General features: G+C 65.0%; 51 protein-coding genes (2 of these 51 only partly in view). 31 read left to right on the forward strand and 20 right to left on the reverse strand.

Features of this window, described 5'->3' with window-relative positions:
• On the forward strand, positions 1–303 hold the 3' portion of the coding sequence (locus PU724_RS24690) for a hypothetical protein (protein ID WP_354424299.1). It extends 288 nt beyond the left edge of the window; the window shows 303 of its 591 coding nt (coding positions 289–591); its start codon lies beyond the left edge, outside the window; the stop codon is at positions 301–303.
• Positions 304–319: 16 nt separating this feature from the next.
• Here PU724_RS24690 and PU724_RS24695 read toward each other — a convergent pair whose 3' ends face one another.
• The gene (locus tag PU724_RS24695) at positions 320–1246 is read right to left on the reverse strand and encodes a LysR family transcriptional regulator (RefSeq protein WP_127391773.1); all 927 of its coding nucleotides are present in this window, start codon (positions 1244–1246) and stop codon (positions 320–322) included.
• A gap of 90 nt (positions 1247–1336) precedes the next feature.
• Here PU724_RS24695 and PU724_RS24700 point away from each other — a divergent pair, with 90 nt between their 5' ends.
• On the forward strand, positions 1337–2230 hold the full coding sequence (locus PU724_RS24700) for a DMT family transporter (RefSeq protein ID WP_354424301.1): 894 nt from the start codon (positions 1337–1339) through the stop codon (positions 2228–2230).
• 194 nt (positions 2231–2424) lie between these two features.
• Here PU724_RS24700 and mutL read toward each other — a convergent pair whose 3' ends face one another.
• Both mutL and PU724_RS24710 read right to left on the reverse strand, forming a co-directional pair.
• On the reverse strand, positions 2425–4293 hold the full coding sequence (mutL, locus tag PU724_RS24705) for a DNA mismatch repair endonuclease MutL (protein ID WP_354424303.1): 1869 nt from the start codon (positions 4291–4293) through the stop codon (positions 2425–2427).
• A gap of 110 nt (positions 4294–4403) precedes the next feature.
• Positions 4404–5306, reverse strand: a complete 903-nt coding sequence (locus tag PU724_RS24710; protein WP_354424305.1) for a LysR substrate-binding domain-containing protein — start codon at positions 5304–5306, stop codon at positions 4404–4406.
• Positions 5307–5397: 91 nt separating this feature from the next.
• Here PU724_RS24710 and PU724_RS24715 point away from each other — a divergent pair, with 91 nt between their 5' ends.
• From PU724_RS24715 to PU724_RS24740, 6 genes are all read left to right on the forward strand, one after another.
• Complete coding sequence (locus PU724_RS24715) at positions 5398–6948, forward strand: trimethylamine methyltransferase family protein (RefSeq protein WP_127286963.1); 1551 nt, start codon at positions 5398–5400, stop codon at positions 6946–6948.
• Positions 6949–6988: 40 nt separating this feature from the next.
• Positions 6989–8638 carry an ABC transporter substrate-binding protein gene (locus PU724_RS24720; protein WP_354424307.1) on the forward strand — a complete coding sequence of 550 codons (1650 nt, stop codon included), beginning with the start codon at positions 6989–6991 and terminating at the stop codon, positions 8636–8638.
• 97 nt (positions 8639–8735) lie between these two features.
• Positions 8736–9428: a corrinoid protein gene (locus PU724_RS24725; protein WP_127311021.1), complete on the forward strand. Its 693-nt coding sequence runs from the start codon at positions 8736–8738 to the stop codon at positions 9426–9428.
• Between the two features lie 90 nt (positions 9429–9518).
• Complete coding sequence (locus tag PU724_RS24730) at positions 9519–10628, forward strand: mandelate racemase/muconate lactonizing enzyme family protein (RefSeq protein ID WP_354424310.1); 1110 nt, start codon at positions 9519–9521, stop codon at positions 10626–10628.
• A gap of 171 nt (positions 10629–10799) precedes the next feature.
• Positions 10800–11279, forward strand: a complete 480-nt coding sequence (locus PU724_RS24735; protein ID WP_354424312.1) for a DUF3828 domain-containing protein — start codon at positions 10800–10802, stop codon at positions 11277–11279.
• A gap of 4 nt (positions 11280–11283) precedes the next feature.
• Entirely contained in the window at positions 11284–11865 is a 582-nt protein-coding gene (locus PU724_RS24740) for a hypothetical protein (RefSeq protein ID WP_354424314.1), read from the forward strand.
• A 20-nt stretch (positions 11866–11885) separates the two neighbouring features.
• On the opposite strand, the gene queF is transcribed toward PU724_RS24740, so the two are convergent.
• Positions 11886–12347 carry a preQ(1) synthase gene (queF, locus tag PU724_RS24745; RefSeq protein ID WP_354424316.1) on the reverse strand — a complete coding sequence of 154 codons (462 nt, stop codon included), beginning with the start codon at positions 12345–12347 and terminating at the stop codon, positions 11886–11888.
• 140 nt (positions 12348–12487) lie between these two features.
• Between queF and PU724_RS24750 the strand changes: the two genes are divergently transcribed.
• Together PU724_RS24750 and PU724_RS24755 are read left to right on the forward strand one after the other, a co-directional pair.
• Complete coding sequence (locus PU724_RS24750) at positions 12488–14533, forward strand: oxidoreductase (protein ID WP_354424318.1); 2046 nt, start codon at positions 12488–12490, stop codon at positions 14531–14533.
• 113 nt (positions 14534–14646) lie between these two features.
• Complete coding sequence (locus tag PU724_RS24755; RefSeq protein WP_354424320.1) at positions 14647–15384, forward strand: HD domain-containing protein; 738 nt, start codon at positions 14647–14649, stop codon at positions 15382–15384.
• A 228-nt stretch (positions 15385–15612) separates the two neighbouring features.
• On the opposite strand, the gene PU724_RS24760 is transcribed toward PU724_RS24755, so the two are convergent.
• Entirely contained in the window at positions 15613–16020 is a 408-nt protein-coding gene (locus tag PU724_RS24760; RefSeq protein ID WP_127287112.1) for a hypothetical protein, read from the reverse strand.
• A gap of 114 nt (positions 16021–16134) precedes the next feature.
• Here PU724_RS24760 and PU724_RS24765 point away from each other — a divergent pair, with 114 nt between their 5' ends.
• The 3 genes from PU724_RS24765 to PU724_RS24775 all read left to right on the forward strand — a co-directional run bounded on the left by PU724_RS24765 (position 16135) and on the right by PU724_RS24775 (position 17334).
• Positions 16135–16563: a MarR family winged helix-turn-helix transcriptional regulator gene (locus PU724_RS24765; protein ID WP_354424322.1), complete on the forward strand. Its 429-nt coding sequence runs from the start codon at positions 16135–16137 to the stop codon at positions 16561–16563.
• Between the two features lie 67 nt (positions 16564–16630).
• The gene (locus tag PU724_RS24770; protein ID WP_127287110.1) at positions 16631–16873 is read left to right on the forward strand and encodes a type II toxin-antitoxin system Phd/YefM family antitoxin; all 243 of its coding nucleotides are present in this window, start codon (positions 16631–16633) and stop codon (positions 16871–16873) included.
• 17 nt (positions 16874–16890) lie between these two features.
• The gene (locus PU724_RS24775) at positions 16891–17334 is read left to right on the forward strand and encodes a type II toxin-antitoxin system VapC family toxin (RefSeq protein ID WP_354424324.1); all 444 of its coding nucleotides are present in this window, start codon (positions 16891–16893) and stop codon (positions 17332–17334) included.
• Here the strand turns inward: PU724_RS24775 and PU724_RS24780 are convergent.
• The 3 genes from PU724_RS24780 to PU724_RS24790 all read right to left on the reverse strand — a co-directional run bounded on the left by PU724_RS24780 (position 17265) and on the right by PU724_RS24790 (position 19852).
• Positions 17265–17504 carry a polysaccharide deacetylase family protein gene (locus tag PU724_RS24780; RefSeq protein WP_354424326.1) on the reverse strand — a complete coding sequence of 80 codons (240 nt, stop codon included), beginning with the start codon at positions 17502–17504 and terminating at the stop codon, positions 17265–17267. The genes PU724_RS24775 and PU724_RS24780 overlap by 70 nt on opposite strands.
• 73 nt (positions 17505–17577) lie before the next feature.
• Entirely contained in the window at positions 17578–19647 is a 2070-nt protein-coding gene (locus tag PU724_RS24785) for a putative bifunctional diguanylate cyclase/phosphodiesterase (RefSeq protein ID WP_354424328.1), read from the reverse strand.
• 1 nt (position 19648) lies between these two features.
• Positions 19649–19852, reverse strand: a complete 204-nt coding sequence (locus tag PU724_RS24790) for a hypothetical protein (RefSeq protein ID WP_354424330.1) — start codon at positions 19850–19852, stop codon at positions 19649–19651.
• Between the two features lie 95 nt (positions 19853–19947).
• Between PU724_RS24790 and PU724_RS24795 the strand changes: the two genes are divergently transcribed.
• Together PU724_RS24795 and tdh are read left to right on the forward strand one after the other, a co-directional pair.
• Positions 19948–21135, forward strand: a complete 1188-nt coding sequence (locus tag PU724_RS24795; protein WP_354424331.1) for a glycine C-acetyltransferase — start codon at positions 19948–19950, stop codon at positions 21133–21135.
• A gap of 44 nt (positions 21136–21179) precedes the next feature.
• Positions 21180–22214 (forward strand): L-threonine 3-dehydrogenase, encoded by a 1035-nt coding sequence (tdh, locus tag PU724_RS24800; RefSeq protein WP_354424333.1) that lies wholly within the window; start codon positions 21180–21182, stop codon positions 22212–22214.
• A gap of 41 nt (positions 22215–22255) precedes the next feature.
• Here the strand turns inward: tdh and PU724_RS24805 are convergent, their stop codons facing one another.
• Both PU724_RS24805 and PU724_RS24810 read right to left on the reverse strand, forming a co-directional pair.
• Complete coding sequence (locus tag PU724_RS24805) at positions 22256–22897, reverse strand: suppressor of fused domain protein (protein ID WP_354424335.1); 642 nt, start codon at positions 22895–22897, stop codon at positions 22256–22258.
• 23 nt (positions 22898–22920) lie between these two features.
• Positions 22921–23388, reverse strand: a complete 468-nt coding sequence (locus PU724_RS24810; protein WP_354424337.1) for a MarR family winged helix-turn-helix transcriptional regulator — start codon at positions 23386–23388, stop codon at positions 22921–22923.
• Between the two features lie 129 nt (positions 23389–23517).
• Between PU724_RS24810 and hmgA the strand changes: the two genes are divergently transcribed.
• From hmgA to PU724_RS24835, 5 genes are read left to right on the forward strand one after another with little or no spacing between them, the layout of a single operon-like run.
• Complete coding sequence (gene hmgA / locus PU724_RS24815; RefSeq protein ID WP_354424338.1) at positions 23518–24831, forward strand: homogentisate 1,2-dioxygenase; 1314 nt, start codon at positions 23518–23520, stop codon at positions 24829–24831.
• Positions 24828–25781 (forward strand): MBL fold metallo-hydrolase, encoded by a 954-nt coding sequence (locus PU724_RS24820; protein ID WP_354424340.1) that lies wholly within the window; start codon positions 24828–24830, stop codon positions 25779–25781. Before hmgA ends, PU724_RS24820 begins: the two co-directional genes overlap by 4 nt.
• Positions 25778–26791 (forward strand): fumarylacetoacetate hydrolase family protein, encoded by a 1014-nt coding sequence (locus tag PU724_RS24825; protein WP_354424342.1) that lies wholly within the window; start codon positions 25778–25780, stop codon positions 26789–26791. The genes PU724_RS24820 and PU724_RS24825 overlap by 4 nt, the downstream gene beginning before the upstream one ends.
• Positions 26792–26795: 4 nt before the next feature.
• Entirely contained in the window at positions 26796–27089 is a 294-nt protein-coding gene (locus PU724_RS24830; RefSeq protein WP_127284600.1) for a hypothetical protein, read from the forward strand.
• Positions 27086–27622 carry a DinB family protein gene (locus PU724_RS24835; RefSeq protein WP_354424345.1) on the forward strand — a complete coding sequence of 179 codons (537 nt, stop codon included), beginning with the start codon at positions 27086–27088 and terminating at the stop codon, positions 27620–27622. The genes PU724_RS24830 and PU724_RS24835 overlap by 4 nt, the downstream gene beginning before the upstream one ends.
• Positions 27623–27642: 20 nt before the next feature.
• On the opposite strand, the gene hppD is transcribed toward PU724_RS24835, so the two are convergent.
• Positions 27643–28758: a 4-hydroxyphenylpyruvate dioxygenase gene (gene hppD / locus PU724_RS24840; RefSeq protein WP_354424346.1), complete on the reverse strand. Its 1116-nt coding sequence runs from the start codon at positions 28756–28758 to the stop codon at positions 27643–27645.
• 137 nt (positions 28759–28895) lie between these two features.
• Here hppD and PU724_RS24845 point away from each other — a divergent pair, with 137 nt between their 5' ends.
• The gene (locus tag PU724_RS24845; RefSeq protein ID WP_127284603.1) at positions 28896–29363 is read left to right on the forward strand and encodes an Lrp/AsnC family transcriptional regulator; all 468 of its coding nucleotides are present in this window, start codon (positions 28896–28898) and stop codon (positions 29361–29363) included.
• Here the strand turns inward: PU724_RS24845 and PU724_RS24850 are convergent.
• The 4 genes from PU724_RS24850 to aztA form a co-directional block, all read right to left on the reverse strand.
• Complete coding sequence (locus PU724_RS24850; RefSeq protein WP_127284604.1) at positions 29360–29698, reverse strand: protein tyrosine phosphatase family protein; 339 nt, start codon at positions 29696–29698, stop codon at positions 29360–29362. The two genes, PU724_RS24845 and PU724_RS24850, sit on opposite strands and share 4 nt — an antisense overlap.
• A 169-nt stretch (positions 29699–29867) precedes the next feature.
• Positions 29868–30797, reverse strand: coding sequence for a zinc ABC transporter substrate-binding protein AztC (gene aztC / locus PU724_RS24855; protein ID WP_292349579.1), 930 nt, complete (start codon positions 30795–30797; stop codon positions 29868–29870).
• A gap of 25 nt (positions 30798–30822) precedes the next feature.
• Complete coding sequence (gene aztB, locus PU724_RS24860; RefSeq protein WP_127311492.1) at positions 30823–31698, reverse strand: zinc ABC transporter permease AztB; 876 nt, start codon at positions 31696–31698, stop codon at positions 30823–30825.
• Positions 31698–32525: a zinc ABC transporter ATP-binding protein AztA gene (gene aztA / locus PU724_RS24865; protein WP_127311493.1), complete on the reverse strand. Its 828-nt coding sequence runs from the start codon at positions 32523–32525 to the stop codon at positions 31698–31700. The genes aztB and aztA overlap by 1 nt, the downstream gene beginning before the upstream one ends.
• Positions 32526–32757: 232 nt before the next feature.
• Here aztA and PU724_RS24870 point away from each other — a divergent pair, with 232 nt between their 5' ends.
• Positions 32758–33102 (forward strand): RidA family protein, encoded by a 345-nt coding sequence (locus PU724_RS24870; protein ID WP_127284608.1) that lies wholly within the window; start codon positions 32758–32760, stop codon positions 33100–33102.
• Between the two features lie 73 nt (positions 33103–33175).
• Here the strand turns inward: PU724_RS24870 and hutC are convergent, their stop codons facing one another.
• Together hutC and PU724_RS24880 are read right to left on the reverse strand one after the other, a co-directional pair.
• Positions 33176–33922 (reverse strand): histidine utilization transcriptional repressor HutC, encoded by a 747-nt coding sequence (gene hutC / locus PU724_RS24875; RefSeq protein WP_127284609.1) that lies wholly within the window; start codon positions 33920–33922, stop codon positions 33176–33178.
• Between the two features lie 24 nt (positions 33923–33946).
• Positions 33947–35302: a formimidoylglutamate deiminase gene (locus PU724_RS24880; protein WP_354424350.1), complete on the reverse strand. Its 1356-nt coding sequence runs from the start codon at positions 35300–35302 to the stop codon at positions 33947–33949.
• A gap of 96 nt (positions 35303–35398) precedes the next feature.
• Here PU724_RS24880 and hutI point away from each other — a divergent pair, with 96 nt between their 5' ends.
• The 8 genes from hutI (at position 35399) to PU724_RS24920 (ending at position 53257) form a co-directional block, all read left to right on the forward strand.
• Positions 35399–36634, forward strand: a complete 1236-nt coding sequence (hutI, locus tag PU724_RS24885; protein ID WP_354424352.1) for an imidazolonepropionase — start codon at positions 35399–35401, stop codon at positions 36632–36634.
• Positions 36631–38172, forward strand: a complete 1542-nt coding sequence (gene hutH, locus PU724_RS24890; RefSeq protein WP_127392336.1) for a histidine ammonia-lyase — start codon at positions 36631–36633, stop codon at positions 38170–38172. Before hutI ends, hutH begins: the two co-directional genes overlap by 4 nt.
• Positions 38172–38990 carry an N-formylglutamate deformylase gene (hutG, locus tag PU724_RS24895; protein WP_127312090.1) on the forward strand — a complete coding sequence of 273 codons (819 nt, stop codon included), beginning with the start codon at positions 38172–38174 and terminating at the stop codon, positions 38988–38990. The genes hutH and hutG overlap by 1 nt, the downstream gene beginning before the upstream one ends.
• 28 nt (positions 38991–39018) lie before the next feature.
• Positions 39019–40689 carry a urocanate hydratase gene (gene hutU / locus PU724_RS24900; RefSeq protein ID WP_127312089.1) on the forward strand — a complete coding sequence of 557 codons (1671 nt, stop codon included), beginning with the start codon at positions 39019–39021 and terminating at the stop codon, positions 40687–40689.
• A 2-nt stretch (positions 40690–40691) separates the two neighbouring features.
• Positions 40692–41279 (forward strand): HutD/Ves family protein, encoded by a 588-nt coding sequence (locus PU724_RS24905; protein WP_292349582.1) that lies wholly within the window; start codon positions 40692–40694, stop codon positions 41277–41279.
• Positions 41280–41548: 269 nt separating this feature from the next.
• Positions 41549–50143 (forward strand): glycoside hydrolase family 94 protein, encoded by an 8595-nt coding sequence (locus tag PU724_RS24910; protein WP_354424355.1) that lies wholly within the window; start codon positions 41549–41551, stop codon positions 50141–50143.
• A gap of 354 nt (positions 50144–50497) precedes the next feature.
• Positions 50498–52267: a glucan ABC transporter ATP-binding protein/ permease gene (locus PU724_RS24915; protein WP_128274934.1), complete on the forward strand. Its 1770-nt coding sequence runs from the start codon at positions 50498–50500 to the stop codon at positions 52265–52267.
• Between the two features lie 237 nt (positions 52268–52504).
• Positions 52505–53257, forward strand: a complete 753-nt coding sequence (locus PU724_RS24920) for a heme ABC transporter permease (protein WP_127286087.1) — start codon at positions 52505–52507, stop codon at positions 53255–53257.
• On the opposite strand, the gene PU724_RS24925 is transcribed toward PU724_RS24920, so the two are convergent.
• Positions 53258–54316, reverse strand: coding sequence for a D-TA family PLP-dependent enzyme (locus PU724_RS24925; RefSeq protein ID WP_354424357.1), 1059 nt, complete (start codon positions 54314–54316; stop codon positions 53258–53260).
• A 155-nt stretch (positions 54317–54471) separates the two neighbouring features.
• Between PU724_RS24925 and PU724_RS24930 the strand changes: the two genes are divergently transcribed.
• Entirely contained in the window at positions 54472–55158 is a 687-nt protein-coding gene (locus tag PU724_RS24930; RefSeq protein WP_127287325.1) for a D-lyxose/D-mannose family sugar isomerase, read from the forward strand.
• Between the two features lie 163 nt (positions 55159–55321).
• Here PU724_RS24930 and PU724_RS24935 read toward each other — a convergent pair whose 3' ends face one another.
• Both PU724_RS24935 and PU724_RS24940 read right to left on the reverse strand, forming a co-directional pair.
• Positions 55322–56188 carry an RDD family protein gene (locus PU724_RS24935; protein WP_354424359.1) on the reverse strand — a complete coding sequence of 289 codons (867 nt, stop codon included), beginning with the start codon at positions 56186–56188 and terminating at the stop codon, positions 55322–55324.
• Positions 56175–57062, reverse strand: partial view of a stage II sporulation protein M gene (locus PU724_RS24940; RefSeq protein ID WP_128276191.1) — the 3' portion only. The gene runs 132 nt beyond the window's last position; 888 of the gene's 1020 nt are visible here — the last part of the coding sequence; its start codon lies off the right edge, out of view — the gene reads right to left on this strand; its stop codon occupies positions 56175–56177. Before PU724_RS24940 ends, PU724_RS24935 begins: the two co-directional genes overlap by 14 nt.

The raw sequence follows: 57062 nt of genomic DNA on the forward strand, positions 1-57062 counted from the left end.
CCAGGCAGGCCGGCGGCGGAAGCCGAAAAGGCTTCGCGCGGCACGACCTCGCCTCAGACGGCGATAGCCGACAGCATGACGAGGGCTGCGGCGGCACCGTCATTGCCTGTGTCCACGATCGCGGTTTCCTCTTCAGTGCTGGTTGCTGCCAATTCCAACGCGCCCAGGCCACGAGGCGCAGCCGCCCGACCGGGTAGCGCTCGATCTTCGCAACCCAGCCAGCCGCCGCTGTGGATGATGTCGATCTTAACGGCGCTGCTCTCGGCGACGATCACCACCATCGCGCTGTTGCTGCTTCGCTGACCGGGTCTGACCGGCTCTACGCGTCGTCCTGCAGGAAGGCTTCGAGTTTTTCAGTCGCAAGGCCTGCCTGTGCCGCAATGCGCCGCGCAAGGTCTGCCGCGGCGGCGCGCGGGCGGCCGACGGGCCGGTCGAGCCAGTAGGACACCGGATTGAGCGCGGTGCGGTCATCGACGGCGACGATCCGGCCCGTCTTGAGTTGCGCCTGCGTCAGTGGCGGCCGCGCCAGCGCGATGCCCAACCCGTGCGCCGCAGCGTCGAGCACCAGATTGTAATCTTCGAAGCGTCGATCCTGCGGACGAGGGCGGTAGTCGATATCCTGCGCCGCGAGCCAGGCGCGCCAGGCGGATGCGTCGGAATCGTTGATCAGCGGGAACTTGAGCAGCCGGGCAGGGTCGCCGTGCCCTATTTCCTCCGCCAGTTCCGGCGAAGCGATCGGGAAGATGTGCTCCTCGAACAGCTGCACCGAGACGCGACCGGGAATGCGACCGCGCCCGCAACGCACCGAAAGGTCGATGCCTTCGTCGGCGAGGTCCGCCTGGCGGTTGTCGACATCGAGCACGATGCGCAGCCGGGTCGGGCTGTTCTCGAGCGCCGCCATGCGCGGCATCAGCCACAGGCCGCTGACCGAGGGGATCGAGGCCAGCCGCACCACCGCGGTGCCGCGCGGCTCCACCCAGCGGTCGGAATTGACCGAGATCAGCGCGAAGGCCTCGGTGGTTCTCAGATGCAGGCGGTTGCCCTCATTGGTCAGCGTCACGCCGCGCGCGTTGCGCTCGAACACTTTCAGCCCCAGCCAGTCCTCCAGCTTGGCGATCTGCCGGCTGATGGCGCCGTGGGTGAGGTTCAGCCTCTCGGCCGCCGCCGAAAAGCTCCCCGTTCGCGCCGCAGCATCGAAAGCGCGCAAGGTCTCCAACGGGAGTAACTGGTTCGAGCTGTGATCCATGCTCACAGGTGACCCTCGAATTGGTCGTTTGTCAATCGACGGTTGATGCGGTCTTCTATCCCAATGGAGCCAAGCAACGAGGATATAGCGATGACCGCCTATGCCGGTACGTTGAATCAGACACAGCGAATGGACACCACGGCGGCCATCGCGGTAGCGCTCACAGTGGTCGGCTGGGCCTCCGCCTTCCCCGCGATCCGTGCAGGCCTCGCGGCCTTCCAGCCGCTGGAGCTCGGCGCGCTTCGTTTTGCCATCGCCGCCGTGCCGGCGGCAATCTTCCTGGCCGTCAAGCGCCCGGCGCTGCCCAAGGTCGACGAGTTGTGGCGCTTCGGCTTCGGCGGCGCCATCTTCGTCGCGCTTTACACGGCGATGCTCAATTTCGGTGAGCTGACCGTGTCGGCGGGCGCCGCCGGCTTCATCATCAACGTCAGCCCTATCTTCACCGCCATCATGGCCATGGCGCTGCTCGGCGAGCGCTTTTCGGGCATGGCCTGGCTCGGCACGTTGATCTCGTTCGCCGGCATCGGCATCATCGCCATGGCCGACGGGCAGGGGCTGCACTTCAACACCGGCGCCCTCTTGGTGCTGGGTTCCGCGCTCTGCTCGGCTGTCAACACCATCGTCCAGAAGCCGCTCTTTGCCCGCCATCATCCGCTGACCATCGCCGCCTCCAACATGGTGCTCGGCGCGCTCTGCCTGGCGCCCTTCCTGCCGGAAGCGATCTCGCAGGCGGCGGTTGCCGACACAGCCGGTCTCGGCGCCGTCATCTACCTCGGCATCGTGCCCAGCCTGATCGCCTACGCCGCCTGGGCGACCGCGCTGTCGCGCCTGCCGGCTGCGCGTGCCTCGAACTTCCTCTATCTGGTCTCGCCGATGTCCGCCCTGATCGGCTTTTTCTGGCTGGGCGAAGTGCCGACGATGCTCGGCATCCTCGGCGGCGCGCTGGCGCTCGGCGGCGTCATCGTGGTGAATTTGAAGCGGTAAGTCAGGGGTCTATAAGTCAGGCGTCTAGCAATCCCGAGTCAGGAAAAGAGCCGCATCGAGCGGCTCTTTTCATGTCCCCCACCCGGACCTTCGATCCGACCTCCCCGCAAGGGGGAGGTAGGGCACCGCGCTTACCTCCTCCTTGTGGGGAGGGTCGCCGCGAAGCAGCGGGGCGGGGGCTGCGCCGTGCGATCCTACCGCCGCCCGAACAGCCGCTCGATGTCGGCGAGCTTCAGCTCGATATAGGTCGGGCGGCCGTGGTTGCAGGTGCCGGAGCCGGGCGTCGCCTCCATCTGGCGCAACAGCGCGTTCATCTCTTCTGGCTTGAGCAGCCGCCCCGAACGCACCGAGCCATGGCAGGCCATGGTCGCCGCGATGTGGTGCAGCCGCTCCTTCAGCGTCTCGACCGTGTCGTTGTCCGCGATCTCGTCGGCGAGGTCGCGCACCAGTTGTTGCACATCGGTTTCGCCGAGCATCGACGGCGTCTCGCGCACCGCCACCGCGCCCGGGCCGAAGCGCTCGAGGCCGAGGCCGAATCTGGCCAGCGTCTGCGAATGCATGGCCAGCCGCTCGGCGTCTTCTTCGGCCAAGTCGACGATCTCCGGCAGCAAAAGCATCTGCGAGGGCACCGCACGCGAGTGCAGCGCGTTCTTCAGGGCCTCGTAGACCAGCCGCTCATGCGCGGCGTGCTGGTCGACGATGACCAGCGAATCCCTGGTCTGGGCGACGATATAGTTCTCGTGTACCTGCGCCCGCGCCGCGCCCAGCGCCGTGCCGAGCAATGTCTCGGCCGGCTCTCCCCGGCTGGCGCGCGCGTCGGCGCTGTGAAGCGGCCCGGCATCGAACGCCGCCTGGTCGGGTTCACCGAAGCCGGCCCTTTGCTGCTGGGCGTCGCCATATCCCATGTCGAGCGGCCGCTGCGGCGAATGCTCGAAGCCGGCGAAACCCGACGCGCGGTAGGCCGCCTCGTAGCTGCGGTGGCCATTGGCCGGCCCGCCATGGCCGAAGGGAGCGCTGCCGGGCCGGAACGCCGCCATCATGCCGGCGGCTCCCGTCGTCGCGGCGCGGATGCCGGCGCCGGCCAGCGCCTCGCGGATGGCGCCAACGATCAGCCCACGCACCAGGCCCGGATCGCGAAAACGCACATCGGCCTTGGCCGGATGGACATTGACGTCGACGGTCGCCGGATCGAGCGAAAGGAACAGCACGGTCACCGCATGGCGGTCGCGCGGCAGCACGTCGGCGAAGGCGCCGCGGATTGCGCCGGCGATCAGCTTGTCGCGCACCGGCCTTCCGTTGACATAGGCATATTGCTGCAGCGCGTTCGCCCGCGTGAAGGATGGAATGGAGACGTGGCCGGCAAGATGCACGCCATCGCGCGTGGCATCGATGGGGATGGCATTGTCGGGGAACTCGGCGCCCATCACTTGCGCCACGCGTTGCAGCCGGCCCTCCGGATCGTTACCGGTCGCCGGCAATTCCAGCGTCGAGCGGTCGGGGCCGGCAAGCGTGAAGCGCACGCCGGGGAAGGCGATGGCGATGCGCTTCACCACATCACTGGTCGCCGAGCTTTCGGCCCGTTCGCCCTTCATGAATTTGAGCCGTGCGGGCGTGGCGAAGAACAGGTCGCGCACCTCGACCGTGGTGCCGCGGTTGGCCGCCGCCGGCTTCACCGCCGAGACCCGGCCGCCCTCGATGCCGATCTCGGCCGCGCTGTCGCCGGCGGCCGTGCGCGAGCGGATCGACAGCCGCGCCACCGAGCCGATCGAGGGCAGCGCCTCGCCGCGGAAGCCGAGTGAGCGGATGTCGAGGATGTCGTCTGAAAGCTTGGAAGTGCAGTGGCGTGCGATTGCCAGCGCCAGTTCCCGCTCCGGGATGCCGGAGCCGTCGTCGGTGACGCGGATCAGGTTCAGCCCGCCGCCGGCGGTGACGATGTCGACGCGGGACGCCCCGGCATCGAGCGCATTCTCCACCAGTTCCTTCACCACGCTCGCCGGACGCTCGATGACCTCGCCGGCGGCGATCTGGTTGATCATCGTTTCGGAAAGCTGGCGGATGGGCATCCGGAGATTATAGGCGGATTCGACAGCGTTGGGGGAGGGGCGGAATACAGTTGGCAACAACTACCGTCACGATCCCCTCGCGCTCCGCTGCCGCGCAGAAGCTGGCGACCTCACGCCTGCGTCACCAGCCAGTCCCTTACCTTGCGCGCATTGTCGCTGAGTTCGCGGTTCTTTGGCCAGATGACGTAGAACCCGATGCCGGTTCTCAGCACGTGATCCGTCACCGGCATCAGCAGCCCCGATGCCACGAGGCGCTCGACCAGATGCCGCCAACCGAGCGAGATGCCTTGCCCTTCCATCACCGCCTGGATCACCAGCGCATAATCATTGATGCGCAAGCCGCGCTCGGCGTTGCGCAGGCTGGTTCCGGCCGACGCGAACCATTCGTCCCAGTTCGGGGCCTCTCGGTAGGGCTCCTCCAGATGGATGAGCCGGTGCGTGGCGAGTTCCTCGACCGTTTTCGGCTTGCCGAATTTGGCGAGGTAGCTGGGGCCTGCGACCGGGAAGATCTCCTCGTCGGACAGCGACATCGAATGATAGTCCGGCCAGTCGCGCGGCATGCCGCCGCGCACGCCGAGCGGGATGCCCTCGGCGATGATGTCGAGATCGCGATCGGCGGTCTGGATGCGCAGATCGACGCCCGGCAGTTCGTCGCGGAACTGCTGCAGGCGCGGCATCATCCAGAACGAGCCGAAGGCGGTCGAGGCGGCAAGCGTCACATGGCCGCCGGTCGCCTGCAGGCGCAGGTCCTCCGCCGACTTGCGGATATGGGAAAGGCCGAGCGAGACGTCGGCGTGGAAGCGCTCGCCGGCCTCGGTCAGGAGAACCTGGCGATGGCGGCGCTGGAACAGCTTGGCGCCGAGCTGCTCCTCCAGTCCGCGCACGGCGTAGGACACGGCCGCCTGCGTCATGCCGAGCTCGCGACCGGCGGCGGTGAAGCTCGACAGCCGGCCGGCCGCCTCGAATACGATCAGGCTGCCGGCGGAGGGCAGCAGGTGGCGCAGGCTTCGCATAAGCAGAGTTTATACAAGAGATCAGGATTTTCCAGCGTCACAGCTATGTTTCGCCTCGTTAAGTTGACGGGCTGTTGGAGGATGAATTGCCATGAATGCACCGGCCGTTGCAGTGACCGAACATGCCAACCGCAGAAGCGGCGGCCGACTGGGGCGCAAGGCGATACGGGGCGCTCCCGTGGCCTCGTTTCCGACGCTGGTGCGCCAGATCCCGGCGTATCAGATGGTCCCCGACGAGGCGGTGGAACTGATCCACCAGGAATCGCTCTCGATCCTCGAAGAGGTGGGCTGCGAGTTCCGCGACGACGAGGCGATCGCCCTGTGGAAGGCCGCCGGCGCCGATGTCTCCGAAACGCGCGTGCGTATCGACCGTGCGCTCTTGATGGAACTGGTCTCGAAGGTTCCATCGGAATTCACGCTCAATGCCCGCAACCCCGAGCGCACCGTCCGCGTCGGCGGCAAGAATTCCATCTTCGTGCCGATGTATGGCGCGCCCTATATCCGCGACCTCGACAACAACAGGCGCTACGGCTCGCTCGCCGACCTCAACAATTTCCACAAGCTCGCCTACATGGCGCCGGCGCTGCACTCGTCGAGCTCGGTCATCTGCGAGCCGATGGAAATCGCTGTGCCGAAGCGTCATTTGCACATCATCCATTCGGCGCTGAAGCACTCCGACAAACCGTTCATGGGCATCGTTACGTCGAAGGAACGCGCCGAAGACACGATGGCGATGGCCGGCATCGTCTTCGGCGAGGACTATGTCCGCGACAATTCGGTCCTGGTGGCGATCACCAACTGCAACTCGCCGCTGGTGTGGGACGCCACCATGCTCGACGCGATGAAGGTCTATGCGCGCAGCAACCAGCCGCTGATCCTGGCGCCCTTCGCGCTGTGCGGCGCCTCGACCTCGGCCTCCGCCGTCGGCGCGGTGGCGCAGGTCAATGCGGAAGCACTGGCCGGCGTCGCCTTCACCCAGCTGCTGCGTCCGGGGTCGCCGCAGATCTACGGCCAGTTCATGGTGACGGTCGACATGAAGACCGGAGCGCCGATGGGCGGCACGCCGGAGGCGGCGCAGATGATGTATCTGATGGGCGCGCTGGCCAGGAAATATAAACTGCCGTGGCGCACCTCGGGCTTCCATGTCGGCTCCAAATTGAACGACGCCCAGGCCGGCTACGAGGCGAACATGCTGATGCATGCCGCCATCCTTGCCGGCGCCAACTACATCTGGCACTCGGCCGGATGGCTGGAGGCAGGGCTGACCTGTGGCTATTCGAAATTCGCCACAGACTGCGAGCAGCTTGTCGGCTGGTACAAATATGCCGGCGGCCTTCCCTTCGACGATTTCAAGGAAGCGATGGCGGCGATCCGCGAGGTGGGGCCGCAAGGCCATTTCCTCGGCACCCAGCACACGCTCGAACATTTCGAGTCCGCTTTCTTCATGCCTTCGATCATGGACTTCAATTCGTACGAGCAATGGAACGCCGAAGGCGCGAAGGACCACGACACGCGCGGCCGTGAGAAGGCGCGCAACATGCTGGCCGACTATGAGGAGCCGAAGCTCGACGAGGGCATCGCCGAGGGTCTTAAGGATTTGATCGCGCGGCGTGAGGAAAAACTGCCGGACAGCGTTAGTTAGTAAAACAGGCGAAGACCTGACGAACATAAGGGAGGAAAAAATGGCACTCTTCAGAAGCAATGGCGACCGCGTGCCGGGCGCTATCGAGGCAATGGCAGAAGAAACGCGGGCGGGCCGCATGGACAGGCGTGAATTCCTGGCGCTGGCCAGCGCCTTCGGCGCGTCGACGGCGTTCGCCTATGGCATGATCGGCCTTGCCGCGCCGACTAAAGCACTGGCCGACGAGCCCAAGAAAGGTGGCACGCTGCACGTCTCGATGTCGGTCAAGGCGCAGAAGGATCCGCGCACCTATGACTGGACCGAGATGGCGAACGTCACCCGTTGCTGGCTGGAGCCGCTCGTCCGCTACACGCACCAGTTCACTTTCGAGCCGGTGCTGCTCGAAAGCTGGGACATCAACGACGACGCCACCGAATACACGCTGCACCTGCGCAAGGGCGTCACCTGGAACAATGGCGATGCCTTCAACGCCGATGACGTGGTCTTCAACCTGAATCGCTGGTGCGAGAAGGGGGCTTCCGGCAATTCCATGGCCGCCCGCGTCGGCGCGTTGGTCGACACCAAGACCGGCAAGGCAAGGGATGGCGCAATCACCAAGGTCGATGACCATACGGTCAAGCTGAAGCTCAGCGAAGCCGATATCGCGATCATACCGGGCTTCACCGACTATCCGGCGCTGGTCGTGCATCGCGACTTCGACAAGGATGGCGCCGACCCGATCAAGAAGCCGATCGGCACCGGAGCGTTCGAGCTGGTATCCTACGATGTCGGCCAGAAGGCGGTCGTCAAGCGTCGCGAGAGCGGCAAATGGTGGGGTGGCGAAACGCCGCTCGACAGTGTCGAGTTCATCGACTACGGCACCGACTTCAACGCCACGCTGAACGCCTTCGATTCCGGCGAGATCGACCTCGACTTCGAAACGCCGGCCGACTTCATCGATGCCCTCGACAAGATGGATTTGGTGAAATCGGAGGTCGCGACGGCGACCACGCTCGTCGCCCGCACCAACATCACCCACAAGCCATATGACGACCAGCGGGTGCGCAATGCGCTGCAGATGGCGGTCGACAACGATGCCGTGATGCAGCTCGGCTACGCCGGGCGCGGCACCGTTGGCGAGAACCACCACGTCAGCCCGATCCATCCGGAATACTATCCGCTGCCCAAGAAGACACGCGATGCCGCCGCCGCCAAGAAGCTGATGGCGGATGCCGGGCAGGCCGACTTCGAGCATGAGCTGATCACCGTCGAGGACGAATGGCAGAAGAACACCGGCGATGCGATCGCCGGCCAGTTGCGCGATGCCGGCATCAAGGTGAAGCGTACGGTGCTGCCGGGCTCGACCTTCTGGAACGACTGGACGAAGTATCCCTATTCGATGACCATCTGGTACATGCGTCCGCTCGGCGTCCAGGTGCTGGCGCTCGGCTATCGCTCTGGCGAGGCCTGGAATGAGACGGCGTTCGCGAACCCGGATTTCGACGCCAAGCTCAAGGAGGCGCTCTCGCTGGCCGATCCCGCCAAGCGCAAGGAAGTGATGAAGGACGTCGAGCAGATCCTGCAGGATTCCGGCGTCATCATCCAGCCCTTCTGGCAGAAGCTCTACTGCCACATGAGCAAGAAGGTGAAGAACTATTCGATGCACCAGACCTACGAAATGGATTTCCAGAACGTCTGGCTGGACGCCTGAACAACTCCCGCGACTTGCAAGCAACTGCCGCCGGCACCTCTGACAAAAGGTGCCGGCGGCCCGTAATTCACTCATGAGCAATTGGCGCCGAGAAAAAATGTCCGACGACGAGATCATCCTTTCCGAGCTTTCCGACGACGAGCTCGTGCAGCAGATGCACGACGACCTTTATGACGGTCTGAAGGAAGAGATCGAGGAAGGCACCAACATCCTTCTCGAGCGCGGCTGGGTTCCTTACAAGGTGCTGACCGAGGCGCTGGTCGAAGGCATGCGCATCGTCGGCGAGGATTTTCGCGACGGCATCCTGTTCGTGCCGGAAGTGCTGCTGTCGGCCAACGCCATGAAGGCCGGCATGGCCATCCTTCGCCCGCTGCTCGCCGCCACCGGCGCGCCCAAGCAGGGCAAGATGGTGATCGGCACCGTCAAGGGCGACATCCACGACATCGGCAAGAACCTGGTCGGCATGATGATGGAGGGCGCCGGCTTCGACGTCATCGACCTCGGTATCAACAATGCGGTCGAGAAGTATCTGGAGGCGATCGAGCAGCACCAGCCCGACATCATCGGCATGTCGGCGCTGCTCACCACCACCATGCCCTACATGAAGGTCGTTATCGACACGATGAAGGAAAAGGGCATCCGCGACGACTATGTCGTGCTGGTCGGCGGCGCGCCGCTCAACGAGGAGTTCGGCAAGGCGGTCGGCGCCGACGCCTACTGCCGCGACGCGGCTGTGGCGGTCGAGACCGCCAAGGACTTCATGAAGCGCAAGCACAATGTGCGGACTTGAGCACAGCGATGCGATCCGGGTTTGTGAACGTCAGGCGTGAGGTCTGCTGGGTGGCCAAAATCGCTTGGCTCGAAGGGGGCTGACGCCCGCATGCGCATCGCGTCGATCAAGGTCTATCAGGTGCTCCTGCCTGTCAAAGGCGGTGCCTACAGGATGGCCAGCGACACCGTGCGGGATCTGGACTGCACGCTGGTTGAAGTCACCACCGAGGATGGACTGTCAGGCTGGGGTGAGACGTGCCCGGTCGGCCCTGTCTACCAGCCCCAACACGCCCTGGGTGCGCGAGCGGCAATTGCCGAAATGGCGCCCGGGCTGATCGGCGAGGACACCGCGTCCATGCGCCGCCTTGCGAAGCGAATGGACGAGCAGCTGAACGGCCACAACTATGCCAAGGCGGCCTTTGACATAGCCTTCCTCGACCTCACCGGCCAGCGGCTGGGCGTGCCGGTTTCAACACTCCTGGGCGGCGCGCTCACCGATCGTGTGCCTTCCTACTACTCGACTATCGTCGGTGCGCCCGACGAGACGGCGCGTATTGCCGCGGACAAGGTCAAGGCCGGATACAAACGGCTTCAGATCAAGATAGGCGGACGGGATCTCGAACAGGACGTCGCCACCGTGCACAAGGTATGGGAGGCGGTGGGCTTCAAGGCCAGCATCGCGGTCGACGCCAATCGTGGCCTCACCACCGCGGCGGCGCTGCACATCGACCGGCTCTGCCAGGCAATCCCGTTCGTGTTCGAACAGCCCTGCAACACCATGGAGGAAGTCGCGAGCCTCAAGGGCCGCGTGACCCATCCGGTCTACCTCGACGAGAATACCGAGGATTTGAATGCCGTCCTGCGGGCAATTTGTTCAGGCATCGCGGACGGATTCGGATTGAAGGTCACCCGCCTTGGCGGCCTCACCAAGATGGTCACGGTCCGCGACCTGTGCGCGATACGATCGCTGCCGCACAGCTGCGACGATGCCTGGGGTGGGGACATCATCGCCGCGGCATGCGTGCACCTCGCCGCTACTGTCGAGCAGAGACGTTTTGAGGGGGCCTGGATCGCGCAGGAATACATCGAAGGGCACATGGACCCCGCAAACCCGATCATTATCGAAAACGGGCATATAGACGTCCCCCAGAAGCCAGGGCTCGGCGTCAAGCCCGAGCGCTCCCAACTCAAAGCGCCTGTCGCGACGTTCGGAGGCTGAGAATACAGTGACGGTCGCGGCGATTGCATATGGCCAGCATCGTCGGCGATTGCGACCCTCCGCGACATCCGGCGGGCCGCCCGTGTCCGGCGCTCCGGGACTTCATGAGCCGCAAAAAAGCCGATATGCAAGGGGCGTCTTGCCATTTTTGCCGATGCCCGGAGATCCTCGATGAGACCGATAGTGCTGGCCGCCGTCCTTTCCGTTGCCTTGCCCGCCGCCGCTCTGGCGGGCCCGGCCTCCAACGCCGTGAAGTTCTTCTATCTTCCGCAGGTCAGGTTCGAGGGCGACGAGCAATATCGCGACCGTTTCACCGAGCCGGTGACCAAGCTGTTTGCCCTCAACGATCAGGCCGCCAAGAACAATCCGGACGAGGTCGCCTGCCTCGACTTCGATCCGGGCCTCGACGCGCAGGACTTCGATCAGAAAACCCTGGCGAAAACGCTGAAGCTTGCCGAAGCCGTCAACGGCGATAGCGCCGAGGTCACGGCGACTTTCAGCCTGTTCCCGGAAGGCGATGATTCCAAACGCGAAATGGTCTGGTCACTAAAGAAGGTCGACGGCAAGTGGAAGATTGCCGACATCGCCTCCAAGACCAGCGGCTGGACGCTGAGCGCGCTGGAATGCATGCCCGACAAGGCGCCGGAGTGATGCCATGGTCCGTCGCATTGTCCTGGCGTTTGCGACCATTTCGATGCTGGCGGCGGGATTGAGTGGCGCCCGCGCCCAGGGCCTGTTCGGGGCGCCACCGGCAAATGCCCCGGCCGACAACGCGCCTTCCGACGACACATCGCCAGCAACCCCGCCGGCCGCATCGCCGCCAGCGGAAAGTGCACCTGCAGCATCGGTGCTGCCGGGTTCGCCGACGGCGCTGGTGAAGCCGTTCTACGAGCATCTCGGGCTTGAGCTCGATCCGGCTGAGCGCAAGAACTTCATCGACCCAGCGAAAACGGTGCTCGACAAGAGCGATGCGCTGCGCAACTCAGGGCAGGGCGAATGCCTCGATCCCAACATGGCGCTCGACAATGCCGACTACGACAAGGCGGCGATCGAAGGCAGCCTGAAGACCATCGAGGCGGTCAGGGGCGACGAGGCCAAGGTGGTCGTCGCCTTCGTCGTCGCAAACAACGCGCACCGGCTGGAATGGAAGCTGAAGAAGGTCGGCGGCGACTGGAAGATCTCCGACCTTCTGTCGGTCACCGGCGAATGGGCGCTCAGCCAGTACCAGTGCGAATGAGCGCGATCACGCCATCCCGCTCAGCCGCGCCCGCGATAGGGTGCCACGCCGGTGTCGGGCAGCCAGGCGCCTTCCGGCGGCGCGCCGGTCTGCCAGAACACGTCGATCGGGATGCCGCCGCGCGGGAACCAGTAGCCGCCGATGCGCAGCCAGAGCGGCTTGGTCGCTTCAACGATGCGGCGGCCGATCATCACGGTGCAGTCTTCATGGAAGGCGCCGTGGTTGCGGAACGAGGTCATGAACAGCTTCAGCGACTTCGATTCCACCAGCAGAGCATCGGGCGCATAGTCGATGACGATATGGGCGAAATCCGGCTGGCCGGTGACCGGGCAGAGCGAGGTGAATTCCGGGCAGGTGAAGCGCACGATCGCCGGCGGCCCGTCGCCGCGCGCAAACGGCACGGTCTCCAGGACCGCCTGTTCGGGGCTCTGTGGCGTCTCGACGTGCGCACCGAGCTGGGTGAGGTTTTTGGTGTCGATCATGGGTCCGAGTTCCTTGAGTTTTGCCGCTCATTAGCACCGGAGCGAAAGGCGCGCAGCGGTTTTCGGACCGATCCGATGCGAGAAATGGACGCTGGGCGGCGCGCGCTGCTCAACCACAATCTTGAACCAGCAGGAAGACGATGACCAGCAACGACCCGCTTCTCCAGCCCTACCAGCTCAAGCACCTGACGCTGAAGAACCGGGTGATGTCGACGAGCCACGAGCCGGCTTACTCCGAGGACGGAATGCCGAAAGAGCGCTACCGGCTCTATCATGCCGAGAAGGCCAAGGGCGGCATGGCGCTGACCATGACCGCCGGGTCGGCCATCGTCTCGCGCGACAGCCCGGCCGCCTTCGGCAATCTGCATGTCTATGACGACCGCATCGTGCCGTGGCTCGCCGAACTCGCGGATGCCTGCCACGAGCACGACTGCAAGGTGATGATCCAGATCACCCATCTCGGCCGCCGCACCGGCTGGAACAAGGCCGACTGGCTGCCGGTGCTGTCGGCTTCGCCGGTGCGCGAGCCGGCGCATCGCGCCTTTCCGAAGACCATCGAGGACTGGGATATCGAGCGCATCGTCGCCGACTATGCGTCCGCCGCGCAGCGCTGCCAGGCGGCCGGCCTCGACGGCATCGAGTTCGAATCCTACGGCCACCTGATGGACGGCTTCTGGTCGCCGGCCACCAACCATCGTGACGACGAATATGGCGGCTCGCTCGACAACCGCCTGCGCTTCACCAACCTGGTGCTCGACGCCGTACGCGCCGCGGTCGGCGAAAAGTTCGTCGTTGGCATCCGCATGGTCGCCGACGAGGATTTTGAGAAGGGCCTGTCGAAGGAGGAGGGCGTCGAGATCGCCAGGCGGCTCGCCTCCTCGGGCAAGGTCGATTTCCTCAACATCATCCGCGGCTCGATCGAGACCGATGCAGCACTGACCAAGGTCATCCCGGTGACCGGAATGCGCTCCTCGCCGCATCTCGATTTCGCCGGCGAGGTGAGGGCGGCGACGAAGTTCCCGACCTTCCATGCGTCACGCATTTCCGACGTAGCGACCGCGCGCCACGCGATTGCGACGGGAAAACTCGACATGGTCGGCATGACCCGCGCCCATATCGCCGATCCGCACATCATGCGCAAAGTGATGGAGGGCCGAGAGCATGAGATCCGGCCTTGCGTCGGCGCCACCTATTGCCTCGACCGCATCTACGAGGGCGGCGAGGCGCTGTGTATCCACAACGCCGCGACCGGCCGCGAGGCCGAGATACCGCACATCATCAAGAAGAGCGGCGGGCCAAGGCGCAAGGTGGTCGTGGTCGGCGCCGGCGCCGGCGGCCTGGAGGCGGCGCGCGTCGCGGCAGAGCGCGGCCATCAGGTGACGGTGCTCGAAGCCTCCAGCCAGGCCGGCGGCCAGGTGCGGCTGGCGACGCAGAACCCGCGCCGCAAGGAACTGATCGGCATCATCGACTGGCGGCTGGCGGAGCTGGACCGTCTGGGCGTCGAGATCCGCTACGATACCTGGGCCGAGAAGGATGATGTGCTGGCACTGTCGCCGGATGTGGTGATCGTCGCCACCGGCGGCTTGCCGCAGAATCCGCCGCTGACGGCCGGCGATAACCTCGTCACCTCGAGCTGGGACATCATGGCGGGCGCCGTCAAACCGGCCGAGAGCGTGCTGCTCTATGATGACAATGGCGGCCATCAGGGCATGGGCGCTGCCGAGCTCATCGCCAATGGCGGCTCGAGGCTGGAGCTGGTCTCGCCGGAGCGCTTCTTCGCGCCGGAGATGGGCGGCCTGAACCATGTGCCCTATATGCGCGCTTTCCAGGAGAAGGGCGTCACCATCACCATCAACACCAGGCTGCGTTCGGTGCGGCGCGAGGGCAACCAGCTCGTCGCCGAGCTCGCCTCGGACTTCGCCGACGGCTGGCGCGTCGAGCGGCGGGTCGACCAGGTGGTGGTCGAGCATGGCACCGCGCCGCTCGACGACCTCTATCTTTCGCTGAAGCCGCTGTCGAACAATGGCGGCGCGGTCGACTACGAGCGGCTGGTGAGCGGCGGCGATATTTTCCCCAAGCGCAATCCGGAGGGCGGCTTCATCGTGTTCCGGATTGGCGACGCGGTCGCCTCGCGCAACATCCATGCCGCCATCTACGACGGCATCCGATTCGGCCTGAGGATCTAGGCCGCTGTGGCTGATGGCCGGACTGGACTTGGCCTGTCATATTTGCAATTTTCTGTCGCCGATCCGGGGCTGGCACAGGCTGTGCTGAAGGGTCCGCACAGCCGGGGGCTTGCTTGACCGCACAAGACCTGTTCGTTCCGCGCCAGACCAACACGGCGCTTTACATGCAGCTGCACGACGCCGGGCAGCCGGTGGAAGATATCCTGCGCGTCCAGAAGGCCTACCGCGTGGCCTGCGCCATGTTCAATGGCCGCTACCGCAAGACCGGGCGACCCTTTATTTGCCATGCCGTCGGCGCCGCGTCATCGGTCGCGCATTTCGACAAGGATCTCGATCTTGTCGTCGCCGCGATGTTCCACGCCGCCTATGACAGCGCCCAATATCCGGACGGCAAATCCAGCCGGCGCACCGAGACCCACCGCAAGTGGCTGGAGCAGAAGCTCGGACCCCGGGTGGAAGGTCTTGTCGCCAGGGTCGGCGCGATGAAGTTCGACACCGGGGATCCCGAGCGCCTTGCGGCGCAAGGCGTCCCGGCCGGCGATGAGGACATCCTTTTCCTCGTCCTTGCGCATGATATCGACGATATGGCGGATGGCGGGCTGGCATTCGCGCCCAAATATGGCCGGTCGATTGAATCGCGGGTGGCTGCCTGCGCCATTCTGGCCCGGCGCATCGGCCGCGAGAGCCTTGCAGCCACGATCGAAGCCTATGGCAGCCGCTATGCGGCGCTGGGGTGGGCGGCTGCGCTCGAGGATAGCAGGCTGGAAGGTTTTCGCATTGCGCCGAATGTGCGCAACTACCTCAAATTGCGCCGCGACAAGCTGCGCGGAGCCCGGGTGGAGGTGCTTTGAGGGGCATGCCGCCGCCAGCGCAATTCCAGGAAAAGTGCGTAGCGGTTTTCCGTCCGGAGTTGCGCCAAAACAAAGGGATAGAGCGGTTCTGCGTTTCCGTGAAACGATGAACCGCTCTAGCGAGGCACGCGCACCGGACCTTCGCAAGGAGAGCCACCTGCCGCTCCGGTCCGGTGCGCGCCGCGCCCGACACCGGCTTGGCGCCGGCGCCGAGCGGTTCCTTGCGGGCTAGAACATCCTTGCGGTTGCCATGCACAGCACGGTGAGCACCAGCAGCCAGGCGGCGATGCGTTCGCCGACGGCCATCTTTGCGCGCAGCATAGGTACGGTGGCTGCGTCGGCACCGGCCAACTGGCTGCTCGGCCGGCGCACCATGGCGCCGAGGACGCCGGCGGCCGCGATGGCCGCCACGATGCCGATTGCCAGCACGATCTCCATCGAGCCGAAGCTGCCCTCGTGGAAGAAATACCAAAGCAGCGCGCCGGTCAGGAACACCATGCCCGATGCGCCGAGTTGCGGCCGGATGAAGCGCTCAGCCTTGATCTCGGGATCGCGGGCGAGCGTGATTGTCGTGCCGGCCCAGAACACGCCGGCCATGACGTGAAGGCCGATGACGATGATGTAGACATATTGCATGACCGCATTCCTTCCTTTCCGCCCGCCGACACCAAATAATTAGATATCGAATGATTTGATGTCAATGTATAATGGCGCGTTCCAACGCCCAATGGCTTGTTCTACTGTCGGATCATGACACCCTTTGACCGCCCGCCCGTCGGAATGAACCTTGCCCGCACCGCCAAGGCGGTGGCGCAGGCCTTTGACGCCGCCCTGGTCGAGGCCGGCGGCACTCTGCCGGTGTGGCTGACGCTGCTCTCGGTCAAGTCGAAGGAACTCGCCAACCAGCGTGAACTCGCCGGCATGATCGGCATCCAGGGCGCGACGCTCACGCATCATCTCAACGCCATGGAGGCGCAGGGGTTGCTGACGCGGCGACGCGATCCGCAAAACCGCCGGGTCCATCAGGTGGCATTGACCGAGGCCGGCGAAGCGATGTTCGAGAAATTGCGAATGGCCGCTGTCGCCTTTGACAAGCGGCTGCGGGCGGGATTGCCGGACGAGCGGTTGGCAGAGTTCGCGGAGGTATTGGCGGCGCTGCGGGCGAATGTCGGCGGCTGACCAGTCGGATTGTTTCCGCCGGTCAGAGGTGCTATATGACTACAATAGTCATATGCGGAGTTCGGCCATGCGAGAGATTCAATTGAAGGATGCCAAGGCGACGCTCTCGGCGGTGGTCGATCAGGCGGTCGCCGGAAAGCCTGCCGTCATCACGCGGCATGGTCGCAAACAGGCTGTCATTCTGTCATTCAAGGACTATGAACGGCTGTCGCGGGTGCCCAGCTTTGGGCGATTGCTGGCGGCTTTTCCCGGCGCAGAAGCTGACATTCCGCCTCGCTCCCGAAAACCAGCTCGCACGGTTGACCTCTAACGCGGGCTTTGCGTTTGATGTTCCTGCTGGACACCAACATCATTTCGGCGCTGGCGCCTTCCAAAACGGTCGAGCAAGCGGCCTTGACGGATTGGCTTGATCGGGCCAGCGACTACCTGTTCCTGTCTGTGGTTACGGCATCCGAAATTACCGCGGGAATAGCGAAGGCCGAGCGCGAAGGCGCTAAGAAAAAGACGGCTCTGCTTCGCCAGTGGTGGCAGGCGGTCGAATATCTCTACAACGAAAGAATACTCCCCTTCGATCTGCGTGCCGCGCATGCGGCGGGATCTATCTTGGATCGGGCCAGGGCCCATCTGCCAGGGTTCGAGGACATTGCGATCGCCGCGACGGCGGAGGTTCATGCCTTGACGATATTGACCGACAACGAGCGTCATTTCGCCCCTCTCGGGGTGCCGATGCTCAATCCGCTAAAGGCTTTGCCGCCTCTGCCGGCAACGTAAATGCCGACCATGAACACCGTCGCCGGAACCTGCTCGGCCTGCAGCACGTCGAGGATGTTGCTGGTGCCGTTCAGCGGCCCGTCGCCGAAGGAGAGATAGATGGTGCGGTCCGCTGCCAGTGCCGGCCACGGGATGAGCAGCAGGAACAACAGAACGAGACGAGGCGGCATCCGCGAGATCCGTTTGCGATCTCCGCAGGCCGCCATGGCCGGACCGGCCTTGTGAAGTTTGTCGACGAACGAGCTAAGCCAGGCTGCCCTGCAGCACCTTGAGCTTCGCCTTCTTCGGGCTGCGCGCCAGCAGCCAGTCGCGCGCCTTGTCCTGCGGCATCGGGAAGGCGATCGAATAGCCCTGCACCTGGTCGCAGCCGATCGCCATCAGCGAATCGAGCTCGGCTTCGGTCTCCGCACCTTCCGCCACGATCGAGATGCCCAGCCCGCGCGCAAGCTCGGTGATGGCGCGCACGATCTTGGAGTTGTCGCCGTTCTCGTTGATGTTCTGGACGAAGCGGCGGTCGATCTTCAGGCGGTCGATCTCGTTCGGGTTGACGTGGCTGAGCGAGGCATAGCCGGTGCCGAAATCGTCGAGTTCGAGATGCACGCCGGCGGCGCGGATGTGCCTGAGCTTGGCCGCGATGCCGGTCTTCTCGTCGTCGAGGATGACGGACTCGACGATTTCCAGCGACAGTTTCTGCGGTGCCAGCCCGGCCTTCTCCAGCGTTCCGAACAGGAACCTGTCGAAGTCCGGCTCGCGCAGCTCGGTGCCGGAGACATTGACGGCGAGCCGCCCGAAATCGATGCCGGCCCGGTCCCACTCCGCCGCCTCGTTGATCGCCTTGGTGATGACGATGCGGCCGATCTCCGGCATGAACCCGCATTTCTCGGCGACCGGGATGAACTCGCCCGGCGAGATCATGCCGCGCGAGGCATGCTTCCAGCGCACCAGCGCCTCGATGCCGCTGATCTTGCCGCTGGTCAGCGACACCTGCGGCTGGAAATAGACCTCGAACGTCTTGTCGGCGATGGCGGCGCGGATGTCGTGCTCGAGCTGCTTGCGGTAGTCGAGCTCGCGCCGCAACTCCTCGGAGAAGAACGAGAAATTGCCGCCGCCTAGCTTCTTGGCCGAGTAGAGCGCAAGGTCGGCGTGGACAAGCAGGTCCTCCGCATTGTCGGCGTCGACCGGATAGACCGCGATGCCGGCGCTGGCGCCAGGCAGGATGGTCGTGCCCTGGAAGGTGATCGGCTCGTTGATCTGCTCCAGAATGCGCCTGGCCAGCATGTTGATGTCCTCGGTGCCGCCGGCGCCGTTGAGGATCATCACGAATTCGTCGCCGCCAAGCCGGGCGCACAGATCCGAGGCGCGGCAGGAGTCGCGCATGCGCTGCGCGGTGACGACCAGCACATAGTCGCCGGCCGCGTGGCCCAGCGTGTCGTTGATCTGCTTGAACCGGTCGAGGTCGAGCTGGATCACCGCCAGCCGCTCGCGCCGGCGATGCGCGCCCTTGATCAGCGTGTCGAAGTGATCGGTCAGGAAGGTGCGGTTGTGCAGTCCGGTCAGCCCGTCATGCACGGCGATGAAGGCCATCGAGTTGCGCGCGTCGACCAGCTCATGCGTCTTGCGCAGGATGGCCTTCGACATCGGCCTGAAGATGAACAGCGCCACCAGCACGATGACGCCGATGGTGGCGAAGAACAGGGTGCGGTGGAGATCGAGCAGCTTTCCCGAGCGCTCGTCGGCGAAGGCACTGATGCGCTGGCCGAGCGCGGCATAGCCCGACAGCGTCGCATTGGCCACGGAGGCGTCGAGATCGACGCGGTCGGCACCACCCTTGTAGCCGTCGACGCCCGTCGTCAGCTTGGTCTCGAACGAAGAGATAAGGCGTTTGCCATTGGCGATCAGGCCGACCGAGAAGTAGTCGAGGTGGAACGGCTTGGCGAACAGCACGTTCTCGATCGACTTCGGATCGAAGCGCGCCGGCGACATCGGATCGGCACCCGTCTTGTCCAGGAGCAGGTCGTAATTGGTTTCGAATTCGACGGTCGCCTGCTTGAGCGCGGCAACGAGGGCCGGCTGCTTGTCGCGCGAGGCGGCGCCGGTCGCGCCGGCCAGGAAGACGATGCGCTGCGACAGCGCCTTCTGCATGCTGACGATGTTGATCAGCGTGTCGTTGTTCTGCTGCGCCGCCATCATCTGCTGCAAGAGCACGAACGAGCCCATCACCATGGCGGCGATGATCAGCAGCGCCAGCCAGTAGCCGCTCTTGATCAGCAAGATCAGCTTGCGCGAAACGCTCTGCACCGGCTGCTGCGACATTTCAGGGCGACCCCTCCCGCCGACGGAATCCCGCCTTGGTTTCGTTCTGCGAACACCATTGACTTGAAAGGGTTAACAGGCAGGCAAGCAGCCCGGCCGGTTGCGCGGGCAGAGAGGGAAAGCTGCGGAGATGGTTATCATGTTCTTTCACCGCGTCGATGCATTTGAACGCATCAACGCTCGAGCCGCCGAAATTGGGAGCCATGCGGCTTTCGCCGCGCCACCGAAGCCGTCGCTTTTGCGGTGGATTTTTCGGCCGCGCGGGGCGACAGTCCGGCTCGAACCGAACAGGGCTGGATCATGAGCGCAGCATTCCTTTCCCACATCGACAACGAACTTGCCGGGCTGAAATCAGCCGGCCTCTACAAATCCGAGCGGGTGATCACCTCGACGCAGTCGGCCGAGATCGAGGTTGGCGGCGACAAGGTGCTGAATTTCTGCGCCAACAACTATCTCGGCCTCGCCGACAGCGCAGAACTGCGCGAGGCGGCGAAGCAGGCGCTCGACCGTTACGGCTACGGCATGGCCTCGGTGCGCTTCATCTGCGGCACGCAGGAGGAGCACAAGCAGCTGGAGGCGACGATCTCGTCCTTCCTCGGCATGGACGACACCATCCTCTACGGCTCCTGCTTCGACGCCAATGGCGGCCTGTTCGAGACGCTGCTCGGCGAGGAGGACGCCATTATCTCCGATGCGCTGAACCATGCCTCGATCATCGACGGTGTCAGGTTGTCCAAGGCCAAGCGCTTTCGCTACGCCAACAACGACATGGCAGATCTCGAAGCGCGGCTGAAGGAAGCGAAGGATTGCCGCTTCCGGCTGATCGCCACCGACGGCGTGTTTTCTATGGACGGCATCATTGCCAACCTCAAGGGCGTCTGCGATCTCGCCGAGAAATACGATGCCATGGTCATGGTCGACGACAGCCATGCGGTCGGCTTCGTCGGCAGGAACGGCCGTGGCTCGGCCGAGCATTGTGGCGTCGAGGGCAGGGTGGACATCATCACCGGCACGCTCGGCAAGGCGCTGGGCGGTGCTTCCGGCGGCTACACCTCAGGCAAAACCCAGGTGGTCGACTGGCTGCGCCAGCGCTCGCGGCCCTACCTGTTCTCCAACACGCTGATGCCGGCGATCGCCGGCGCCTCGATCAAGGTGTTCGACATGATCCGCAATGGCGGCGCCTTGCGCGAGCGCCTCTATGCCAATGCGGAACGCTTCCGGTCTCAGATGGGCAAGCTTGGCTTCACGCTCGCCGGCGCCGATCATCCGATCATCCCGGTGATGCTGGGCGATGCGGCTCTGGCACAGGAGATGGCGGCACGCATGCTGAAGCGCGGCATCTATGTCATCGGCTTTTCCTTCCCGGTGGTGCCGAAGGGCCAGGCCCGTATCCGCACCCAGATGTCGGCGGCGCATTCCAGCGCCGACATCGACAGGGCAGTTGAGGCATTTGGCGCCGTGGGACGCGAGCTCGGCGTGATTTCCTGAGCGCCGAAAACGATTCCGGATCAAAAGAATCAAGGAACAAAAGAATGTCCAACATGATGAAGGCGCTGGTGAAGGCCAAGGCCGCACCGGGCATCTGGATGGAAGAGGTGCCGGTGCCGGAGATCGGCCCCAACGACGTGCTGATCAAGGTCAGGAAAAGCGCGATCTGCGGCACCGACGTGCACATCTACAATTGGGACCAGTGGGCGCAAAAGACCGTACCGGTGCCGATGGTGACCGGCCATGAATTCGTCGGCACCGTCGCCGACTTCGGCGCGGCGGTCACCGAATACAAGCTCGGCCAGCGCGTGTCCGGCGAGGGCCACATCGTCTGCGGCCATTGCCGCAACTGCCGCGCGGGCAGGGGGCATCTCTGCCGCAACACGCTCGGCGTCGGCGTCAATCGCCCCGGCGCCTTCGGCGAGTACGTGGCGATCCCGCAGCACAATGTCGTGCCGATCCCCGACGATGTGCCCGACGAGATCGCGGCGATCTTCGATCCGCTGGGCAATGCGGTTCACACCGCATTGTCCTTCGATCTGGTCGGCGAGGACGTGCTGGTCACCGGCGCCGGGCCGATCGGCATTATGGGCGCGCTGGTGGCGCAATGCGTCGGCGCGCGAAAAGTCGTCATCACCGACATCAACCCGGTCCGGCTGGACCTGGCGCGCAAGCTCGGCGTCCAGCATGTCGTCGATGCCTCGAAGGAAAAGCTGCGCGACGTCATGCCGAAGCTCGGCATGACCGAGGGTTTTGACGTCGGCCTGGAGATGTCGGGCGCGGCCCCCGCCTTCCGCGACATGATCGACACCATGAACAATGGCGGCAAGATCGCCATCCTCGGCATCGCGCCGACCGGCTTCGAGATCGACTGGAACAAGGTCATCTTCAAGATGCTGCACCTGAAGGGCATCTACGGCCGCGAGATGTTCGAGACCTGGTACAAGATGATTGCCCTGGTGCAGGGTCCGCTCGACGTGTCGGGCTTGATTACCCATCGCATCGGCATCGACGATTTTCAGGTCGGGTTCGATGCGATGCGGAGCGGCAATTCGGGTAAGGTTGTGATGGACTGGTGAGCGCTACCTGGGCGAAAGCAAAGCGCCGCAGGCACCTGCCGCTAGACATAGGAAGTCCGTTTGGGGTCTAAAATGGTGGGATAATGACGCTCGTCGAGCATGTCCAAGAATGGGTCCAACCCGACCGTCTTGATGAATTCATACTCGGCAGCGGAGATCAAATGGACGCAAAGGATGGTGACGTCATCGTCGTCAATGGTCAGCGCTTCTGCAATGCGTTTATCCGGTGCAATGATAGGGGTCAAAAACATGAAAATTCTGAAATCCGTGCCCGAGACGGGCGACCAAGGCATTTCAATGCGGTGACCAAAGCCCAACCATGTATTGTCGATAAAGGGATACTCCGCCAGCCATTTGAGATTGCTGATGATGTTTGGGTCAGGCTCGCGAACATACCACATCAGTTCGGCTCGCCGCTCAATGTTCTCGCCTGCCGTTGACGGGGTAGCCATACGCCGGTCGCTCATACCGTTGGTTAGGAGTACAAAGCCGTTGCCTGCAGGATCGATGAGCGAGAAGTCTCTGGGAAACGCAAGAACCTCAACGTCGTCAGACCCATTGCGCGGGAAGATGCTTTGGGGCTCACCGAGCTCTTTGGTGTAGACCGATTTTCGATAGAAGTTGTTAGAGTCACCGGATCCGGGTGGCCCTCCGGCAGGAAATCTCTTTGGGAGCCAAGCCATCCAAATGCCCTGATTTCAGCCCTTTAGTCCAACGTGATAGCACCAACTTTGTCTTGTCCCAAACAGGCTTCAAGCGCCGCTACGCCCTTCGCAATCGCGGACCGCTCCTCCTCTCCTAGCCTCGCTAGCAACTCCCTCTCAAACGCCTTCGCCAGCGGCACCATTTCGCGATAGGCGGCAAGCCCCGCCTTGGTCAGCGCCAGGCGCTCCACCCGCCGGTCGTGATCGTCCGCCGTCCGCGTCAGCCAGCGCCGCCGCTCCAGTTCGGCTACCGCTCGCGAAACCTTGGTCTTGTGCATGGCCGACTGCTCGCCGAGCGCCGTCGCCGTCATCGTGCCATGCTGGCCGAGCCCCGAAAGTGTGCGCCATTCCGGCCGGGTCAGGCCGTGGCGATCCCGGTAGATTTTCGAGAATTCGCGGCTGACGACATCGGCCAGCCGGTAAAGCCGGTAGGGCAGGAAGCTTTCGAGCTCGAGGATTTCCGATTCCATGATGCACCGTGGATGCGGCGTTCGCCGTTGATAGTTACATTTTCGATGGTTACAAATGAAACCAAGTTGGTCAACATCGCCGGCAGGCCGCGCCTAGCGAGGCTGAGAACCGGGATCAGGGAGGATCGGATGGGCTTTTCCTACATGCCGGGCTTCGGCAACGATTTCGAGACCGAGACGCTGCCGGGTTCGCTGCCGCAGGGACGCAACTCGCCGCAGCGGCCGGCCTACGGGCTCTATGCCGAGCAGCTTTCGGGCTCGCCCTTCACCGCGCCGCGCGGCACCAACGAGCGCTCCTGGCTCTATCGGATCCGGCCGAGCGTCCGCCACACCGGGCGCTTCACGTCCACCCTCTATCCGCTCTGGAAGACCGCACCCAATCTCGGCGACCACGAACTGGCGCTCGGCCAGTATCGCTGGAACCCGGTGCCGATGCCGAAGGAGCCGACCGACTTCATCGAGGGCATGCGCACCATCACCACCGCCGGCGACGTGCTCGGGCAGTCCGGCATGGCGGCGCATATCTATGTCGCCAACCGCTCGATGACCGACGACCACTTCTTCAACGCCGACGCCGAGATGCTTGTCGTGCCGCAGGTCGGCGCCTTGCGCTTCGTCACCGAGATGGGGGTCATCGAACTCAGACCCGGCGAGATCGCCGTGCTGCCGCGCGGCCTCGTCTTCAAGGTCGAGCTCGCCGATGCCGAGGTGCGCGGCTATGTCTGCGAGAACTACGGCGCCAAGCTGACCATGCCCGATCGCGGGCCGATCGGCGCCAATTGCCTCGCCAATCCGCGCGACTTCAAGACGCCCTGCGCCTGGTTCGAGGACAGGGAGACGCCGTGCCGGCTGATCGTCAAATGGTGCGGCTCCTTCCATGTCACCGAGATCGGCCATTCGCCGCTCGACGTCGTCGCCTGGCACGGTAACTACGCACCTTACAAATATGATCTGGCGACGTTTTCGCCCGTCGGCGCCATCCTTTTCGACCACCCGGATCCGTCGATCTTCACCGTGCTGACGGCGCCGAGCGGCGAGGAGGGCACCGCCAACATCGACTTCGTCATCTTCCCGCCGCGCTGGCTGGTAGCGGAGGATACGTTCCGCCCGCCCTGGTACCACCGTAACATCATGAGCGAATTCATGGGCCTGATCCACGGCCAGTACGACGCCAAGGAGGAGGGCTTCGTCCCCGGCGGCATCAGCCTGCACAATCTGATGCTGGCCCACGGGCCTGACGCGACTGGCTTCGAAAAGGCCTCGCGCACGGAACTGAAACCGGTCAAGCTCGACAACACCATGGCCTTTATGTTCGAGACCCGATTCCCGCAGATGCTGACCCGCTACGCCGCCGAGGTCGAAACCAGGCAGGACAACTACATCGACTGCTGGGCCGGGCTGAAGAAACGCTTCAACGGCACGCCCGAGGGCGACTGGTCTTGAGTCTGGACCGCCTCGTCCTGCTCGGGTCCAAGGGCGGCCCGGCGATCCGGCCGGGTGGGCCGTGGCCAAGTTCCTCGCTGCTCGAGATCGGCGGCCGCGCTATCGTCGTCGATTGCGGGCTGGGCGTCACCCGCGCGCTGACCGATGCCGGGCTCAGCCTGAAGACGCTCGACCTAGTCTTCATCACCCATCTCCATTCCGACCATCTGCTGGAACTCGGACCGCTGATCCACACCGCCTGGACGGCGGGCCTCGCCACGCCGGTGACCATCTTCGGTCCGCCCGGCACCGGCCACTACTGGCAGCGCTTCTGCCAGGCGATGGATTTCGACATCGAAATCCGCATCGTCGACGAAGGCCGGCCGGATATCAGGGATCTGGTCTCGGTCGAGGAGTTCGGCGAGGGACTGGTTGTGGAGGAGGGCGGGCTCAGGGTGACGGCGTTGCGCGTCGACCATCCGCCGGTGACCGACTGCTTTGCGCTGCGCGTCGAGCATGGCGGCAGGAGCATCGTGTTCTCCGCCGACACGGCCTTCTTCCCGCCGCTGGCCGACTTCGCCAAAGGCGCCGATATCCTCGTCCACGAAGCCATGCTGGAAGAGGGGATCGAGCGGCTGGTGGCGAAGACCGGCAATGGCGCGCGGCTGCGCGAACATTTGCTCGCCAGCCACAGTTTCGCCGAGCAGGCCGGCCGCATCGCCAGCGACGCCGGTGTCAAACGACTGGTGCTGAACCACCTCATCCCGGCCGACGATGCCGCGATCGGCGAGGCCGACTGGATCGCCGCCGTCAGGAAAACTTGGGCCGGCGACTTGACGATCGCCCGCGACGGCCTTGTTGTGGGGTTAGAGCATGATCCCGAAAAGTGGGACCCGGTTTTCGGAAAAGATCATGCGACAGACAAAGACCAAAGCGGCGAACAAGCCGCGCAAGGAGAGGAAACCGCATGAAGCTTGCAACATTGAAGAACGGGACCCGCGATGGAAAGCTGGTCGTCGTCTCGCGCGATTTGACGCGGTTCTCCGACGCCTCCTTCCTGGTGCCGACGCTGCAAGCCGCGCTCGACGACTGGCGGCGGATTTCGCCGCATCTGGCGACAATAGCGGAATCGCTAGAGAACAATGCCGTGCCCTCGGCGCGCTTCCACGAGCATGACGCCCACTCGCCACTGCCGCGCGCCTATCAGTGGGCCGACGGCTCGGCCTATGTGAACCATGTCGAACTGGTGCGCAAAGCGCGCGGCGCAGAAATGCCAGCAAGCTTCTGGACCGACCCGCTGATCTACCAGGGCGGCTCGGACAGCTTCATTCCGCCTCGCGATCCGATCCGCATGGCCGACGAAACCTTCGGCATCGACATGGAGGCGGAGGTCGCCGTCATCGTTGACGACGTGCCGATGGGCGCCGGCCCCGACCAGGCGCGGGACGCGATCCGGCTGGTCATGCTGGTCAACGACGTGACACTGCGGGCGCTGACTGGTCCCGAGCTTGCCAAGGGTTTTGGCTTCTTCCAGTCGAAACCGTCCTCGGCCTTCTCGCCGGTTGCGGTCACGCCGGATGAACTGGGTGACGCCTGGGACGGCGGCAAGGTCAGCCTGCCGCTGCTCGCCGATCTCAACGGCAAGCCGTTCGGCCGTGCGAACGCAGGGGTCGACATCACTTTCGACTTCCCGGCGCTGATCGTGCATGCCGCGAAAACGCGCCCGCTCGCCGCCGGCAGCATCATCGGTTCGGGCACCGTCTCCAACAAGCTGGACGGCGGGCCGGGCAAGCCTGTCTCGGCCGGCGGCGCCGGCTATTCCTGCATCGCCGAACTGCGCATGATCGAAACCATCGAGAGCGGCGAGCCCAAGACGCCGTTCCTGCAATTTGGCGACACGGTGCGCATCGAGATGAAGGACAAGGCCGGCCATTCGATCTTCGGCGCCATCGAGCAGAAGGTCGAGAAATACGCGGGGTGAGGGGATGCCAGGCGAAGCCGTCTATTTGCTGTTTGGCGTGTGGGCGCTGGCCATTCTGGCGGTCTTCATCCAGGCGATCCGCCTGAGCTACCGCATCGAGGCGCGCTCGCCTGATCTTACCAACCGCAGCGGCGTGCCGCGCAACGCGATGATGTTCCACACCATCACCAATCTCAGCGTCGCGCGGGATGAAGAAACGCAAGGCCTGCGGCGGAAAATGATCCGGCTGCTGCTGGTCGTTGTCGCCGGCTTCGCGCTTATGGCGGTCGGCATCGGCCTTGTCGACAGGACGCCATGACGCTGCTTGATCACTTGCGCCGCATGGCGCGCAACAATCGCTGGTCGAACGACCGCCTGTACCGCGCCGTGCTGTCCCTCGAGCCTGGGGAATTTGAGGCCGCGCGCACCAGCTTCTTTCCGTCAATCAAGGAGACGCTGAACCACATCCTCGCTGTCGACCATCTCTATCTCGATTTTCTGACGGAGGGTGGTGTCGGCGCTGCCGCCTACGATGATTTCGTGCCGTTCGACAATGTCGCCGATTTGGTAGTGGCGCAGATCACCTTCGACCACAAACTTATCGCCTTCTGTGATGCCCTGTCCGAGGCCGATCTCGACCGTCGCGTCATCACCGATAGACGCGAGGACGGCATGATCCCTGAAAAGATCGCCGACATCCTCGCCCATGTCTTCCTGCACGACATCCATCACCGTGGCCAGGTGCACGCCATGCTCGCCGGCACTTCCGCTCCGCCGCCGCAGCTGGATGAGTATCTGCTCGATTGCGATTTGAAGCTCAGGAAGACAGAGGTCGAGCGGCTCGGTCTTTGAACCGCTCGCCCGCCTGGGCCTTACGCCGCCTTGCCGTCCAGCTTGATCACGCCGCGCTTGATCTGGTCCTGCTCGATCGACTCGAACAGCGCACGGAAATTGCCTTCGCCAAAGCCTTCGTCGCCCTTGCGCTGGATGAATTCGAAGAAGATCGGGCCGATCACGGTTTTCGAGAAAATCTGCAGCAGGATCTTGGTCATGCCGCCGTCGACAACGCCTTCGCCATCGATCAGGATGCCGTGCTTCTTCATCCGCTCGACCGGCTCGTCGTGATCGTGCACACGCTCGTGCGACATCTCGTAATAGGTGTCGGGCGGGGCGGGCATGAACTTCAGCCCGTTGGCGGCGAGCCTGTCGGTGGCCTCGTAGATCGCATCGGTGCCCACCGCGATGTGCTGGATGCCCTCGCCATTGTACTTCTTCAGATATTCGGCGATCTGGCTGGTCTCGTCCTTGGACTCGTTCAGCGGAATGCGGATCTTGCCGCAGGGCGAGGTGATCGCACGGCTGACCAGACCGGTGATCTTGCCGTCGATGTCGAAGAAATGGATCTGCTTGAAGCCGAACAGGTCGCGATAAAAGTCCCACCACTTGTCCATATTGCCGCGATAGACATTGTGGGTGAGGTGGTCGAGGAAGTAGAAGCCGACGCCCTCGGGCTTCGGATCGCGCTCGCCCAGCCATGCGAACTCGGCGTCATAGGCCGAGCCTTTCTCGCCATAGGCCTCGATGAAATAGAGCAGGGAGCCGCCAATGCCGACGATGGCCGGCACGTCCAGCGCCTTGTCGGTGCCCTCATAGGGCGTCGCACCCTTCGACACGGCATGCTCGAAGGCGTGTTTCGCGTCGACCACGCGCCACGCCATAGAGGCTGCGCAGGGTCCGTGCTTGTCGACGAACTTCATCGCATGCGAGCCGGGCTCGGCATTGACGACGTAGTTGATGTCGCCCTGCCGCCAGACCGTGATGTCCTTGGTGCGGTGCTTGGCCACCGCGACATAACCCATGCGGGTGAAAAGCTCGGCGAGCTTTTCCGGCTCCGGATGCGCGAACTCGACGAATTCGAAACCGTCGGTGCCGGCTGGGTTCGCCTTGCTGATCCTGGCGGGCGGCGCGTCGTGCGGGAAGGGGCCCATGGCGGTTCTCCGAAGCTGTTGCGGCCGTTCCTGGCCATCTTTGCGCATGATAGCGCCTGAGGGCCGCACGGTGCTTGCATTTGAACGCCTGAAATGCTCATGTCATGCGTGGAATGTGCATGAATGGAGGAAAATCCGTGGATGATGCGCGGCTTGACCAATTTGATCGCAAGTTACTGGCGCTTCTGCAAGGCGATGCGCGGCTCACCAACAACGACCTTTCGGAGCGGGTGAACCTGTCGGCGTCGCAGTGCTCGCGCCGCCGCCAGCGACTGGAAGAGGACGGCTACATCAAGGGCTACCGCGCCGTGCTCGACCGCGATCGGCTGGGCTTTTCGCTAGTCAATGTCATCTCGGTGACCTTGGCCACCCACAATCGCGACAATGCCCGCCGCTTCGGCGAGTTGGTGGCGCGGCTGCCCGAAGTACAGGAGGCGCACGCGCTGACCGGCGAGATGGACTACATATTGAAGGTGGTGACGCCCGACCTCAAATCATTGTCGGAGTTCGTCAACGGCGTGCTCCTGCCGCATGAATCCGTCCAGCACGTGAAGACGGCTATCGTGCTGGAGACGCTGAAGGAGACCGGCGCTCTGCCGATTTAGCCCCTCGACTGCTGAATCAGCCCATAGAGATTGGTGCAGCGCGCGCCGGAGCGGCAGTAGGCGAACACCGGGCCTTCGAGCTCGTCGAGCGCCGCGGCCTGGTCCTGGACATTCTCGAAGGTGATCTGGCCGCTGATGACCGGGATGAAGCGGAAGGCGAGGCCCGCCGCCTCGGCCGCCGCCTGGACGCTTTCGGCCGAGGGCTGGCCAGGCTGCTCGTTGTCCGGCCGGTTGCAGATCACGCTCTTGAAGCCTGCTTCCTTGATGGCGGTGATATCGCTGGGCTGGATCTGGCCCGAGACGGAATAGTCGTCGCTGATCTCTCGATATTCCATGGTCGTCCTCGCAATCTGCTTCGGCGGCAGTCTTGCCATCCCCTGAGGCGGCCGGCAACTGCTCCCGCCGATCGCGTATCGTCGCACGCCGTCGGCGTCGTCTTTGCAGATAGACATTCGCGGCGGAAAATCCAGCCGGATCGTCGCTATCCGGCTGGATGAGCCGACTTCAGCTGCCGAGGATCGCACCTTTGATCTGGGCGATGTTGTTGTGCATCATGTCGATATAGGTCGAGGCCGGGCCGTCGGGCTGCGACAGCGCATCCGAATAGAGCGTGCCGCCGACCTTGATGCCGGTCTCGCTGGCGATCTGCTCGATCAGCCGCGGATTGGTGATGTTCTCGATGAACATCGCCGCCGCCTTGTCCTGCTTGACCTGGTTGACCAGCTTGGCGACATCGGCGGCCGACGGCTCGGAGTCCGTCGAAATGCCCTGCGGCGCCAGGAAGGTCAGGCCGTATTCGTGCTCGAAATAGCCGAACGCGTCGTGCGATGTGATGACGACGCGCTTCTCCTCGGGGATCGACTGGATCGCGGCCTTCACTTCGCCTTCCAGTGCATCGAGCTTCTTGGTGTAGGCAGCCGCATTGGTCTGGTAGCCGACGCAGCCCTCGCTGTCGGCGGCACAGAAGGCCTCGGCGATGTTCTTCACATAGATCCTGGCGTTGGCGATCGACTGGAAGGCGTGCGGGTCGGTAACGGTCTTGCCGGCGCCTTCGGCAGCATCCGCGTCAGCGAATTCCGGCTTGAAGTCGATCGGGGTGACGTCCTTGGTCAAAGTCACGATCGCGGCCTTGGTGGCGCTGGCGTCGACCAGGCGCTGCAAGAAGCCTTCGAAATGCAGGCCGTTGACCAGCACCACGTCCGCGCCGGCCATTGCCACAGCGTCGGCCGGGCTCGGTTCGTAGACATGCGCGTCGCCATCCGGCCCAACGATGGTGGTGATGCTGACCCGGTCGCCGCCGACATTCTTGGCGAAATCCGCAATCACCGTGAAGCTCGCCACCACCTTGAGCGGCGCGGCGAGGGCCGACGATGTTCCGAGAGCGGTTAATGTTATAACGCTCAGGGTCAGGGCGGCACGGAAGGATTTCAGCATTGGGCGGGTCTCCTTGCTTGGGGGATCAGGCGGTGCGGTGGCGGTGGTGGACGATGCGGGCGCGCAACGCGCCGCGCGAGCCGAACACGATCGAGAAGAAGTAGACGACACCGGCCGACAGGATGATGGCCGGGCCGGACGGCAGCGAGGCGTGATAGGACAAGAGCAGCCCGGCGATGCAGGAGGCAAAGCCGATCAGCACTGCCAGCACGCACATCGGCTCGACCCGCACCGTCCAGAAGCGGGCAGCGGCGGCCGGCAGCATCATCAGGCCGACCGACAAAAGCGTGCCCAGCGCCTGGAACCCGCCGACGAGGTTGAGCACAACGAGGCCGAGGAAGATGAAATGCACCGGGCTGCCCATGCGGCTCACCGAGCGCAGGAACAGCGGGTCGAGGCATTCGGCGACCAGCGCCCGCCAGAAGATGGTGAGGCTGACTAAAGTGACCAGCACGATGCCGCCGATCAGCGTCAGCGCCTCGTTGTTGAGCGCAAGCACGGTGCCGAACAGCACGTGCATGAGATCGACGCTGGAGCCCCGAATTGACACCATCAGCACACCGACGGCGAGCGAGATCAGGTAGAAGGCCGCCATCGAGGCGTCCTCGCGCTGGATGGTGAAGCGCGAGACCGCGCCCGCGCCGAGCGCGACGATGATGCCGGCGATCAGTCCGCCAATGGTCATCGGCAGGATTTCCAGGCCGTAGAGCAGGAAGCCGGCGGCAGCACCCGGCAGGATGGCATGCGCCATGGCGTCGCCCGACAGGCTCATGCGCCGCAGCATCAGGAAGACGCCGACCGGGCAGGCGCCGAGCGACAGCAGCAGCGAGCCGAACAGCGCCCGCTGCATGAAGGCGAAATCGGCGAAAGGCGCGATGAACAGGTTGTAGAGGAAATCCATCAGGCGGCCCTCGGTCCGGAGCCGTGCTGGTGGTCGTGATCATGCGCATGGCCGTGGGCATGGTCGTGATGATCGTGCCCATGATGGTCATGGTCGTCCGGCTCGCACCAGGGCGCGTTCTCTTCCCAGGCCTCGTGGAAGCGCCGTGCCTTGAGAAGGTTTTCCGGCCGCAGTGTCTCTTTTGTCTCGCCCCAGGCAACAGGCTGGCGGGCAAGCAGCAAGGTCTCGGGGAAATTCTGTCGCACGAGATCGAGATCGTGGACGACGACCATGATCGTGCGCTCCTCGCCATGCCAGCGCTTGATGAGCTGGATCAGGTCGCCGACGGTCTTGGCGTCGACGGCGTTGAACGGCTCGTCGAGCAGGATGAGATCGGCATCTTGCAACAGCACGCGGGCAAACAGCGTGCGCTGCAACTGGCCGCCCGACAGCGTGTCGATCGGGCGTTTTTCGAAGCCGCCGAGGCCGACCGCCATCAGCGCCTGGCTGACGGATTCGCGGTCCTCCTTGGTGTAGCGCCCGAGCAGGCCGCGCTTTGGCCACAGGCCGAGCGAAACCAGGTCAACCACCCGGGCCGGGAAGGAGCGGTCGAGCTCCGACTGCTGCGGCAGATAGGCGGTGCGCACGTCGGGCGCGCGCGTGACCGCGCCTTCCATCGGCTTCAGCACGCCGACAATGCCCTTCATCAGCGTCGACTTGCCCGAGCCGTTGGCGCCGACAACGGCCGTCAGCGATCCCTTGCGGATCGTGCCGTTGAGATGGTGGATCGCCGGGTGGCTGCCATAGCCGAGCGTCAGGTCGCGGAAGGTCAGGCAGGCATTGGTCATCGGCGGTCCGTAAGGGCGGCGGCCCGTCGTGCGGGCGGCTCAAGTCGATATGTGATGTTATTACATTAGTCAACAAGATGGCCCGACGCAATTTGGTCACGGCGGTCAACTCGCCGTGTACGCAACGGGCAGGGGGCACACAATTGGCTCAATTGGTTTCGTCCCTGCCGGCCTTGCCCGAAACGGGCGCGGACTCTAAAGAGGCGCGACCGACAATAGGAAGGAACGCCCCATGAGCATTCGTCGCATCGATGTTGGCCCGCGCATGAGCCAGATCGTCATTCACGGCAACACCGTCTATCTGGCCGGCCAGGTCGGCGAGCCCGGCGGCAATGTCGCCTCGCAGACCCGCGACATCCTGAAGACCATCGACGAATTGCTGGCCAAGGCCGGAACCGACAAGACCAAGATCCTGCAGACCATCATCTGGCTGGCCGACATGAGCACCTTCGCCGAGATGAACGCGGAATGGGACAAGTGGGTGCCACAGGGCCACACGCCCGCCCGCGCCACCGGCGAGGCCAAGCTGGCCGGCCCGGAATATCTGGTCGAGATTATTATTACGGCGGCGATCTAGCGCCTGCCTTCTACCGACCCCCGCCCCGCTGCTGCGCAGCGACCCTCCCCGCATGGGGGAGGGTAAAGAGGCACTACCCCTGCGACGGCGTGAACCTTGCCACCAGCGTGTGGCTTTCCGCCGGATAAATGAAACGCACATGCGTCACCGGGTGCTCCGCGCTCCAGGTGCGGCGCTCGACCACCAGACAGGGCGCGCCGGTTTCGATGTCGAGCGCGTCGGCGACATGGTCGTCCGCGGCCGTGGCGCGGATGCGGTGCTCGGCTTGGCTCCACGGCACGCGGCCGATCAGCCAGGGGCCGGGCGCTATGCCCAGGAATTCCTCCTCGCCGGCTTCCGCGACGGCGGCGAGATTGATCAGCCGCTGCTCATGCGCGAAGGGCCGCTGGCCGGCGAAATGCAAGCATTCCAGCGAAAGCACCAAGCCTGGGGCGGAAAGCCCGAGCAGCGCCCGGTCGTCGGCGCTGCTGCGCCGCTTTAGCCGCGCCAGCCTTTCGTAGCGGTAGGGCAGGCCGAGCGCCTCGACCTCGATCCGGATGTCGTGCAGTTCCAGCACCGCCGCCTGCGACTGCGGCTGGCGGACAAAACTGCCGGACCGGCGACGGCGTTCGATCAGCCCGGCCTTCGCCAGCTGCGACAGCGCCTTGTTCACCGTCATGCGCGAGCAATTGTACTCGGTCGTCAGCTCGTGCTCGAACGGGATCCTGTGACCGGGCGCCCAGGCGCCGGACAGGATCTTCTCGCTGATGTCGGACAGGATGCGCTGGTGCAGCGAGACAGCCTCGCCTCCTTCCGCCTCCATTGTCTCGATCATGCTCATGTCGCGGTTCGCCTGTTGAACGAGCTAGGCTGCCGACAGCGCGGTCATGACGGCACGGAACCGCTCGGCGATCGCCTCGCGCCCGATATGCCTGCCGCCGCTGACTTGCTTCTTGCCGTGCACCCAGACGCAATCGACGCTGGTGCCGTTGGCGAAGATCCAGGCATCGAGGATGGCGTCGCCCCTCTTGCCGGCGAGCGAAGGATGGTTTTGGTCGAGCGAGACAAAATCGGCCGAGACACCGGCAGCGATCCGCGCCGGGCCGGCGCCAAGCGCGGTGCTGCCGCCATCGAGCGCGGCATCGAACAAGGCGCGGCCGGTCGAGCCGCCCGCCACTGCCAGCACGTTGCGGGCGCGGTGCGCCAGGCGCTGCGAATATTCAAGTTGCCTGAGCTCGTCCGGCAGGCCGATGAGCACGTTGGAGTCTGAGCCGACGCCGAAGCGTCCGCCATGTTCGACGAACAGCGGCGCGGCGAAGGTGCCGTCGCCGAGATTGGCCTCGGTGATCGGACAGAGGCCGGCGATGGCGCCGCTCTCGCCCATGCAAACCGTCTCTGTCTCGGTCATGTGCGTGGCGTGAATCAGGCACCAGCGCCGGTCCACCTCGGCATGGCCAAGCAGGAATTCGACCGGCCGCGCACCCGACCAGGCGATGCAGTCTTCCACTTCCTTTGTTTGCTCTGCGATATGAATGTGGATCGGGCCGTCCGGCGCCATTGCGGTCACCGCATTGAGTTCGTCCAGCGTCGCGGCGCGCAGGCTGTGTGGGGCGACGCCGACAACGGCCTGATCGAGCGAGCGAACGCTCTCGCGGCTTTTCTCAAGCAAGCGTCCGAACCGCTCGACATCGTTGATGAATCGCCGCTGGCCCTCATTGGGCGCCGCGCCGCCGAAAGAGGAATGAGCATAGAATACGGGCAACAGCGTCAGCGCGATGCCGGTTGCGCCGGCCGCTGCGGCAATCCGCTCCGCCATCTCGGCGATGTTGCCATAGGGTTTTCCGTCGCGATCGTGGTGGAGATAGTGAAACTCGCCGACTCGCGAAAAGCCGGCCTCCAGCATCTCTATATAGAGCTGCGCCGCCACCGCCTCGACCTGGTCCGGCGTCATCGACAGCGCGAACCGGTACATCACCTCGCGCCAGCTCCAGAAACTGTCGGCCGAGGGGCCGCGCAGTTCGGCGAGCCCCGCCATGCCACGCTGGAAGGCGTGGCTGTGCAGATTGGGCATGCCGGGGACAAGGACGGCATGGCGCTCGTCGCCGGGCAGCAATGAGGCGCCCGGTTCGACCGCCGCGACGCGGCCGCCCGCCAGCCTGATCCTGACATTGTTGTTCCAGCCGTCCGGCAGAAGTGCCTGTTCCGCGAAGATCGCCGTCACGATTTTCTCCGAATCCCGCTTTCCGATGACAATAGGACTTGCAGTGCGTCTCAATATGTATATACATAATTGCCATCTAATCAAACGGAAAAGATGATGGCGGCAGAAATCAAAAGCCGGGCAGGGGGCCTTCACCTTTGGCGCAATGCGCGCCTGGCGACCATGGCCGAGGGCGCGGCGGGATTGGGCATCGTCGAGAACGGCGCGATCGTCGCGCGCGACGGCCTGATCGCCTATGCCGGATCCGAAGCCGCCATGCCTGCGGCGCTCGTCCAGGGCGCTGACATCACCGACTGCGAGGGTCGCTGGATCACGCCCGGGCTGATCGATTGCCACACCCATCTCGTGTACGCCGGCAACCGCGCCAACGAGTTCGAGATGCGGCTGGCCGGCGCCACCTATGAAGAGGTCGCCAGGGCCGGCGGCGGCATTGTCTCCTCGGTGAAATCTCTTCGCGCGGCGAGCGAGGACGAACTGGTCGCCCAGACGCTGCCGCGCCTCGATGCGCTGCTGGCTGAAGGCGTGACCACGATCGAGGTGAAGTCGGGCTATGGCCTCAATGTCGACAATGAGAAGAAGTCGCTGCGCGCCGCGCGCCGCCTGGGCGATCAGCGCAGGGTGACGGTCCGGACCACATGCCTGGCCGCCCATGCGCTGCCGCCGGAGGCCAGGGGCGACAAGGACGCCTTCATCGATCTCGTCGCCACGGACATACTGCCGGCGGTCGCGGCGGAAAATCTTGCCGATGCGATCGACGGTTTCTGCGAGGGGATCGCCTTCTCGCCGGAGCAGATGGCGCGCGTCTTCGACAAGGCCAGAGCGCTTGGCCTGCCGGTAAAACTCCATGCCGACCAGTTGTCAAACCTGCATGGCGCGGCGCTTGCCGCGCGCTATGGCGCGCTGTCGGCCGACCACCTCGAATACACAGACGACGAGGGCGCGGCGGCGATGGCCGGCGCCGGAACCGTGGCGACGATCCTGCCCGGCGCCTATTACTTCATCCGCGAGACCAAGAAGCCGCCGGTCGAGCTGTTCCGCCGGCATGGCGTGAAGATGGCGGTCGCCACGGACAGCAATCCAGGTACCTCGCCGCTTACCTCTCTGCTGCTCACCATGAACATGGCCGCGACGCTGTTCGGCCTGACTGTCGAGGAATGCCTGTCCGGCGTCACCCGCGAGGCGGCGCGCGCGCTTGGCCTGCAGGAAAAGACCGGCACGCTCGAGGCGGGAAAGTCCGCCGACCTCGCCATCTGGAACATCGAGCGCCCGGCCGAACTCGTTTACCGCATGGGCTTCAACCCGCTGCATGCCCGCATCTGGAGAGGACAATGACCGAACTCGTTCTGAAGCCCGGCAACGCAACGCTGGCCGACTGGCGCGCCATCTATCGCGGCGCGGTGCCGAAGCTGGACGCCGCCTGCAAGCCCAGGATCAAGGCCAGCGCCGAGGCGGTTGAGCGGATCGTCGCCAAGGGCGAGCCGGTCTATGGCATCAACACCGGCTTCGGCAAGCTGGCCAGCGTGCGCATCCCCGCCGCCGATCTCGAAACGCTGCAGCGCAACATCGTGCTGTCGCATGCCGCCGGCGTCGGCGAGCCGATGCCGGTTGCCGTCACCAGGCTGATGATGGCGCTGAAGCTCGCAAGCCTCGCGCAGGGCGCCTCCGGCGTGCGGCCGCAGACCATCGCGCTGCTGGAAGCGATGCTTGCCAACGACGTCATTCCGGTGGTGCCGGCGCAAGGTTCGGTCGGAGCCTCCGGCGATCTCGCGCCGCTGTCGCACATGACGGCGGTCATGATCGGCGTCGGCGAATGCTTCACCCCGCATGGTCGCTTCCCGGCCAAGGTCGCCTTCGTTTCGCACGGACTGGAACCGGTGACGTTGGGCGCCAAGGAAGGCCTGGCGCTGCTCAACGGCACGCAGTTCTCGACGGCTTTCGCGCTCGCCGGCCTGTTCGAGGCCGAGACGCTCTATCAGTCGGCGCTGGTCGCCGGCGCGCTGTCGACGGACGCCGCCAAGGGCTCGGACGCGCCCTTCGACCCGCGCATCCATCTGCTCAGGAAGCATCGCGGCCAGATCGAGACGGCGGGCGCGCTGCGCGATTTGATGGCGGGCAGCGCCATCCGTGAATCGCACCGCGTCGGCGACGAGCGCGTGCAGGACCCGTATTGCCTGCGCTGCCAGCCGCAGGTGATGGGCGCCGCGCTCGATGTGCTGCGCAAGGCGGCCGACACGCTTGAGACCGAGGCCAATGGTGTCACCGACAACCCGCTGATCTTCGCCGAGGACGACACCGCGCTCTCCGGCGGCAATTTCCACGCCGAGCCGGTGGCCTTTGCCGCCGACATGATCGCGCTTGCCGTCTGCGAGATCGGCTCGCTGTCGGAGCGCCGCATCGCCATGCTGGTCGATCCGGCGCTGTCCGGCATGCCGGCCTTCCTGACGCCCAAGCCCGGACTGAATTCCGGCTTCATGATCCCGCAGGTGACGGCGGCGGCGCTGGTTTCCGAAAACAAGCAGAAGGCCTATCCGGCAAGCGTCGATTCGATCCCGACCTCGGCCAACCAGGAAGACCACGTCTCGATGGCCGCGCACGGCGCCCGCCGGCTGCTCGGCATGATCGAGAATGCGACCGCGGTCATCGGCATCGAACTCCTGGCGGCCGCTCAAGGCTGCGATTTCCATGCGCCGCTGGCGTCTAGCGAAGCGCTTGAAGCGGTGCGCAAGCTGGTCCGGGCCGAAGTGCCGCATCTCGACAATGACCGCCATTTCCATCCCGACATGGAAAAGGCCATCGCCATGGTGCGCAGCGGCGCCGCGGTGAGTGCGGCGAGCGCCGTGGCGTTGCCGGCGATCGCGGGAGCGGCGTGATGGCCACGCCCTCCTGGCTCAGCGTAACCCGAGGCACCGCACCCTTGCTGGTCTCGATCCCGCACACCGGCATCGACCTTGCCGGTCTCGACAGCCGGCTGGTCTCGCCCTGGCTCGGCCGCCGCGACTGCGACTGGTGGATCGACAAGCTCTACGATTTTGCGGCCGACCTCGGCGCGACGGTGGTGCACACCGCGATCTCACGCACAGTCATCGACGTCAATCGCGACCCGTCCGGCGTCTCGCTCTATCCCGGCCAGGCGACGACTGGCCTTTGCCCGACCGAGACCTTCGACGGCGATCCCCTCTACCATATGGGCGAGGAGCCGACGCCTTCGGAAATCGACGAGCGCCGCGAGACCTACTTCAAGCCTTACCATGCCGCCCTGCAGGCCGAGATCGACCGGCTGCACGGCATGCACGGAAGAATCGTCCTCTACGACTGCCACTCGATCCGCTCGGTGCTGCCGCGCCTGTTCGGGGGCACGCTGCCGGTGTTCAACCTCGGCACCAATGACGGCAAAAGCACCGATCCCGCGCTGCAGGCCAAGGTTGCCGAGATCATGGCTGGTACCGGTCAGACCTGGGTAGTCAACGGCCGCTTCAAGGGCGGCTGGATCACGCGCAATTTCGGCCACCCGCAAAACGGCGTCCATGCGCTGCAGATGGAGCTTTCCAACCGCGGCTACATGCATGAGCCCGAAGGCAGAGGCGCGCCGGACAACTGGCCGGTGCCCTACGACCCCGAATACGCGGCGCCGATCCGCGGCACGCTGAAGACCATTCTCGAAACCGCCATTGACTGGGCCGGGCGCTGACGCGCCGCCTTACTCGAAAGGGACAATGATGACCAATCCTCGTCACAATATCCGCGAAATCCGCAGCCCGCGCGGCGCCGAGCTCAATGCCCGCAGCTGGCTGACCGAGGCGCCGCTGCGCATGCTGATGAACAATCTCGATCCCGACGTCGCTGAAAACCCCAACGAGCTGGTCGTCTATGGCGGCATCGGCCGTGCCGCGCGCACCTGGAACGATTTCGACCGCATCGCCGCCTCGCTGAAGACGCTCGGCGACGACGAGACGCTGCTGGTGCAGTCCGGCAAGCCGGTCGGCGTGTTCCGCACGCATGCCGATGCGCCGCGCGTGCTGATCGCCAACTCCAACATCGTGCCGCACTGGGCGAACTGGGAGAAGTTCAACGAGCTCGATAAGAAGGGCCTGATGATGTACGGCCAGATGACGGCCGGCTCCTGGATCTATATCGGCACGCAAGGCATCGTCCAGGGCACCTACGAGACCTTCGTTGAGGCCGGCCGCCAGCACTATGGCGGCAACCTCAAGGGCAAGTGGATCCTGACAGCCGGCCTCGGCGGCATGGGCGGCGCCCAGCCGCTGGCCGCCGTCATGGCCGGCGCCTGCTGCCTCGCCATCGAATGCAACCCGGACTCGATCGATTTCCGTTTGCGCACCCGCTATGTCGACGAGAAGGCCGAGACGCTGGACGAGGCGCTGGAGAAGATCGAGCGCTGGACGAAGGCCGGCGAGGCGAAGTCGGTCGGCCTGCTCGGCAATGCGGCGGAGATCGTGCCGGAAATGTACAGGCGCGGCATCCGCCCCGACATGGTCACAGACCAGACCTCGGCGCACGATCCGGTGAACGGTTATCTGCCGAAGGGCTGGACAATGGCCGAGTGGCGCGAGAAGCGCGTCTCGGATCCGAAGGCGGTCGAGAAGGCGGCGCGCGCGTCGATGCGCGAGCATGTCGAGGCGATGGTCGCGTTCTGGAACGCCGGCGTGCCGACGCTGGACTACGGCAACAACATCCGCCAGGTTGCCAAGGAAGAGGGCTTCGAGAACGCCTTTGCCTTCCCCGGCTTCGTGCCGGCCTATATCCGCCCGCTGTTCTGCCGCGGCATCGGCCCGTTCCGCTGGGCGGCGCTGTCGGGCGATCCGGAGGATATCTACAAGACCGACGCCAAGGTGCGCGAACTGACCCCCGGCAACACCCATCTGCACAACTGGCTGGACATGGCGCGCGAGCGCATTGCCTTCCAGGGCCTGCCGGCGCGCATCTGCTGGGTCGGCCTTGGCGATCGCCATCGACTGGGTCTCGCCTTCAACGAGATGGTGGCCAAGGGCGAGCTCAAGGCGCCGGTCGTCATCGGCCGCGATCACCTCGATTCCGGCTCGGTCGCGTCGCCCAACCGCGAGACCGAGGCGATGAAGGACGGCTCCGACGCCGTTTCCGACTGGCCGCTGCTCAACGCGCTGCTCAACACCGCCTCGGGCGCCACCTGGGTGTCGCTGCACCATGGCGGCGGCGTCGGCATGGGCTTTTCGCAGCATTCCGGCATGGTCATCGTCGCCGACGGCACGCCGGCCGCCGCCAAGCGCCTGGAGCGGGTTTTGTGGAACGATCCGGCGACCGGCGTCATGCGCCATGCCGATGCCGGCTACGACATCGCCATCGAGTGCGCCAAAGAGCACCAGCTCAACCTGCCGGGCATACTGGGCTGAGCATGCGCATCCTTCGTGCCGCCGGCTACCGCGTCATGCCGTGGAAGAACGGCGGCGGCACAACGACCGAAATCACTGTTTCGCCCGACGGCGCCGGCCTTGACGATTTCGACTGGCGCGTCTCCATGGCGCGCGTCGAGACGGGCGGGCCGTTCTCGAGCTTTGCCGGCATCGACCGCACGCTTTGCGTGCTGGAAGGGCAGGGGATCGTGCTCGATATTGCCGGCGAGCCACCGGCTGAACTGACCGGGCCCTCCGCCCCGTTTTCCTTTGCAGCCGATGTGCCGACCGCAGCCGCGCTGATCTCCGGCCCGATCACCGACCTCAATGTCATGACCCGGCGCGGCCGCATGACGCACACCGTCGAGCGCCTGACGCCCGCGACGCCTCTGGAAATCGAGGCCAGGGCGGACACGACCCTTGTGCTGCCCCTCGATGGCGAGATCGTGCTCGCCGGCACTACGCCCGAGCGCCTCGGCCCGCTCGATGCGCTGGTGCTGGATCGGGGTACCCCGAGACAGCGCCTGGAGCCGGCCGCCAGCACGATCCTGTTCGTGATCCGCATCGATCGGGCTGGCAGCAACCATTAACGCCTGTTGCCAAACATGATCGCGACGCCGGCGAAAATTGGCGTAAGCTCTTGCCCGCATCACGAAAAAGCCGGATTCCTTGCCTCGATCAGATATGGGACGGGGAGCGTGGGGCGCTCGTCCACCGCGTTGCTGAGAGATGACGCCCTGGGTGGTGCGGAAAACGAACTTTCGGCCTAAGTTGACATGCAACCAATTGCATTTGAGCAGGTTTTAGGGCCATTGCCGTGGCGGGGACGCCGCACCGTGCCCGCCATACGGAATTATAAATGAACATACAGACGAATCCCGCCAAAATCGAACTCACGAGCGCCAGCTTTCCGGTCATCACCGAAGCGCCGATACGCTCCAATTTCATGCCGGAAGACCGGCTGCGTGAGCTTGGCGCGGGTCTCGCCAAGGGAGACGTCAAGGATCTGTTCGGCCTGGCGCCGTTCGAATTCCAGGGCCGCATCCGCGACAGCGCCAAGCGAATCCTCGAGGTCTACCGCTCGACCAATGCCGCGCAGGCCAAGGGCGAAACCATCACGCCGGCGGCGCAATGGCTGCTCGACAACAATTATCTGGTCGAGGAGACGATCTTTCAGGTCAAGCGCGACCTGCCGCGCCGCTTCTACCGCCAGCTGCCGACGCTGAAACTGGCGGACGGAACCAGTGTGCCGCGCGCCCTGGCGCTGGCCTGGACCTATGTCGCGCATTCCGACAGCTCGGTCTCGGCGACGATGTTCAAGGCGATCGTCGAGGGCTTCCAGTCGGTCGAGCCGCTGAAGATCGGCGAGCTCTGGGCGCTGCCGTCGCTGCTGCGCTTCGTGCTGATCGAGAATCTTCGCCGCATAGCCGTGCGCGTCAACCGCACCAGGCAGATGCGCCAGATCGCCAACGAGGTCGCCGATCGTGTGCTGGCGACCGACGACAATGCCGACCGGCAGAAGATCCTGTCGCACTACGGCACCCATGCGCAGGACACCACCTTCGCCACCCAGTTGCTCTACCGTCTGCGCGACGGTTCGCAGAATGCCGGCCGGGCGCTGGAATGGCTGGAAAGCGAGCTGGAGAAGAGCGGCTCCGATGCCGAGGAGATCATCATCTCCGAGCATCACACGCTGTCCAGCGGCAATGTCACCACCGGCAACATCATCCGTGGCCTGCGCCTCATCAACGACGTCGACTGGACGGTCTGGTTCGAGGGCGTCAGCCGCATCGATACGCTGCTGCGCGAGAAAACCGACTTCGCCGCGCTCGACTTCTTCTCGCGCGACCAGTATCGCACGGCCATCGAAGAGCTGGCGCGCCGCTCGGAACTCTCCGAATTCCGCGTTGCCGAAAAGGCGATCGAACTTGCCGGCCATGTCGTCATCGCCGACGCCTCCGGCGCCGAGGTCCCCCAGGCCGAAGCGACCGACGCCGAAGGCATGGTGCATACCGATGTCGGCTTCTTCCTTGTCGGCCCTCGTCGGCTGGAGCTGGAACAAGCGATCGGTTACCGGCCGACCATCAGTGTCACGGCCAAGCGCGCCTTCACCAGCACTGGCTGGCTGGGCGTCGTCGTGCCGGTCTTCGCGCTGACGGTGCTGCTGCTGGCGCTCGCCGGCAACGCCCTCGACCATCTCGGCCTGTCGCTGCCGTCCATCGTCCTGATGCTGGCCCTGTTCGCCGTGCCGGCCTCGGAAGGCGCGCTCGCATTCTTCAACACCGTCGCGTCGCTGTTCCTGAAGCCGACGCGGCTGGTCGGCTATGACTACAAGCATGGCGTGCCAGCCGAGGCGCGCACGCTGGTCGTGGTGCCCTCGCTGATCGGCTCGCGCGACGATGTCGAGGAAAACATCCGCAACATCGAGGTGCATCACCTCGCCAATTCGGCGGGCGAAATCCATTTCGCGCTGCTTTCGGACTGGCCGGATTCGAACACCGAGATCGATGCCGCCGACATCGAGATCCTGCAATATGCGCGTGACGAGATCGCCAGGCTCAACGCCCGCTATCCCACCGAAGGCGCGCCGCTCTTCTATGTCCTGCACCGGCGCCGGCTCTACAACGCCGCGCAAGGCTGCTGGATGGGCTGGGAGCGCAAGCGCGGCAAGCTGCACGAGCTAAACCTTCTGCTGCGCGGCGATAGCGACACCACCTATTTGCCGCTCGACGTGCCGCTGCCGGAAAACGTCGTCCATGTGATGACGCTGGACGCCGACACGCGCACCACCCGCGATGCCGTGGCCAGTCTGGCCGGCAAGCTCTGCCATCCGCTCAACCGCCCGCATTTCGACGCCGCCAAGCGCGTCGTCACCGCCGGCTACACCATTCTGCAGCCGCGCATCACTGCATCGCTGACCAGCGGCGACGACGCCTCCTTCTTCCAGCGCGTCTTCTCCGCCAACCGTGGCCTCGACCCCTATGTGTTCGCCGTTTCCGACGTCTACCAGGATGTCTTCGGCGATGGCTCCTTCACCGGCAAGGGCCTCTACCATGTCGATGCCTTCGAGGCGGCGCTGAAGGACCGCATCGAGGAAAACACCGTCCTCAGCCACGATCTGCTCGAAGGCGCGCTGGCGCGCTCGGCCCTGGTCACCGACGTCGAATTGGTCGAGGACTATCCGACCCGCTATTCGGTCGACGCGTCGCGCCACCATCGCTGGGCGCGGGGCGACTGGCAGCTTCTCGGCTTCATCCTCGACCCGCGCTCCGGCGTGCCGGCGCTGTCGCGCTGGAAGATGGTCGACAATCTGCGCCGCTCGCTCACCCCGATCTTCTGGGTGATGGCGGCGATCGCCGGTTGGACGCTGCTGCCCTTCACCCAGGCCGCGCAATGGCAGGCGCTCTTGATCCTCAGCCTGTTCATGGCGCCGACCTTCGACATCGTCAACGGCATCCTGCCCAAGAGCGGCGACCAGACGCCGCGCGGCCATTTCTCGGCGCTGGCGCGCGACACCATCTTCGGCACGGCGCTGGTGGCGTTGAAGGTGCTTTTGATGGCGCATCTCGCCTGGATGATGGGCGATGCCATCGTGCGCACGCTCTACCGACTGTTCGTCAGCCGGCAGAACCTGCTCGAATGGCGCACCGCTTCGCAGGCGCACAAGAGCGGCGGCAGCGACCTCGCCGCCTATTACGGCATGATGTATGGCGCGGTGATCATCGGTGTCGTCGGCCTTGCCATCCCGGTGCTTGCCGATTCCACCGGCGCCTTCGTCGCCTTCTTCTTCGCCTTGTTCTGGATCGGCTCGCCGGCGGTCGCCTGCTGGATCAGCCGCTCGGCCGAGACCGAGGACCGGCTGCGCATCTCGGCCGCCGACATCCATACGCTGCGCACCATCGCGCGCCGCACCTGGCACTATTTCGAGACCTTCGTGACGGCCGAGCATCACCATCTGCCGCCCGACAATTTCCAGGAAAGCCCGGCGCCGGTGGTGGCGCCGCGCACCTCGCCGACCAATATCGGCGTCTATCTGCTGTCGGTGGTTTCGGCGCGCGACTTCGGCTGGATCAGCCTGTCCGACGCGATCACCCGCATCGACGCGACGATGACGACCATCGAGAGCATGCCGCGCGACCGCGGCCATCTCTTCAACTGGTACGATACGACCACGCTGAAGCCGCTCTATCCGCTCTACATCTCGGCGGTCGACAGCGGCAATCTCGCCGGCCACCTGGTGGCCGTGGCGGCGGCTTGCGCCGAATGGGCGGAAGCGCCCTCCGTCCACCTGCAGGGCGATTTCGAGGGCATCCTCGACACGGTGACCATCCTCGACGAGAGCCTCGAGGAACTGCCCGACGACCGCCGGCAGCTGCGGCCGCTGCGCCAGCGGCTGGCCGACCGTCTCGACGGCATGCGCCGCGCCGTCATGACCATCAAGGCACAGCCCGAGATGGCGTCGATCCGCACCATCAACCTGGCGGTGCTGGCAGGCGAAATCCGCAAGCTCGCCGCCGCCATCCACACCGAGGCGGCGTCGCCGAAGAGCGACGTCATCGCCGACTGGGCGGCAAGGCTGGAAGCCACCTGCGAGGCGCATGTGCACGACTCGCACAATGACGAGAACGCGGTCGAGGCCTTGCGCGCCAAGCTGCTCGCGTTGCGCGAGCGCACCCGTCGCTACGCCTTCGAGATGGATTTCTCCTTCCTGATGCGGCAGGAGCGCAAGCTGCTGTCGATCGGCTACCGGGTCGAGGAGCATCAGCTCGACGAGAGCTGCTACGACCTGCTCGCCTCGGAGGCGCGGCTGACCAGCCTGTTCGCCATCGCCAAGGGCGACCTCCCGACCGAGCACTGGTTCCGGCTTGGCCGGCCGATCGTCGAGATCGGCTTCCAGGGTGCGCTGATGTCCTGGTCGGGCTCGATGTTCGAGTACCTGATGCCGCCGCTGGTGATGAAGGAGCCGCATGGCTCGATCCTCAATCAGACCAGCAAGCTGATCATCAAGCGCCAGATCCAGTACGCCCGCTCCAAGAACGTGCCGTGGGGCATTTCGGAAGCGGCCTACAACGCCCGCGACCGCGAGCTCACCTACCAGTACACCAATTTCGGCGTGCCCGGTCTCGGCCTCAAGCGCGGCCTTGGCCAGAACACGGTGATCGCGCCCTACGCGACGATCCTGGCGGCGCAGTTCAATCCGCGCGAGGCGGTGCACAATCTCGCCCGGCTGAAGGCGATCGGCGCGCTCGGCCGGCACGGCTACTACGACGCGGTCGATTTCACCCCGCAGCGCGTGCCGGAGGGCACCGACCATGCCGTGGTGCTCAACTACATGGCGCACCATTCCGGCATGTCGATCGCCGCCGTCGCAGACGCCATCTTCGAGGGCCGCCTGCGCGATCGCTTCCACAGCGATCCGGTGATCGAGTCGGCCGAGCTGCTGCTGCAGGAAAAGGCGCCACGCGACATTCCGGCCGCCACCGTCAGGACCGAGGCCGACGAGCGCGCCAAGGACGAGACCGAGACCGAGAGCCCGGACACGCGCGTCATCCTAGACCCGGCCAAGGCACTGCGCGCCACCAATGTCATGTCCAACGGCCGCTATTCGGTCATGGTCACCGCCACCGGTTCCGGCTACAGCCGCTTCGGCGAGCTTGCCGTCACCCGCTGGCAGCCGGATCCGAGCGAGGACCGGCTGGGCTCCTACATCTTCCTGCGCGATGCCGGCACCGGCGACTGGTGGTCGGCGACATCGGAACCGCGGCGCGCCGACCACGAGCGCGTCCAGACCCTGTTCTCCGACGACAAGGCGAGCTTCGTCAAATCGGTCGGATCGCTGCGCTCCGAGGTCGAATGCATCGTCATCTCGGAAGGCAACGGCGAGGGCCGCCGCGTCACCCTCTACAATGACGGCGCCACGGACCGGCACATCGAAGTGACCTCCTTTGCCGAGCTGGTGCTGGGCAACGAAGCCTCCGACAACGCCCATCCGGCTTTCTCGAAGATGTTCGTCGAGACCGAGATTGCGCCCAACAATGGCGCGATCTTTGCCATCCGGCGCAAGCGCGACAAGAACGACCCCGACATCGCCATGGCGCATTTCGTCACCGATCCTTCGGGGCCTTCGCGCGATGCCGAGGCCGAGACCGACCGGCGCGCCTTCATCGGCCGCGGCCGCACCATCGTCGACGCGGCCGCTTTCGATCCGGGCGCCAAGCTCGGCGGCCATTCCGGCTTTACGCTGGACCCGGTCGCCTCGCTTCGCCGCCAGGTGCGCGTGCCCGCCAACAAGAAGATCTCGCTGACCTTCTGGACCATCGTCGGCGCCAGCCGGGCGGAACTCGATGAAGCCGTCGCCCGGCTCGACCATCCGGAAAGTTTCGCCCGTCAGGCGATGCTGGCCTGGACCCGCAGCCAGGTGCAGACCCGCCATCTCGGCCTCAGTCTGACCGATGCCGCCAATGTGCAGAAGCTGGCGCGCTATCTGATCTATCCCGATCCGTTCCTGCGCCTGCCGGCGGATTCCATCGCCTCCGGGCTCGGCAAGCAGTCGAGCCTGTGGCCGACCAGCATCTCCGGCGACTTCCCGATCTTCCTGGTCCGCATCGGCGACGTCGCCGACCTGGAGATCGTCGCCCAGGCGCTGCGCTTCCAGGAATACATGCGGGCGCGCGGCATGATGATCGACTTCGTCGTCGTCAACGAGCAGGCATCGTCCTACGTGCAGGACCTGCAGCGGGCGGTCGAGACGCTGTGCGAGAACAGCCGCCTGCGCGGCAAGGAGCTCGGCCCGCGCCAGCACATCTTCGCCGTGCGCCGCGACCTGATGGACGAGGCCACCTACAAGACCCTGCTGGCGGTCGCCCGCGTCGTGCTACACACGCGTAACGGCACCATCTTCGACCAGATCGAGCGCGCCGAGGCGGCGGCCCTGCAGGCGCGCGACGCCCTGCAGCAGGCCGGTGGCGTCGGAGCTGCATCGACCTTGCCGGCCATTGCGCCGCCGCCATTCGCGGCGCCAGGGCCGGCGAGCGCCAATGCCGATGGCAGCGGCTTGAGCCTCTGGAACGGTTTTGGCGGCTTCGACGGCGACGGCCGCCACTATGTGACGCGTCTCACCGGCCGGCGTACGACGCCGCAGCCGTGGATCAATGTCATCTCCAACGCCTCGTTCGGCTTCCACGTCTCGGCCGAGGGCGCCGGCTTCACCTGGAGCCGCAACAGCCGCGACTACCAGCTGACGCCATGGTCGAACGACCCGGTCACCAATCGGCCGGGCGAGGGCATCTACATTTACGACCAGGCCAGCGGCAAGGCGTTCTCGCCGATGGCGGCGATCGTGCGCGATCCGGCGATGACCTACGAGACATGGCATGGCCAGGGCTTCTCGACGTTCCGCTCGAAACGCGGACCGCTGTCGATGGACCTGACCCAGGTGGTCGACCCGGCAGACCCGGTCAAGATCACCCGGCTGCGCATCCAGAATGCGGGGCCCGTGCCGGCCAGACTGCGCGTCTATGCCTATGCCGAATGGGTGCTGGGCGGCCATCGCTCGCGGACGGCGGCGACCATCGTGCCGACCAGGGATGCGGCGACCGGCGCCCTCCTGGCGCAGAACCCATATGGGCTCGACTTCAGCGAGCGGGTGGCGTTCCTTGCCCCTGCCGGCGCCGTCCAGTCGGTGACAACCGACCGCGGTGAGTTCATCGGCCGGCACGGCAGCAGCGAATATCCGCAGGCCGTGCTTGCCGGCGCTGCCCTGTCCGACCGCGTCGAGGCCGGCGACGATCCCTGCGCGGCGATTGCCAGCGACATCGACATCCCCGCCGGTGGCGACGTCACGCTCATCTGGCTGCTCGGCGACGCGGCCACGCCCGCCGAGGCGAGCGCGCTGGTTCAGGCCCATCGCGGCAAGGATTTCGACCAGCGGCTGGCCGACAACGAACGCGTCTGGCGCGGCTTCCTCGACACCATCCAGGTCGAGACGCCCGACAAGGCGCTCGACGCCATGGTCAACCACTGGCTGCCCTATCAGAGTCTTGCCTGTCGCATCCGCGCCCGTTCCGCCTTCTACCAGGCGAGCGGCGCCTTCGGCTTCCGCGACCAGTTGCAGGACACGCTGGCCTTGCTGGCGCACGATCCGAAACTGGCGCGCGACCAGATCCTCAACGCGGCGCGCCGGCAATTCCCCGAAGGCGACGTGCAGCACTGGTGGTTGCCACGCACCGACGCCGGCGTGCGCACCATGATCTCGGACGACGTCGTCTGGCTCGCCCACGCCACGGCGCGCTACATCGACGTGACCGGCGATGCGGCGATCCTCAAGGAGCAGCTTCCCTTCATCGACGGGCAGCCGCTCGGCGAGGACGAGCACGATGCCTTCTTCACGCCGGAGGTCTCCAAGACCACCGCCTCGCTCTATGATCACTGCGCGCGGGCGCTGGATCTCGCCATCAAGCGCAGCAGCCCCGCCGGCCTGCCGCTGATCCTCGGCGGCGACTGGAACGACGGCATGAACCGCGTCGGCGAGGGCGGCAAGGGCGAGAGCGTGTGGCTGGGCTGGTTCCTGCTGAAGACGCTGGGCGACTTTGCCCCGGTGGCCAAGGCGCAAGGTGACGCCAAGCGGGCGCAGGCCTGGAACAAGCATGCCGACGTGCTGAAACGGGCGCTGGAGACCACAGCCTGGGACGGGCAGTGGTACCGGCGCGGCAGCTTCGACGACGGCACGCCGCTCGGCTCGCATGACTCAAAGGAATGCAAGATCGACTCCATCGCCCAGTCGTGGAGCGTGCTTTCAGGCGAGGGCGACCCGGCGCGTTCGACCACGGCCATGTACCAGGCGACCAAGATGCTGGTCGACGACGAGCTCAAGATCGTCAAGCTGTTCACACCGCCCTTCTCGAAGACCGAGAAGGACCCCGGCTACATCAAGAGCTATCCGCCCGGCGTGCGCGAGAATGGCGGCCAGTACACCCACGCGGCCACCTGGTTCGTCATCGCGCTGGCCGAGATGGGCCGCACCGACGACGCCTACCGCTGCTTCTCGATGCTGAACCCGGTCAATCACGCCTCGGACGAGGCGGCGGCCGAGCACTACAGGGTCGAGCCCTATGTCGTGGCGGCCGACATCTATGCCGGCGAAGGCAAGGGCGGTCGCGGCGGCTGGACCTGGTACACGGGTTCCGCCGGCTGGCTGTACCGCGCGGCGGTCGAGGGCATTCTCGGCATCGAGCGGCGCGGCAAGCACATCACATTCAGGCCGAAGCTGCCCGGCCACTGGGACGGCTATGCGGCGACGCTCAAGATGCTGGGCGCGGAAGTCAAGGTTCGCGTCATCCGCGACAAAAAGACCAAATCCATCTCGCTCGAAGTCAATGGAACCAAGACAAAATCCTCGTCTTTCGAGCCGAAGGCCGGCGAGGCGAGTGAGGTTGTCGTCAAGATACCTGCGTAAAATCAATGACTTGATGCTAGAAGCGCGCGCCCTTCGGGGCGCGCGTTGTTTTTGCGCCGTTATTTGCGCATGCGCTTTGCCGGCATGCGGGCGGGCGCATTAGCTTCCGCTACGCAAGCTCTTGGTGATTAAAAATGTGGCAGCTCTCGGCTGCTGCCATGATTTCGCCGCAAGGCTGACATTTCACCTTTTATCTCAAACCGTTAGGTGATCACGGCAGATTTCGCAGCGTCGTCATCTTTTGTTCGCAGAATGGGAACGGAAGAGCTAGACGGGCATTGTTTTGCGACCCGTTAACCGGTACGTGTCAAGAAATGGTGCACTGCACAATCAAAGTTTGGCGGAGTAGCTGAAGTGTCACTTCTGCAGATCTACTGGAGAGCCCTGGGTTATCTGGCTGCCGACAAGAAGCGCGTCGCGCTGATTTGCGCCGCCAACGTCGCCCTCGCCGCGATCGCGATCCTCGAACCGATCCTGTTGGGCCGGGTGATCGGTGCCATCTCTGAAAACGGCCCGGTGTTTTCGACGCTCGCCGTCTGGGCTGCTCTCGGCGCCTTCAACGTCATCGCTGTCGTGCTGGTGGCGCGCGGCGCCGACCGCTTCGCCCATGCCCGCCGCTCGGAGGTGCTGTGCCAGTCCTTCGAGCGCGTCATCACCATGCCGCTCGCCTGGCATCACCAGCGCGGCACCTCCAATTCCCTGCAAACGCTGTTGCGCGCCATCGAGACCCTGTTCAGCCTGTGGCTCGAATTCATGCGCGTGCATCTCTCGACGGCCATCGCGCTGGTGCTTTTGGTGCCGACCGCGCTTGCCATGGACATTCGCATGTCGCTCGTGCTGCTTGGCCTTGGCGTGCTCTATGTCGCCATCGGCCGCATCGTCATGCGCCGCACCAAGTCCGGGCAGACCGCCGTCGAGCGCCATTACCACACCGTGTTTGCCCATGTGACCGACAGCGTCAGCAATGTCGCCGTGCTGCAGAGCTACAACCGCATCGGCCATGAGACCGCGACGCTGAAGCGCTACGTCAAGGATCTGCTGGACGCCCAGAAGCCGGTGCTCGACTGGTGGGCGATCGCCAGTGCGCTGAACCGGCTGTCGTCGACCATCTCGATGATGATCGTGCTCTCGATCGGCGCCTACCTCGTCACCCGTGGTCAGCTCCGCGTCGGCGACGTCGTTGCCTTCATCGGCTTTGCAGGGATGCTGATCGCCCGCCTTGATCAGGTGTCGGCTTTCTCCAGCCAGATCTCCGAGGCGCGCGCCAAGCTCGAGGACTTCTACCGTCTCGAGGACTCTGCCGCTGACACCGCCGAGCCGGATGGCCTGCGCGAGCTGGCCAACGTCACCGGCCACGTCCGCTTCGAGAATGTCGGCTTCGAGTTCGCCAATTCGGGCCAGGGCGTCGACGACGTCTCCTTCGAGGTCCAGGCCGGCCAGACGGTCGCCATCGTCGGTCCGACCGGCGCCGGCAAGACGACGCTCATCAACCTCTTGCAGCGCGTCTTCACGCCGTCCAGCGGCCGTATCCTGATCGACGGCATCGACACCCGCTCGGTGACCCGCAAGTCGCTGCGCCACTCGATCGCCACCGTGTTCCAGGATGCCGGCCTGCTCAACCGCTCGATCGAGGACAACATCCGCGTCGGCCGCGCCGAAGCGACCTACGATGAGGTGCACGCCGCCGCCAATGCCGCCGCCGCCCAGGATTTCATCCTGTCGAAGAGCAGCGGCTACGACACCGTCGTCGGCGAGCGCGGCGGCCAGCTTTCGGGCGGCGAGCGCCAGCGCATCGCCATTGCCCGCGCCGTGCTCAAGGACGCGCCGATCCTGGTGCTCGACGAGGCGACCAGTGCGCTCGACGTCGAGACCGAGGACCGCGTCAAGGAGGCGATCGACGAGCTGCGCCGCAACCGCACCACCTTCATCATCGCCCACCGCCTCACCACCGTTCGCGACGCCGACCTGGTCGTGTTCATGGACAAGGGCAGGGTGGTCGAGCAGGGCGGCTTCGCCGAGTTGTCGCTCCGCAACGGCCGCTTCGCCAGCCTGCTGCGCGCCGGCGGTCTGCTCAACGACGAGGAAGTCCGCCGCCTCAGCCGCACGGTGACGGAAGCGGCGTAACCAAGCGCCTTTCCCTTCTCCCCTCGTGGGAGAAGGTGGCCGCGAAGCGGCCGGATGAGGGGTGCTCCAGCTTGGCATAGCCTTGCGGCGAACCGCCTCATTTCTTCCAACACCCCTCATCCGTCTCGGCGCTGCGCGCCGACACACCTTCTCCCACAAGGGGGGAAGGAAGAGCCTGCCCTGCCTGCGACAACCGCTCGATTGCCCAACACGCGCCGCCGGTCTATTTAAAGCCGCATGAGCGACACCACTTCACGCCTGAGCGGCTGGGCCGACCTCGCCAACCCGACGCGCTTCGTCGGGCTGGCCGACAGGCTGGTGCCTTGGCTGGCTGCGGCCGCGGCGCTCCTTCTTGCCGCCGGGCTCTATATGAGCTTCACCGCGCCAGAGGATTTCCAGCAGGGCATCACGGTGCGCATCATGTACATCCACGTGCCTTTCGCCTGGCTCGCCATGATGTGCTACTCGCTGATGGCGGTTTCTGCGCTCGGCACGCTGGTCTGGCGCCATCCGCTGGCCGACGTAGCCCTGAAATCGGCGGCCCCCATCGGCGCCACCTTCACCGCGCTTGCGCTGGTCACCGGCTCGATCTGGGGCAAGCCGATGTGGGGCACCTGGTGGGTGTGGGACGCAAGGCTCACCTCGGTCTTCGTGCTGTTCTTGATGTATCTCGGCATCATCGCGCTGACCCGCGCGCTGGATGACGTCAGCCGCGCCGCCTGGGCCGCCGCCATCATCACCCTGGTCGGCTTCATCAACATCCCGATCATCAAATTCTCGGTCGACTGGTGGAACACGCTGCACCAGCCGGCCTCGGTGTTCCGCATGGGCGGCTCGACCATCGACGCCTCCATGCTGAGGCCGCTGCTGGTGATGGCGCTCGGCTTCACCGTGCTGTTCTTCGCCCTGCATTTGATGGCGATGCGCACGGAGATTTTCCGGCGCCGGGTGATCGCGATGCGCAGGGTCGCGGCGCGCCAGGCTAACTGATCAACCCATCCGTCCCCGCGCCGCCACCGGCAGCGTTTCCAGCACCTTGTCGCCGTCGATCAGATGCACCTGGTCGAACAGGTTCGTCACCACGCAGCAATGGTCCGGCACCACGCGAACGCGCTCGCCGATGCGAAGCTTTGCATCGCCGGAAAGCGTGACGTTGCCGTGTTCCTCGCTGAGGCCCGTCACCCTCGCGCCCGGCAATCCCAGCAACTCGCCGAAATCGGCCAGCCCCAGCGTGTCGCTGGACAGCGCCTTGCTGCCGCTATCGAGGATGGCGCGGGTCGGCGTCGGGTGGCTGACCACGGTGGCGAGCACCGTCAGCGCGCAATCGTCGAGGCTGCCGACGCCTTTGGCGACCTGGTAGCGGTCCAGGTAGATGTAGGTGCCAGGCCGGTATTCGGTGACGACGCTATCGTCGCCCGAGCGCCACATGTCCGGCGTGCCGCCGCTGGAGATGCGCTGGCACTCGAACCCCGCCGCGGCAAGGGCCTGCTTGGCCCCTGCCAGCCATGCCTCCGCCTCCGCCTGCTTGCCGGCAGCCGGATAGGTCATCAGCCCGCCGAAGGTCAGTCCCTTGGCGCTGTCGATCGCCTTCGCCAGCGCCAAGGCTTCGGCCGCCGTCTGGACGCCGCAGCGGCCCATGCCGGTATCGCACTCGACCAGCACCTGAAGCGGGTGACCGGCATCGGCAAAGGTCGCGGCAAGACCTTCCAGCGTCTCCTTGCTGTCCGCCGTCACCGAAAGCGTCACCCGGCCATGCAGCGCCTTCAGCCGCTCCAGCTTGGTGCGCCCGAGAATGTTGTAGGGGAGAAAAATGTCGGTCAGGCCGGCATCGGCCATCACCTCGGCCTCGCCGATCTTCTGGCAGGTGATGCCGACCGCCCCGGCCGCCACCTGCTTCTTCGCCCAATAGGGGAGCTTGTGGGTCTTGATGTGCGGCCTGAGCTTCAGGCCATGACGATCGGCATGCGCCTGCGCCTTCCTGATGTTGGCTTCGGCGCGTGCGGCGTCGATCAGGATCGCCGGCGTATCGAGGTCGTCTATGCTTGGCATGAGATTGTCACCACCACAAAAACCGGTCGCGTTATGGCCCCGATCCGGCCGGATGTCACGAGGCCAGAGCCGTCGGTTTGCGTCGACAGCCGACCGGCATTGAGCTATTCGGATTGGCAGATTGCAGCAGTCAGCGGCCGGAAGGAAGGGAACCCATGAAGCGCTCCAAAATCAACGACATCATCCGCGAAGCCGACGCCTTCATCCGCTCCTTCGGTTATATCATGCCGCCCTTCGCCTATTGGTCGCCGGAAGAGATGAAGGCGCATAAGGGAGACTCTTCGGCGATCTTCACCTCGCGCCTCGGCTGGGACATCACCGACTACGGCCAGGAGAAGTTCGACGAGCTCGGTCTGTTCCTGTTTACCGTCCGCAACGGCCGCTACGAGGACATGAAGCTTGGCATGGGCATGCTCTATGCCGAGAAGATCATGATCTCGCGCAAGGACCAGCTCTCGCCGATGCACCGCCACAACATCAAGGCCGAGGACATCATCAACCGCGGCGGCGGCAAGCTGGTGCTGGAACTGTTCATGCACGACCGCGACGGCGGCATCGATCCCAAGGCCGAAGTGTCGGTGCCGGTCGACGGCACCATCCACAGACTGCCGGCGGGCGGGCTGTTGAAGCTCGATCCGGGCCAGAGCGTCACGCTTTTGCCCGGCGTCTGGCACGCCTTCTGGGCCGAGGGCAAGGACGTGCTGATCGGCGAGGTCTCGACCGTCAACGACGATCTGACGGACAATGTCTTCCGCGAGCCGATCGGCCGCTTCTCCAACATCGACGAGGACGTCGTGCCGCTGCACCTCCTGGTGTCGGACTACGAGAAGTGGGTGGGGTAAGAAATCAGCCCAGCGAGCCAGGCTTCGGTTCAAAGTTATTGTGAGTCGGCGCGTCGCGTGGGGTTTCGCCAACCGCAGGCGCGGCTATGGCCTTCTCCTCGTTTACGGGGAGAAGGTGCCCGAAGGGCGGATGAGGGGCGGCGCCAAGTTCCGGTATCTGCCGCTACCGCGCGTGCTTGTCCGCCTTGCGGTTGCCGAGCAGCAGTTTGCGCTCGAGATGCGCCCTGAGCTCGCTGTAGTAGGCCGTGAGGAACGCCCTGGAATCCGGCGCTTCGATCGTCACGCCGATCTTCTTCCCGATCATTTCGGCCACTGTCTTCAGCGCGAAATAGTCGTCGCGGCGTAGCACCTCTTCCAGCTTGTGCAGTTCGGCGATGCCGTAGGCATCGAGTTGGGCCAGGCTGAAACGGAAACGGGCGGCGACCGGGTCCTGCCTGCGCGACAGGTCTTCGACCAGCTTCAGCTTCGGCGCTTCGACCACCCAGGTTCCGGCGAGCAGGTCGCCGATGCGCAGGCGGTCGCGGTTGAACAGCGGGAAGAGCGCGAAGAGCAGCGCCCACGCCAGCCCGAAAATGGTCGTCAGCGTGTCGGCGACGCCGGCGCCGCCGCGCCCGGCGATGATCGACAGCGGCAGGAAGATCTCGATCTCGCGCATCAGATTGCGCGCGATGACCTGATCGACCGACAGGCCGGCGCCGCTGCGCGAGGCGACGCGGATGCCGACGATGCGCTTGCCGGGCGTCGCGGCGCGGCGGCCGGCTTCGAAGGCGATGAAATAGGCGTTGCGCAGCAGGAAGATCAGGATGATCCAGACGACGAACAGCGGCTGCAGCCCGCCGAAGCCGATGCCGCGCAGCCCGAACAGGGCGATGATCGTGATGACAATCGCAGCAGTGGTGATGATCACCACATCGAGCACGAAGGCCGCGGCCCGCGTGCCGGCATCGGCAAGCTTGATGCGCAGATCGACGCCTTCCGGTGTGATCAGCGGCCGCGTCGGCGCGAGGGTGGCGCGTCTAACCGTCGCCATGCCGCACAATCCTCAACAGATAGAAATAGGCGCACCATAGCGCCAGCATGCCGCCGCCGATGGCATAGCGGGCGCCGTCGCCGGTGATGGTCTGCCGGCCGATGCCTTCGAGCAGGCCGGCGAACAGAAGCATCACCACGACGCCGACCATGGCGGTCGCCGCGATGCGCCCGGCTTGCGCCGCCGCCGCCATGCGGGTCAGCTCGCCGGGGAAGGCGATGCGCGTGCCGATGCGCATGCCGGCCGCACCGGCAAGCGCGATGGCGAACAGCTCGGTCGTGCCGTGGATGGACAGCCAGCCGCCGAGCTCGAAGCCGAGCCCCTTGGCGGCGTAGATCTGGAATATTGCGCCGAGCATGCAGCCATTCATCAGGATGATCAGCACGCTCGGCACGGCGAAGGCAAAGCCGAGCGCGAAGGCAAGGATCGCCACCTGGGTGTTGTGGGTGAAGAGATAGGCGGCGAAGCTCGACAGGAACTGGTTGTCGGCGCCGTCATAGAGCACGCTGCGCAGCATCGCTGCCGACGAATCCGGATTGCGGCCGCCGGCAAGGCTGGGCGCGATGATGGCGTCGTACCAGCCCTTGTTGGAAGCCACCAGCCAGTAGCCGGCGCCAGCGCCGACAGCCGTCAAGCCGACCGTGACCAGGGTTTCGCGCCACAGTGCGCGTATAGCGTTCGGCCAGTCGTGAAGGAAGAAATCGCCGATGCGCTGCCGCAAGCCGCGCCGGGCGCCATAGAGGTAGAAATAGCCGCGCAGGCAAAGTGCTTCGAGATACGCGACAAGCGCATGGTCGAGCGAGGTCGCCCTGGCCACCGACAGTGACGACAGCGCCGAGCGATAGAGCAGCGGCAGCGACAGCAGTTCCTCTTC

Origin of the sequence: Mesorhizobium abyssinicae, assembly GCF_049887195.1 — a bacterium.
In the GTDB taxonomy this organism is placed as follows: domain Bacteria; phylum Pseudomonadota; class Alphaproteobacteria; order Rhizobiales; family Rhizobiaceae; genus Mesorhizobium; species Mesorhizobium abyssinicae.

Excerpts from the sequence above, each read along its gene's own strand:
- PU724_RS24695 (WP_127391773.1), bottom strand. The coding sequence starts at position 1,246 with ATGGATCACAGCTCGAACCAGTTACTCCCGTTGGAGACCTTGCGCGCT.
- PU724_RS24700 (WP_354424301.1), top strand. The coding sequence starts at position 1,337 with ATGACCGCCTATGCCGGTACGTTGAATCAGACACAGCGAATGGACACC.
- mutL (WP_354424303.1), bottom strand. The coding sequence starts at position 4,293 with ATGCCCATCCGCCAGCTTTCCGAAACGATGATCAACCAGATCGCCGCC.
- PU724_RS24710 (WP_354424305.1), bottom strand. The coding sequence starts at position 5,306 with ATGCGAAGCCTGCGCCACCTGCTGCCCTCCGCCGGCAGCCTGATCGTA.
- PU724_RS24715 (WP_127286963.1), top strand. The coding sequence starts at position 5,398 with ATGAATGCACCGGCCGTTGCAGTGACCGAACATGCCAACCGCAGAAGC.
- PU724_RS24720 (WP_354424307.1), top strand. The coding sequence starts at position 6,989 with ATGGCACTCTTCAGAAGCAATGGCGACCGCGTGCCGGGCGCTATCGAG.
- PU724_RS24725 (WP_127311021.1), top strand. The coding sequence starts at position 8,736 with ATGTCCGACGACGAGATCATCCTTTCCGAGCTTTCCGACGACGAGCTC.
- PU724_RS24730 (WP_354424310.1), top strand. The coding sequence starts at position 9,519 with ATGCGCATCGCGTCGATCAAGGTCTATCAGGTGCTCCTGCCTGTCAAA.
- PU724_RS24735 (WP_354424312.1), top strand. The coding sequence starts at position 10,800 with ATGAGACCGATAGTGCTGGCCGCCGTCCTTTCCGTTGCCTTGCCCGCC.
- PU724_RS24740 (WP_354424314.1), top strand. The coding sequence starts at position 11,284 with ATGGTCCGTCGCATTGTCCTGGCGTTTGCGACCATTTCGATGCTGGCG.
- queF (WP_354424316.1), bottom strand. The coding sequence starts at position 12,347 with ATGATCGACACCAAAAACCTCACCCAGCTCGGTGCGCACGTCGAGACG.
- PU724_RS24750 (WP_354424318.1), top strand. The coding sequence starts at position 12,488 with ATGACCAGCAACGACCCGCTTCTCCAGCCCTACCAGCTCAAGCACCTG.
- PU724_RS24760 (WP_127287112.1), bottom strand. The coding sequence starts at position 16,020 with ATGCAATATGTCTACATCATCGTCATCGGCCTTCACGTCATGGCCGGC.
- PU724_RS24765 (WP_354424322.1), top strand. The coding sequence starts at position 16,135 with ATGACACCCTTTGACCGCCCGCCCGTCGGAATGAACCTTGCCCGCACC.
- PU724_RS24770 (WP_127287110.1), top strand. The coding sequence starts at position 16,631 with ATGCGAGAGATTCAATTGAAGGATGCCAAGGCGACGCTCTCGGCGGTG.
- PU724_RS24775 (WP_354424324.1), top strand. The coding sequence starts at position 16,891 with ATGTTCCTGCTGGACACCAACATCATTTCGGCGCTGGCGCCTTCCAAA.
- PU724_RS24780 (WP_354424326.1), bottom strand. The coding sequence starts at position 17,504 with ATGCCGCCTCGTCTCGTTCTGTTGTTCCTGCTGCTCATCCCGTGGCCG.
- PU724_RS24785 (WP_354424328.1), bottom strand. The coding sequence starts at position 19,647 with ATGTCGCAGCAGCCGGTGCAGAGCGTTTCGCGCAAGCTGATCTTGCTG.
- PU724_RS24790 (WP_354424330.1), bottom strand. The coding sequence starts at position 19,852 with ATGGCTCCCAATTTCGGCGGCTCGAGCGTTGATGCGTTCAAATGCATC.
- PU724_RS24795 (WP_354424331.1), top strand. The coding sequence starts at position 19,948 with ATGAGCGCAGCATTCCTTTCCCACATCGACAACGAACTTGCCGGGCTG.
- tdh (WP_354424333.1), top strand. The coding sequence starts at position 21,180 with ATGTCCAACATGATGAAGGCGCTGGTGAAGGCCAAGGCCGCACCGGGC.
- PU724_RS24805 (WP_354424335.1), bottom strand. The coding sequence starts at position 22,897 with ATGGCTTGGCTCCCAAAGAGATTTCCTGCCGGAGGGCCACCCGGATCC.
- PU724_RS24810 (WP_354424337.1), bottom strand. The coding sequence starts at position 23,388 with ATGGAATCGGAAATCCTCGAGCTCGAAAGCTTCCTGCCCTACCGGCTT.
- hmgA (WP_354424338.1), top strand. The coding sequence starts at position 23,518 with ATGGGCTTTTCCTACATGCCGGGCTTCGGCAACGATTTCGAGACCGAG.
- PU724_RS24825 (WP_354424342.1), top strand. The coding sequence starts at position 25,778 with ATGAAGCTTGCAACATTGAAGAACGGGACCCGCGATGGAAAGCTGGTC.
- PU724_RS24830 (WP_127284600.1), top strand. The coding sequence starts at position 26,796 with ATGCCAGGCGAAGCCGTCTATTTGCTGTTTGGCGTGTGGGCGCTGGCC.
- PU724_RS24835 (WP_354424345.1), top strand. The coding sequence starts at position 27,086 with ATGACGCTGCTTGATCACTTGCGCCGCATGGCGCGCAACAATCGCTGG.
- hppD (WP_354424346.1), bottom strand. The coding sequence starts at position 28,758 with ATGGGCCCCTTCCCGCACGACGCGCCGCCCGCCAGGATCAGCAAGGCG.
- PU724_RS24850 (WP_127284604.1), bottom strand. The coding sequence starts at position 29,698 with ATGGAATATCGAGAGATCAGCGACGACTATTCCGTCTCGGGCCAGATC.
- aztC (WP_292349579.1), bottom strand. The coding sequence starts at position 30,797 with ATGCTGAAATCCTTCCGTGCCGCCCTGACCCTGAGCGTTATAACATTA.
- aztB (WP_127311492.1), bottom strand. The coding sequence starts at position 31,698 with ATGGATTTCCTCTACAACCTGTTCATCGCGCCTTTCGCCGATTTCGCC.
- aztA (WP_127311493.1), bottom strand. The coding sequence starts at position 32,525 with ATGACCAATGCCTGCCTGACCTTCCGCGACCTGACGCTCGGCTATGGC.
- PU724_RS24870 (WP_127284608.1), top strand. The coding sequence starts at position 32,758 with ATGAGCATTCGTCGCATCGATGTTGGCCCGCGCATGAGCCAGATCGTC.
- hutC (WP_127284609.1), bottom strand. The coding sequence starts at position 33,922 with ATGAGCATGATCGAGACAATGGAGGCGGAAGGAGGCGAGGCTGTCTCG.
- hutI (WP_354424352.1), top strand. The coding sequence starts at position 35,399 with ATGGCGGCAGAAATCAAAAGCCGGGCAGGGGGCCTTCACCTTTGGCGC.
- hutH (WP_127392336.1), top strand. The coding sequence starts at position 36,631 with ATGACCGAACTCGTTCTGAAGCCCGGCAACGCAACGCTGGCCGACTGG.
- hutG (WP_127312090.1), top strand. The coding sequence starts at position 38,172 with ATGGCCACGCCCTCCTGGCTCAGCGTAACCCGAGGCACCGCACCCTTG.
- hutU (WP_127312089.1), top strand. The coding sequence starts at position 39,019 with ATGACCAATCCTCGTCACAATATCCGCGAAATCCGCAGCCCGCGCGGC.
- PU724_RS24905 (WP_292349582.1), top strand. The coding sequence starts at position 40,692 with ATGCGCATCCTTCGTGCCGCCGGCTACCGCGTCATGCCGTGGAAGAAC.
- PU724_RS24910 (WP_354424355.1), top strand. The coding sequence starts at position 41,549 with ATGAACATACAGACGAATCCCGCCAAAATCGAACTCACGAGCGCCAGC.
- PU724_RS24920 (WP_127286087.1), top strand. The coding sequence starts at position 52,505 with ATGAGCGACACCACTTCACGCCTGAGCGGCTGGGCCGACCTCGCCAAC.
- PU724_RS24925 (WP_354424357.1), bottom strand. The coding sequence starts at position 54,316 with ATGCCAAGCATAGACGACCTCGATACGCCGGCGATCCTGATCGACGCC.
- PU724_RS24930 (WP_127287325.1), top strand. The coding sequence starts at position 54,472 with ATGAAGCGCTCCAAAATCAACGACATCATCCGCGAAGCCGACGCCTTC.
- PU724_RS24935 (WP_354424359.1), bottom strand. The coding sequence starts at position 56,188 with ATGGCGACGGTTAGACGCGCCACCCTCGCGCCGACGCGGCCGCTGATC.